The organism is Halorubrum tibetense (genome assembly GCF_055396225.1).
The window spans coordinates 839,368-893,349 of the sequence record NZ_AP043742.1 but is presented as its reverse complement, the minus strand read 5'-3'; the positions used below and the strand labels follow the sequence as shown (position 1 = coordinate 893,349).

Genomic DNA, 53,982 nt, shown 5'->3' with positions numbered 1-53,982 from the left:
GACGATCGCGATGGCGCTGTGGTGGTTCGACACCCGGCACCCGCTGATCATCAAGATCCTGACGCCGATCACGGCGAGCGGGGTGGCGTTCTCGGCGTACTTCGTCTACCTCCAGGTGGGCGTGATCGGCGAGATCTGTCCGCTCTGTATGGTCTCGGCGGCCGCGACCGTGATCCTGTTCGGGCTGGAGCTGGCGGCGTTGCGGTCCAGCGACACGCCCGGCCTCTCGGCGATGCGCAGCGACCTCGGCGGCGTCCTCGGCGGGACGAACCTCGCGCTCGTCGTCTTCCCGGCCCTGATCGGCTTGGCCACGATCGTCGGCCTGTTCGTCGTCCCGATGCTCCCGCTGCCCGAGGTCATTCCCTTCGCATAGGGAACTGAACTCGTATCGGCCGGCGCGTTTCGAACGACCCCTCTCTTCTCTCACCCAGCACCGCCCTGCCCCGCCTTTCCCCACTCAGCACCGCCTCGACTTCCGAATCGACGGAACACGACGCTTTTGCTTCCACCGTCCCTCGGTTCGACCGTGACGACCGTGGCTCCCGCACTCCTCGGCGATGTCAGCACCCTCCTCGACGGGGCGGTCGGTCCCCTCGGCTACCCGCTCGTCTTCGTCCTCGCGATGGTCCCGTTCATCGAGCCGTTCGTCGTGATCCCGGTGGCGATCGGCCTCGGTTTCGACCCGCTTCTCACCGGTGTCGCGGCGTTCGCCGGCAGCGTCACCGCCGTCGTCGCGATCGTCGCCGCACAAGAGCGGCTGCTGGCGTGGTGGGCGCGGCGGTCGGCCGGGGACGACGGTGCGGACGACTCCGGAACGGTCGCCCCCGACGTGGACGCCGCCGATGAGGCGTCCCTCGACGTCAACGTGGATGACGCCGCCGACGACGAGGCGTCCGGACGGTACGCCCGCGCGAGGCGGGTCGGCGAACGCTACGGGCTCGTCGGTCTCGCGCTCGGCGGGCCGCCGCTCGTCGGTCTCCACCTCATGGCGGTCGTCGGGGCGGCGATCGGCCCGACCCGCCGGGTGACGGTCGGCTGGCTGACGGCCGGGCTCGCCGTCTGGACCGTGCTCCTCGTCGTCGGATCCGTCGCCGGATTCGCCGCCGTCGAGTCGGTTGCCGGTCGGTGACCGCCCGACCGGACCCGCCGCTTCCGGTGCGATTATTTATATACTCCACCGCTACCGACGAGTCCGGTGTCGGCGTCGTTGCGCAGACCGCCCCGCGGAAGCTATCGATACTCGCGTGTCGAGACCACTGATCGGCGGGACACGCTGTGATGAGACGGTGTGTCCGCGTCTGGCTCGGCTGTGTATACAACGGTGGCTCCGTCGAAACCCTCAAGAGCTGGTACGTTTCGCGATCTCGTATTCAGTACAGATCGCCCAGTGATCGATAGCGCAAGTGGGTATCCCGGTATGGATGATCGGCTGTGTATACGTAGCGCAGTGGTGCTGCTGGCGGATATTTATACGTCGATCGCCCCAGCCGGCCGGGGCCTCCCTCCCGTCGGCCCCACTGGCTGCCCTTTGCGTCCCGCCCGGCACAGTACGCACCTCACACCCCCCAGCCTCTCGGTCGGCTCGCGCCTTATAAGGCGCGAACCGGCACGCCACCGCCTTCTTATGTATCAGTGATCGTCGCCGTCGCTCGTGATCCGGGATATACCGTCTCGCCACAGCCGGTGTGCGATGCCCACTCCCACCATCACTCAACAGGCAGTCTTCAGTGAACCCCCGTTTCAGACGAGAACACGTCTGAAAAGTGGCGTTTTAACAGAGTCATACCCGTCTAATCGGTGGTGTCTCTCCCTCTACGGCGCGAGCGCGACGAGCGCGAACGTCTCCGTCCGGGTCGTGGCCTGAACGACCTCGAACCCTGCCTCCTCCAGCGCGCCGACCGCGTCGTCGACGCCGAACCGCTCGTCCGCGGGCGGACCCGCTTCGCCGTTCCCGTCGGCCGACCAGTCGAACACCGCGAGCCGCGCGCCGGAACGGAGAACGCGCGCCAACTCGGCGACAGCGGCGTCGCTCGCGAACTCGTGATAGGTCATCGTCGAGAACGCGGCGTCCAGCGCGTCCGCGTCGAACGGGAGGTCAGCCACGTCGCTCTCGACGAACTCGACGGTCGCGGGCGCGCCCTTCTCGCGATAGTACTCGTGCATCTCCGCCTGGAGGTCGACCGCGTACGTCGTCGCGACGTGCGGCGCGACCGCATCGGTATAAAAACCCGTGCCGCTTCCCAGGTCCGCGACGACGTCGTCGCGGGCCGGGTCGACCGCGCCGACCAGCTCCTCGGCGGAGACCCAGCGGTACCGATCGGGGTCCTCTAATCGCTCCGCGCCGTCGACATCGAACGTGTGGAATCCCATACGTTACTATTGTGCGTGTGGGACAAAAGTGGGCCGATCCGTACGCCGATCGGTTGGACGACCCTGCTCGTCGTCCGCGGTCACCACTCCTCGCGAAGCGCGTCGGCGACGGCGTCGACCTCCCGTTCCGTCGAGACCGCGTGGATCGACACCCGGACCCCGTCGGGTCCCGGCAGGTCGCGCACCACGATCCCGCGGTCCGCGAGGCGCTCCACGGTCGCCGCCGGCTCCGCGACGTCGACCGTTACGAGGCCCGACTCGCACTCGCGCGGGCTCATGAGGTGTCCATCCGGGATCGCCGACTTGAACCGGTCGGTGAGCGACGCGATCCGGTCCTCGACCGTGTCGATCCCGACCGCCTCGATCGCGTCGATCCCCTCCAGTAACCCGACGTGGGCGGCCGCGGTCGCCGTGCCGACCTCGAACCGCTTCGCGCCGGGTTCGTACTCGATCTCGGGTGCGGTCGGCGTCCGGACGCCACGGTAGCCGACGGTCCCCGGCGTCAACCCCTCCGCGACCGCGCGGTCGACGTAGAGGAAGCCGGCCCCCCACGGGCCGAGCAGCCACTTGTGGCCCGCGGCCGCGACCGCGTCCGCGCCCCACCGGTTCACGTCGACGTCGACCTGCCCGGGCGACTGGACGGCGTCGACGAGGGTGAACGCCCCGGCGTCGTTCGCGATATCGACGAGCTCGGCCACGGGGAGCCGCGTCCCGTGCGTCCAGGTGATCGCGCTGAAACAGACGAGTCTGGCGTCCGCAACTGCCTCGGCGAACGCGTCGGTGTCGACACGCCCGGCGTCGGTTTCGACGACGCGGACCTCGACGCCTGCCGACTCCAGCTGCTTCCAGGGCAGCACGCCCGCAGGGTGTTCGAGGTCGGTCCGTACGACGACGTCGCCGGGCTCCCAGTCGATCGCGGCCGCGATCCGCCCGATCCCGTCGGTCGTGCTCTCGGTGAGCGCGATCTCGGCGGGCTCCGCCCCGACGAACGCCGCGATCCGCTCGCGGACGGCATCGTAGGTGCCGAACGCGTGGCTGTACGGGTCCGTCTCGGCGGCACCGTACTCGTGATCGGCGATGAACTCGCCAGCGGCCTCGACGACGTACTCCGGGCTCGGCCCGTGTGCGCCGTAGTTGAGGTACGCCGTCCCCTCGCCAAGTGCGGGAATGTCCGCGCGCAGCTCGCGCGGCGTCATCTCAGTCGAGCTGCGTCTCGACGGCACTCCGGAGCGTCTCTTCCGTCTGTGCGCCGACCATGCGGTTCACGAGCTCGCCGTCCGCGAACACGAGTAGCGTGGGGATCCCCTGGACGCCATACTCGCTGGCGAGCGCTTGGAACCGGTCCACGTCCACCTTGAGTACCGCCGCGTCAGTCTCGGCCGCCACCGACTCGATCGACGGTTCCATCATTTGACAGGGGCCACACCAGTCGGCGTAGAAGTCGACGAGGACGACGTCGTAGTCGGCGACGTGGCCGTCGAACGCGTCGTCGTCGTCGAGGGCTATCGGTTCGGTCGGAACGGCTTCGGTTGTCTGCGTCATCACCCGTACGTACGCCCCCGACCGTGATAACGGTTTTGGAAGTTATGTACAATACTAACGTGTGCGGTCCCGGCCCCGCATCGATGGCGGTCCGCTCAGGCCGAGACGCTGCGCGTTCGGCGCACCGCGAGCGCGCCGTGGTACAGGATAGTCGCACAGACGAACAGCGCGGAGCCGATGAGCAGCACGAAGCTCGCCCGATCGAGTACCGGCATCGCGAGCCACTCCGAGAGCTCACCCAATCCCACGGCGAGACTGGCGACGAGCAGCATGATCCCGAAGTAGATCGTCACGTCGTCCTCGTTCACGTACGCGGTCGCGCTCGACCCGATCCGCGCGCCGAGCGAGCTCCCGATCAGAAGCGCGGTGACGATCCCGAGGTCGATGACCCCGGCTCGGCCGTAGGTGAACGCGCCGACCGCGCCCGACATCAGTCCGCCGAAGAGGCTCGTCCCGACCGCGGCCGCCAGCGAGGTCCCGATCACGTAGTAGATCGCCGGCATCCGGACGAATCCGCCGCCGACACCGAGGAACCCGGAGACGAGGCCCACCCCGCCCCCAACTCCGGAGATCGTCCACAGCGAGGCCTTGCTCCCGTCGGCGAGCGTCATCATCGGAGGGAGGTTGTACGACTGGATCTTCCGGGCGATCGCCGGGACCTCGTCGTCCGTGTCCCCGTCGTCGTCCGTGTCCCCGTCGTCGTCACCCTGGTTCAGCGCGCTCCGCGTGAACAGCACGCCGATGGCGGCCAGCAGAACGACGTACGCGACGCCGACGACGACGTTCGCGATCCCCAACACCTCCAGACCGAACACGAGTCGGCTCCCGAGCTCGATCCCGACGGTGATTCCGACGAACATCAGCGCGCCGAGTCGATAGTCGACTTGGCCGGCGTCGTGGTGTTTCATCGTCGCGATCACCGCCGTCCCGAAGACGAACGCCATCGAGCTCCCGATCGCCACCGGTGCCGAATAGCCGAGGATCAACAGCGCGGGAGTGACGAGAAACGACCCACCCATCCCGAAGAAGCCGAAGAACACGCCGACCATGAACCCGAACGCGACGAACAGGACGATCAGATCCGTCCCGAGTCCGAGCAGCTCGAACGCGAGGATCGATTCGATCATCTATCGCTTCACGAGGCTGTCGAGGACGGCCGGTCCGACGGCTTCCTCGATGGTTCCGTACCCGACGTAGAGCACTATCGCTTCGAGGAGCACTATCGCGATCACTGCGAGCGCCTGTATCGACGGCGACGCACCGACGAGGATCTCGGTTCCGGTCATCGGATACCACCAGCGATGCGCTCCGTCTCACGGCGGATCACCCGATCGATAGTAGTCATGTACCTCACCGTAGCCGACGGGTTGATATAACGGTTTTGGGTCTAGTGCACAATACTATATCCGCGTGAGGGACGAGACACGATAGATAACGTCTCCATAAGTTATCAGTCGTACCTCCCCGGTCGGCCATTGCTCATGAGTGCCCCGCTTTCGTCACCGATTCAGAGAGATACGCCACGTATCGGACGGGCTCGATCGCGTTCCGTCGCGCGACGACGCCGATCAGCGACCCTGGTCCCGTCGTCGTTAGTCATGTGACTCTTGGAAGCTACTCACATGACATACACCGCCGTTCCACGACGATGGGAATCCGCGTCTGGTCATTAATACGTTCACCGTATACGGAGGTGTATGAGCCATCAGCCCGGACCATCGCATCAACGTCTCGATTCGGCGTTCAAGGCGTTCGGCGCGGTCGCGATCCTCATCGCCGTCCTGCTGTCCGCCACCGTAATCGCGGTCACTGACCCGCTCGGGGAGCTCGTTGTCGCCACCCCGGCAGTGGTCGGAACCCTGCTGTTCGGCGGGCTACTCCTTGCCGTCGGCTACGTGACGTACATGCTCCGCCGGCGATAAGCGGCCGGAACGGCGGGGAGAAACCATAACCGACTCGTCGACGACGACCCGGGCCGCCGGACGAGACGGTGCGGCCGACCTCAGCTCGATGCGGCGGCCGACCTCAGCTCGATGCGGCGGCCGACTCAGTGGCGTCGACCCCTTCGTACTTGTCCTCGAACTCCTGGATCAGCTGTCCCATCTTCGCGTACCAGTCGTTCAACATCCGCTGCATCTCCCCGGATATCTTCTCGGGATCGGTCGGCTGATACACGTGGTAGTAGCCCCCCTGATCGTAGTTGATCTGCTCTTTGTTGATGAATCCGGTCTGGAGGAGTCGCTGTACGGCTCGGTACGCGGTCGATCGTTCCCGGTCGACCGCCTCACCGATCTCGTCTATCGTCAGGGGTTCGTCGCTCTCGACGAGCACCTGAAAACACTCCCTGTCGAGCGGCTTGAGCCCGTGGAAGCATTCGAGCAATCCCTCACACTCCATGTCGCTTCGGAGCTGTTCGGCCAATGAATCGGGCATAGTATGACTCGTATGTACGAGACCTGCTAATAAAAGGCTTGTGTATAGTATACACAATTCCGCCGGATACGACGTCCCCGCCCGGACGTTCGTCGATCGGGTTACTTCCGCTCCTCCGGGTTGACCCCGGTCGAACGGCCACCGTCCAGGCAGTCGCCGAGTGTCAGACCGACCGCGGCGGGGGGACGAGGAACACGTTTCCCGTCGCGTTGGCGACCACGTCTTCGGAGACGTTACCGAGGAGCAGTCGCCGAAGCCGGCTTCGACCGCGTGAGCCGATGAGTACGGTGCTCGGGTCGTGTTCACGCTCGGCCGCGAGGATCTCTTGGGCAGGGTCACCCCGCCTGATGTCGATCCGCGCGTCGAGTCCCCACTCGTCGAGCCGCTCGATCAGTGGTTCCATCCGGGACTCGACGTCGGCGACGTCGCCGGTGTCGTCCTTCGGTGAGCGGACGTGTGTCAACGTTACCTCCCGCGTGGCGTGGCGGAGGTACTCGAACGTCTCGAAGGCGCGCTCGGCGTTCTCGGAGAAGTCGGTGGCGAACAGCGTCCGCTCGAACAGGTGTCGGCGGATCGTGTTCGGATCGTCGACGCCGCGCTCGATCCGGTCGACCAACAGTGGGACGACCGTCGTCCGGGCGAGGTTCCGCGCCGTCGACCCGATCACACGGTTCTCGAGCGGGCTCTTTCCCCGCGAGCCCACGAGGATCAGGTCGGCACCGACCGTCCCGGCGATGCCATTGATCCGGCGATGCGGGGTTCCGCGGACCACGTGGGTCTCGACCGCGAAGCCCGCGTCCGCTATCGTCGATCGATACCGCCGAAGCGCGCGTTTCCGCCGCTTCTCGAAGTCGATCCCGGGCATCCCCGAGTGGACGTTCGACGGGACGACAGTGACGAGGTGGATCCGCTCGACCCCGATCCGGCTGAGACAGTTCAACCCAGTCTCGGACTCGACCATCGTCTCGCTCGCCGTCGAGAGATCGGTCGCCAACACCGCGGACTTCCCGGTCATCGCCACGCCCCCGTGAAAGCCACCGCACGGCGGGAGGCAGTATTCCACATAAGACACAATATTATCTATGCGGATATAAAGCCCGCGGTCGGCACGGTGGGTTTCGGGACCCGGCGCGGATCCCAGCCACGGAGCGGATCCGGGCTACCGGGACAGCGGACCGTCAGTCGTCGTCGGCCGGTACTGCGGGGTTTCTATCGCCCCCAACGAGGACGCCGCGCTCGTTCGCGCGGGCCGCGACCTCCGGCCGAAACGCCCACGCGGCAGCGACGAGGATCGGGACCATCGTGAGCGCGGTGATCGCGTACCCGATATGGAGGTTCGGGAGGAACGGTGCGGCGAAGACCAACGGGTACACCACGCCGCCGACGGTTCCGACCCCGCCGACGACCCCCGCGACGCTGCCCGAGCTGTCCGGGAACATCGCCGGCACCTGTGCGAAGATCGCGCCCTCGGAGAACGCACAGGCTGTCCCCACGAGGAACGCGGCCACCACGGCGAGACGGATCTCCCCTGTCAGCCCGGCCAGCGTCATTCCGCCCATCGAAACGACGACGAACACGAGCGTGAGGAAGGTCCACTGCTCGCGATACCGGCCGGCGAACACCGGAAGTAGCGTCAGCTCTCTGCGGGCGACGAGGTCGCTCACATACCCACCGATCGGACGCAGGAGCCCCGCCGCGATCGAGAACGTGGCGGCGAACGTCGCCGCGATCACGAGGTCGCCCTCGTCGAACGCCTCCCGGTAGTACGTTCCGAGCCACCCGTTCATGGCGAGCTCCAGCCCGAACGTCATCACGTACGCCGCCGACAGCACGATCGCGCCGTACCGGGTGGCGACGAACAGGAACCCGTCGAACCCGGCGCTCTCCCGAGTCGCAGCGCGTTTCTCCGCCGACCGGGCCGGCTCCGCGAAACGGAGGTACGCCACCCCGACGACGACGGCGAGGACGCCCGTATAAAAGAACGCCGCCCGCCAGTTCGACGCGAAGATCGGCCCGGACCAGCCCTCGTCGAACACTCGTGGGAGGGTGAAGTACGCCCCGATCCCTGCTCCCGCGTTGCCGATCCCGGCGTAGATCCCTTCGGCGGTCCCGAGCTCGTCGGCCTCGAACCACTCCGAGACGTGTTGGATCCCGATGACGAACGTCACACCGGCGAGCGAAGCGACGACACGCGAGGCGATGAACACCTCGTAGCTCCACGCGAACGCGCTCACGACGGCGAAGACGCCGACCGTACACATCGTCACACAGGCGACGACGGGCGCGCCGTACCGGTCCGTGAGCGGTCCGACGACGATCCGGCCGAGCGGAACCGCGACCACCGCCGCGCTGGCGACGATTCCGAGGTCCTCAGTCGAGAGCGCGAACTCCTCGGCGATGGCTCCGGTGAACGGTGCGAACGAGAACCAGATCACGAACCCGAGGTTGAACATCGCGGTCGCCAACACGAGGTTCTTCCATTTCCCCTTCATCGGGTCTCCCCGCCGTCGGTGACCGTCCGTCGTGGAGCCAGTTCTCCCGTCGGTTCGCCCTGCTCCGACATCACCGATCCGAACGGCTTTCGGGTGCTTAGCCCCCCGTCGGATTCTCACCAGCTGGGAGTCCAGTGGGTGGTCGCCGTTCGTTCGCTGCCCGTCTGCCCACTGTCCGTCCGCCTGCCGCCGACAGGTTCAATCACACACCGACAGTACCCACACACGATGTCGGACGGAACCGGGGACGGGGTGCCCACACGGACGACTTGTGCCCGCTGTGCGGTCGGGTGCGGGCTCCGAACGACCGCCGTGTCCACCGACGACCTCCGCGAAACGTCCCCTTCGATCCGCGTGACCGGCGACCCCGAACACCCCGTCAGTCGCGGGCGCGCTTGTCGACGCGGGATCGAGGAGACCGCCGGGTCTCGATCGGGTGCCGACCGGTTACGTCGTCCGCTGATCCGTCGGAACGGCGACCTGACCCCAGTCCCGTGGGAGGTCGCCCTCGACGCCGTCGCGGCTCGGTTCCGTCCACGGCTCGATACGAAGCCGGACCGGATCGGCGTGTTCGGCTCCGGACAGACGACGACCGAGGCGGCGTATCTGCTGGGCAAGACCGCCCGCGGCGCGATCGGGACCCGCAACTACGACGCCAACACGACGCTGTGTATGGCGTCGGCGGTGACGGCTTACCGCGACGCGTTCGGGGCGGACGCTCCGCCGCCCACCTACGCCGATGTTCCCCGGGCGAACACGCACGTGGTTTGGGGTGCGAACCCCGCCGTCGCCCATCCAGTCCTCTTCTCGTGGATCCGTGAGAGCGCCGCGGACGACGGAAGCGAGCTGATCGTCGTCGACCCGGTGCGGACCCGGACGGCAGACGCCGCCGACCGTCTCGTCCAACTCGACCCGGACGCTGACGTCGCGCTCGCTCGGGCCGTCCTCGCCACGGTCGTCGCGCGCGGTGACGTGGCAGACGACTTCGTCGAGGCGCACACGGCCGGTTTCGCGGCGCTTCGCGACCGACTCCCGGACCCGAGAACGGCGGCCGAGACGGCGGGCGTCGATCCCGAATCGGTCGCGCACATCGCGGACGCCCTGACCCACCCTACCCTCGTCTACTGGGGGATGGGGATCAACCAGTCGGTTCAGGGGACGGCAGCCGCACGCGCGCTCATCGATCTCTGTCTCGCCACCGGGAATCTCGGCCCGGGAACGGGCCCGTTCTCGTTGACCGGGCAGGCGAACTCGATGGGGGCCCGACTCGGCGCGTCGAAGGGTAGCTGGCCCGGGGGTGCGGCGTTCGACGACCCCTCCGCTCGGCGGCGCGTCGCGACGGCGTGGGGGGTTCCGCCCACCCGCCTCCCGACGGATCCCGGGCCCGGCCCGGTCGGCCTGTTCGAGTCGATCGCGGCGGGCGAGGTCGACACCCTCTGGACCGTCGCCGCGAACCCCGCCGTCGGAATGCCGAACACCGCTCCCGTCAGGGCGGCGCTCGACGACGTCTTCCTCGTCGTTCAGGACGCGTTCCGTACCCCGACGGTCGAGTACGCCGATGTCGTCCTCCCCGCGGCCACGTGGGGCGAAACGGGCGGGACGCTGGTGAGCATGGACCGCACCGTCTCCCGCGTCCGGCCGAGCTGCGACCCGCCGGGTAGCGCCCGCCGGGACGCGTCGATCATCGCGTCGATCGCGGGCCGGCTCCGTCCGAACGCCGTCGACGATACGGTCGGCCCGGAGGCGCTGTTCGCCGAGCTGGCCGGGTTGACCGCGGGGACGCCGGCCGATTGCACCCACGTGACCTACGCACGGCTGGAGTCCGACGGGTCGATCCGCTGGCCCCGGACCGCAGCCGTGGGGTTCGACTGTGACGACAGCGCCCCCCAGCGCTCCGAGTACCGGTACCGCGACCCCGACGGCGGGTTCACCTTCCCGACGACCGACGGTTTGGCACGCTTTTCGACCGCTCGACATCGATCGCCCCCGGAACCTCCCGACGATCGATTCCCGTTGGTGCTCACGACGGCACGGCGGTCTGACGCGTACAACACCGGCGTTCGGTCCGGTGGCGACGACGAACTCCTCCCGGTTCGAGTCGCGCCCACCACTCACAACGCGTCCGCCGACGGTGTCGACGGGGCGGATCGGGCCGTCGTCGTCTCCCGGCGAGGACGTGTCGACGCCCGCGTCGTTGCCGACGAACGCGTCCCCGACGGCGTCGTGTGGGCACCGATCCACCATCCGGACGTGAACCGCCTCACGCTGGACGCGGTCGACCCCGAGTCCGGCGAGCCCGCTTATAAAGCGTGTGCGGTCCGCCTCGACCGGAACTGACGGGGTGGACGTGCCCCTTCGAGGGATATAACTCTCCTTGGGAGGAACGCACGGGTATGACTGACGACGACCTCGAAACGGCAGTCGAACAGTTCCTCGACGGAACGGAGACGGCACTCGGAGAGTACGATCAGGGGTACGTCGACGCCGACGCGACGCTGTCGGTGATCCGGAACCACCTCGACGAGCTGGCTGCCGCCGCGGAAGACGCGGGCGAGTAGCGCCGACGGCACAACGGGCCGGACTCGGGGCCGTTTATACGTTCCGCGCCCGACCGCCCGGTATGGTCTCGGAGATCTTCGACCCCGACGCGTGGGAGCCGGTCACCGACGAGTTCGACGACGTGACGTACCACCGCGGGGTCGACGTGCCGGCAGTCAGGATCGCCTTCGACCGCCCCGAGGTCCGCAACGCGTTCCGCCCCGGCACCGTCGACGAGCTGTACGCCGCGCTGGATCACGCCCGCAAGCAGGCCGATGTCGGCTGCGTGCTCCTCACCGGGAACGGCCCGTCGGAAACGGACGGCGGCTGGGCGTTCTCCGCGGGCGGCGACCAGTCGGTGCGCGGCGGCTCCGGCTACGAGTACCGCGACGGCGACGAGGCGGGCGAGGCGGACGACCCCCTGGTTCGGGAGGCGCGGGCGGGCCGATTACACATTCTGGAGGTGCAGCGACTCATCCGGTTCATGCCCAAACCGGTCGTCGCCGTGGTCCCGGGCTGGGCGGTCGGCGGCGGCCACTCGCTCCACGTGGTCTGTGACCTCACGCTCGCCAGCGAGGAGCACGCGAAGTTCCTCCAGACCGACCCCGACGTCGCCTCCTTCGACGGGGGGTTCGGTTCCGCGTACCTCGCCAAGCAGATCGGCCAGAAGAAGGCCCGCGAGGTGTTCTTCCGCGGGAAGACCTACTCCGCTGCCGAGGCCGTCGACATGGGGATGGCGAACGAGGCGATCCCCCACGAGGAGCTCGAGACGGTCGCTCTCGAGTGGGCCGCGGAGATGACGCGGAAGTCGCCGACCGCCATGCGGATGTTGAAGTACGCGTTCAACCTGACGGACGACGGGATGGTCGGCCAGCAGGTGTTCGCCGGCGAGGCGACCCGGCTCGCGTACATGACTGAGGAGGCACAAGAGGGGAGAGACGCGTTCTTGGAGAAGCGCGACCCGGCGTTTGAGGAGTACCCCTGGCACTACTGAGGCGCTCCGCGCCGGCTCCCCGGGATCACACCGAGACCCGGGTTCGATCTCTTCCCGGTACGGTCCGAGACGTGGTCGGACACCCGTGGCGAGCGCCGCCGCCGCCGAGACCACGTCGCCGCCTAGGAGTGTGCCGCCATCAGGGCCACGTCGCCGCCTAGGACTGTGTCGCCGCCAGGACCACGCCAGCGACGGCTACCGAGACGCCTTCGGACGACCCGTCCCGTCGCCGCCACGAACTCGGCGAGAACGGCACCGCCGATCAGCTCGATAGCCGGCGACCGCCAGCGCGACCGGAACCTCGGCCTCACGTGTCGTCTCGGATCCCGTCGACGGGATCCGACCTCGCTCGGCCGGGCACACACGACCGGCGGTGACACGAGTTCAGTACGGGAACGCCAGACACGCCACGGAGCCGCCGGCCTTCATGAACTCGTCGGTGGCCACGCCGACCGTCTCGTAGCCGTGTGCCTCCAGTCGGTCGATCGTCGCGTCGTTCGTCTCCTGGATGACGACGAGCTCGCCGCCGACGGCGTGACAGTTACAGGCGAACCCTTCCTGTGCGGCCGCGGCCGGCACCTCGATCAGCGTGTCGAACAACCGATCGAGCTTCGCCCGCCCCGTCGCGGTGAACGCGTCGGGACACACGAGCGCGGTCGTCTCGTCCAGCGCCGAGAAACAGACGTCGAGGTGGTAGTAGGCGTCGTCGGTGAGCTCGAGGGGGACCACGTCGATCCCGAACCGCTCGGCGAGCTCGCGGTACGCGCCGAGCTCCGACCGCTGGCCGTAACCGCCCCACAGCAGGTCTCGGCCGGGATGCCAACGCGCGTCCCCACAGCCCTCGAAGGGGGCGTCCGTGTGGAGCCGCACCACCTCGTAGCCGGCGGCCTCCGCCCACCGCTCGAAGTACGCCGGCTCGTCGCGCCGCTCCGCGGTCGCCATTCGTGCGAGCACGAATCGGTCTTCGCCGGGGATCGAGAGGGCGTGGTTCGAACAGAACGCCATGTCCGGGAGGTCCTCGGGCGGCGTAACCGCCGCCTCCTCGTCGAGTTCCGTCCGTACTCCGTCCGCGTCGAACACCGTTACGTCGGCGAGTTCTCCGAACAGCTCGACGAGCGACTCCCACTGTGCCGCGGCCCGTTCCTCGTCGACGCCGGGCCGCATGTACGGGTTGATCTCGTAGTCGACGTCGAAGTGTGTCGGTGCCGAGAACAACACGGATCGATCGAGTGATCGCTTCTCGAACGATCCTCTGTTCGGGATCGAGTCGACATCGACGAACAACGCTCCACTCATAAGTTAACTATTCCAACAGGTCCGCATCGTATAGTTCCTCGGGTCCGATGAGTCGCGTCGTAACCGAACGGTCACGGCGCGTACTTCGCCTCGGACTCGCGTTCGCTCGCCGTGGAAGCAGCTCGCTCACTTCCCGCTCTCCGATTCGAATCCTTCCGTTTCGAGCCGCGGCGCTCACGGTGTGTGAGCGCCGCGACATGCGGGGGAAGGGATTCGAACCTCACTCACTCCGCTCGTGACGCTCGCTCCGTTCCCTGCTTCGAATCCTTCTGCTCCGGGCCGCGGCGCTCACGGTGTGTGAGCGCCGCGACATGCGGGGGAAGGGATTCGAACCAACGAAAGACGGTCCGGGCATGCGGCTCGCTTCGCTCGCCGGTCCGGGCTGCGACTTTCCGGGTTCGAACTCCTTCGAGCCCTATTCCCGCTGCTCGCGGGCTGCTCGCAGCAGGAATGCGGGGGAAGGGATTCGAACCCTCGAACCTCTACAGGAGCGGATCTTAAGTCCGCCGCTTTTGGCCAGGCTCAGCCACCCCCGCGCACTCCCCGCTTCCGGTGGCGCGGTCAAACCCCTTTCGGATGCGGTCGCCGACTCGGGGTCCCGCACCGTCGACCTGGCGTCCGGACGGTCGACTCGTCCTCCCTACCAGTCGACGGAGAGCGTCCCGTCGCCGTGCGGGTCCGGCGCGATCTCCTCGTCGGTCCGGCGGTCGACCACGTGGATGACGCCGTGCTCCTTCTTCGCCGGACACGCTTCCGCCGCCCGGACGTTCTCCGCGAGGTCGTCCTCGCCGATGTAGTAGGTTCGGGGCTTCGCCATCCCGCTCATGACGTCCATCTCCCAGTTGTCCGCGACCTCGGCACACTTACCCGCCCCGAAGCACTTGTTCGCCTCGAAGACGATCTTGTACGGCTTCTCGTCGATCGGCGGCCCCTCGCCGCCGAGGTCGCTCGCGGACAACACGCCCTCCCCGGCGGTCCCGTCCTCGTCGGTCATGCGATCCGATCGGTCCCGACGGGCCTTTCGTCTGTCGATCGCTCTCGACGACAACGAGGGCCCATCGCTCTCGGCACCGCTAGGTGGTCGTCACTCCCGATCCGCCTCGACTCACTCCCGATCCGCCTCGACTCACTCCCGATCCGCCTCGACTCACTCCCGATCCGCCTCGACTCACTCCCGATCCTCGGTTTCGGTCCTGCTCTCGATCCCGGGGCCCGTTCCCGTCCTCGATCCCGGAATCCGTCTCCGCCCCCGATCCGTCGGGAACGGCCGTTCGCCGGCCCGAGTCGAACGCTTCAAGTATTCGCTGACTGTTCGTACCTGTATGAAAGACCAGGGACGCTCCACGCGCAAGCGGACCGGCGGCCGACTGAAGCACGCCTCGAACAAGAAGCGCCACCAGCTCGGCCGCGAACCCGCCGAGACGACGGTCGGCGAACCCCGCGTCCAGTACATCGACTCCCGCGGCACGGAAACGAAGATCCGCGCCCTCTCGACGAACGTCGCGCAGGTCGCCGACGACGGCGAAGTCGCCGAGGCCACCATCGAGGACGTCGTCGACAACCCCTCCAACGTCAACTACGCCCGCCGGAACATCGTCACCAAGGGTGCCATCATCGAGACGAGCGAGGGCCGCGCCCGCGTCACCTCCCGTCCCGGTCAGACCGGCGGCGTCAACGCCGTCCTGATCGAGTAGCCCGTTCGACTTTCGGTCGGGTTCCGTTCGCTCCGTTCTTTCGGTCGCGTTCCGTTTCGCCACTCCAGCGTGAACGGGCCGGTCTCCGGTCCGAACCACCGGTGCGGATCCGTCCCCGATCTGAAGGTATTTGTCCGTCCCGCCCGCCTCTCCGGGCATGTACGTCGGCGTCGACGAGGCCGGAAAAGGGCCCGTGATCGGGCCGATGGTCGCCGCGGCCGTGCGCGCGAACCCGGACCAGCTCCCGGCCGACGTCGACGACTCGAAACGCGTCCCGCCCGAGCGACGCGTCGCGATCGCCGCCGAACTCCGCGCGCACGACGCGGTGGAACTGCAGGTCGCGACCGTCGACCCGCCCGAGATCGACGCTCCGGACACGGACATGAACACCCTCACCGTGTGGGGCCAGGCCCGGGCGGTTCGCGGGGTGTGCCGCCCGGGTGACCGCGTCGTCGCCGACGCCGGCGACACCTCCGAGGAGCGATTCGCGAGTCGGTTGGCGGAGGGCATCGGCGCGAGCGACGCGCTCGAGAACGGGCACTCACCCGACGTCAGCGCCGCCCACGGGGCCGACGAGTCCGACCCCGTCGTCGCCGCGGCGAGCATCGTCGCCAAGGTCGCCCGCGACGCCCGGATGCGTGCGATCGACGCGACGTATCCCGCGTACGACGGCGTCGGCAGCGGCTACCCGAGCGACCCGACCACCCGCACGTTCCTGCGGGCGTACGCGAGCGACCACGGCGACGTGCCCGCCCACGCCCGCCGGTCGTGGTCGACGTGTACGGACGTGCTCGCGGCCGCCGAGCAGTCGGCGCTCGACGAGTTCTGAGCGAGCCCCCTCCCGCCGGCGACTCGCTCTTCCCGGGACGTGTGCTCGGCTACTCCTCGCGCAACGCCAACGCCGCCAGCAACGCCTCCAGCTGGACCCCCTCGTTCGCCCCCTCGGCGATCCGGTAGTCGGCCTCACCAACCCGTTCCATCAGCCGAACGGCCTCGCGCTCGTGGAGGTCGAACTCCCAGACGGAGCGGTGGAGCTGGTCGATCACGTCGCCGCCGGCCATCCCGGTGTCGGTGAGCAGCGTGTCGAGGGTCGCGCGCGCCTTCGTGAAGTCGCCGTTCAGCGCGTCGGTCACCATCGACTCGATCTCCTCGGGGCGAGCCGTCGCGGTGATCGCGTAGACGGCCTCCTCGTCGACGACGCCCCCCGTCGTTGCCGCGGCTTGGAGGGAGTTGATCGCCCGTCGCATGTCGCCGTCGGCAGCGTACACCAGCGCGTCGACGCCCGCGTCGGTCACCTCGATCCCTTCCGCCGTCGCGATCTCCCGGACCTGTGCCGCGACGGCGGCGTCCGAGAGCGGGGAGAACCGGAAGACGGCACACCGTGACTGGATCGGGTCGATGATCTTCGAGGAGTAGTTACACGAGAGGATGAATCGCGTGTTGTCGGAGAACTGCTCCATCGTCCGGCGGAGCGCTGACTGGGCGTCGTCAGTGAGACTGTCCGACTCATCAAGGAACACGATCCGGAAGTCGCCGCCGAACGACGACCGCGCGAACCCCTTGATCCGGTCACGCACCACGTCGATACCGCGCTGATCGGAGGCGTTGAGCTCGAGGAAGTTCCCCCGCCAGTTGTCCTCACCGTACACTTCCCGGGCGATGGCGGTGGCTGCGGTAGTTTTCCCCACTCCTGCCGGACCTGAAAATAACAGGTGGGGTACGTCGTCCTGGTCGATGTAGCTCTGGAGCCGCTCGATTATTTCCTCCTGGCCGTGGATGTCGGAGAGCGTCTGCGGTCGGTACTTCTCGATCCAGATCTCCCGGCCCGTCGCGGTCGCCGCCGGCGACCCCTCGGCGTCGCTCATGTTCGGATCGAGGGGTCGGCGGGGTGATAAACGAACCGAGAACGGGGCGGTAACGACGGTGTGTACGTGGGGCGGAGGGACCGCTGGCGTGCACGTACTGATGACGTCGTGCACGTACTGATGACGTCGTGCACGTACTGATGACGTCGTGCACGTACTGATGACGTCGTGCACGTACTGATGACGTCGTGCACGTACTGATGACGTCGTGCACGTACTGATGACGTCGTGCACGTACTGATGACGTCGTGCACGTACTGATGACGTCGTGCACGCGGGAGACGGAACGTGATAACGGGACGCGAATCGGCGAGCAGCGGTGTATCGCGAGGGGGCCGACCGTGGCTCCGCGTGTCCGCCCGCCTCACTCCGCTCGCGAGAGCCGTTGGAGCTCGTACGCGAACACCCACACGCCCATCAACACGCCGACGGGCACGACGATCCCGGCGACTTCTTCGGAGACCGGGAGCTCGGCGACGTCAACGAGGAGCCGCGTCGTGGTCGCCGATAGCTCCGCGAACACTTCGACGTGCTCGCGGACCGTCGACGTGAGTACCGACCCAACGATCAGGGTGACCATCGCCGCAGTCCCGTGTATCGCGCCCCGGATATGTGGCATATCCAACCGATATTCGGGGGTTCGTATATTCCTTTTCCCGCGCTTCCCGACCCGTCCTCACTCGAACTGTGCGACGAGCTCGGGGATGACGTCGAACAGGTCGCCGACGATGCCGTAGTCGGCGATGTCGAAGATCGGCGCGTTGGGGTCGGTGTTGATCGCGACGATCGTGTCCGAGCCTTTCATGCCCGCGACGTGCTGGACCGCGCCGGAGATGCCGACGGCGATGTACACGTCCGGCGTGACGACCTTCCCCGACTGGCCGACCTGGCGGTTCTTCGGGAGCCAGCCGCTGTCGACGATGGGTCGCGAGGCGGACAGCGTCGCGCCGAGGGCGTCCGCCAGCTCCTCGACGACCTCGAGGTTCTCCTCCTCCCCGATCCCGCGGCCGACGGAGACGAGGACGTCGGCGTCCGCGATGTCGACGTCGCCGCCGCCGACCTCCTCGAACCCCTTCACGCGTGCGCCAGACTCCGGGTGGTCGATCTCGACCGACTCGACCTCGGCGTCGCCGACGCCCTCGGCGGGCTCGAACTCGCCGCCGCGGGTCGTGAGACAGAACCGGTCGCCGTCGACGGCGACGGTCGTCTCCACCTTCGAGCCGTACATCTCGCGGGTGACCGTGAGCCCGTCACCGAACGCGAAGCCGATCGCGTCCGTGACGAGCGGGATGTCGAGCCGCTCGGCGACCGCGGGCGCGTAGTCGAGGCCGTTGACGGAGTTCGGCGCGAGTACCGCGGTCGCGTCGGCTCGCTCGACGAGCTCGGTCACGGCCGAGGTGTAGACGGTGTTGTCGAACTCCTCGCCGTTCTCGACGGCGTAGATCCGGTCGACGCCCGGGCGGTTCAGCGACTCCGCGAACCGCTCCGTGTCGCCGGAAACGACGGCGACTGCGAGCTCGCCCCCGAGGGCGTCCGCGAGCTCGCGGCCGGCGGTCACGAGCTCGTAGGAGACATCGCGCAGCTCTCCGCGGCGGTGGTCGGCGACGACGAGCACGCTCATCACGCACTCACCCCCTTCTCACGGAGGACCTCCGCAAGGCGTCCCGCGGCCTCGCCGGCGTCGCCCTCGATGAGCTCCGCGTCGGACTCGCTTTCCGGCTCGTACATCGCCGTCAACGTCAACGCGCTCTCGACGTCCGCCGGCTCCAGCCCGAGGTCGGCGAGGTCGGTGGCCGCGATCTCCTTGCGCTGAGCCTGACGGATCCCACGAAGACTGGCGTATCGCGGCTCGTTGAGCCCGGTCTGGACGGTGAGAACGGCCGGGAGGTCGACCTCCGTCAGCTCCTCGACGCCCCCCTCGAGCTCGCGGTGGACGTTCGCGAGGCCGGCGTCGGCGTCGACTTCGAGGTCGTTGACGACGGCGGCGTGGTTGAACCCGATCCGCTCGGCGAGCGCGACGCCGGTCGCCCCGAATCCGGTGTCGGCGGCCTGGACGCCGCCGAGAACGAGCTCCGGTTCCTCCGATTCGACGACCGCCTCGAACACGTCGACCTTGGAGGCGACGTCGGGGAACGTCCCTTCGAAGGCGTCGTCCCAGACGCGGACCGCGCGGTCGACGCCCTTCGCGAGCGCCATCCGGATCGTCTCCTCGGCACGCTCGGGGCCGATGGTGACCGCGACGACCTCGTCGACGATGTCGGCCTCGGCGAGCTGGACGGCGGCCTCGACGGCGTAGTCGTCCCACTCGTTGAGGTCGTACTCCAGGTCCGATTCGGCGATGTCAGTCCCGTCGATCTCGAAGTCGTCGTCGGCTTCGGCGACCTCCTTGACGGTCACGAGGACTTTCATGAACGATCCTCCGACGCTGAGCGTGTAAGGGTTTTCGGAACGCGCCACCCGTGGGAAGGCGTTGTCGTCCCGACGCGCCCGTCCGCTGGCCGGCGCTACTCCTCGATCGCCTGTGCGGCCGCGAGCACCTCGTCGTGGAGCGGCCCGTTCGAGGCGACGAGTCCGACGGAGTCGTGTCGCCAGCGGTCGCCCTCGAGGTCGGTCACCGTCCCGCCCGCCTGCCGGATCATGAAGACGCCGGCGACGGAGTCCCAGGGGTTCGCCCGGAGGTTCGTGATCGTGCCCTCCAGCCCGCCGGCGGCGACCGTCGGGAGGACGACCTGGGCCGCGCCGAGCCGTCGCATGTCGCCGAACCGGTCGACGATCGCCTCGCAGGCGTTCGCGTACTCGTCGCGCTCGTCGTGGTCCCACCACAGCGTGGGGTCGACCGCGCCTCGACGTGGCTCCGCCACGTCGTTGACCCGCATCGGTTCCCCGTTGCGGTACGCGCCGTCGAGGTCCGCGGTGTAGACGTCGCCGAGCGCCGGCGCGACGGTGGCGGCCGCGACGGGTTCGCCGTCGATCACGGCGGCGACCGCGGTCCCCCAGAACCGGATCTCGCGGACGAAGTTGTGCGTGCCGTCGATCGGGTCGATCACCCACGCGGCACCCTCGTCGGGAACCCGCTTGTGGGCGTCCTCCTCCTCGCCGACGACGGTGTCCTCGGGGAACGACTCGCGTATCCGCTCGATCACGGTCCGCTGGGCGGCGCGGTCGGCTTCGGTCACCACGTCGTCCGCCCCCTTCTCCTCGACCGGCATGTCGGTTCGGAAGGCGTCGTTGGCGACGCGAGCACCCGCCCGTGCGGCCGCCTCGGTGACGGCAGCGCGTTTCTCGGCGTCCGAGACGTCCGGCGGGAGCACCGGGGACTCGTCGATATCGCTCATGGCTCGAGTACGGCCTCACGCGGTCTATAAACGTCGATCCGGCGACGCGGAACGTGTCGCGGGCACGACGGGTCCGAAAGCCGATGGCGACACAAATTAACTCGGTTCCGAATCCGAGTATACTTAAATACCTCCGTCGACATACGATCGACTATGGAACCGGAGGAAGCGGTTCGACAGCTCGAGTACGCCATCGACGCCTCGCTCGACGAGGCCGGACGACGCAGCGCGGCCGGCTTTCGGCCGACGTTCGAGCGCGTCGCCGACCGGGCGGACGGCGGTGCCGTGTACGAGCTCGCCTGTCAGCTCTCGACCGAGGTCGCCGACGGCCGACACCCGCTCCCGGCCGACGTGGACGCGACCGCGGATCGCGTGCTTCGAGACCGGGCGTACACGGACGGCGGCGAGTAGCCGCGCCGCGGTCGGGAGGGCCGCTCGCGTGGCTGGGTAGTATATAAGCACGGACTGCTCGTCCACGGACGCTCGTATCACCGAAACCACCGCTTCTCGGGAGTCGTGACGGCGTACGGATCGACGGCGTCCCGCGCCGTTTCGCACGTCTCTTATATACCCCTCATCGACGCGGCGTTCGCGTGAACAGCAGGACGGTCACGACGACGATCGCGAGAAGCGAGAGGAGCCCGAGCAGCTCCGCGGCCCCGAACCACCCGATCGACGGCAGATACGCTTCGGGACCGTCGACGCCCGGTGTAGCCGACACCACCGTCAACAGGAGGATCGCCGCGGCGAGGGCGACGAGGAACGTCGTCGTACGGGGAAGTCGCATGGTGGTCCCCATAGTTGTTGGGGAGTCGAAAGTAATGGGTCGTTGATGCGACATCGAGCGGTCGTCGTGGTGGTTTAGAGAGGATGGTTGCGAGTCTAAGTCAAAAATCGAATCATGGAACGGGTTTGCTGCGGTCGATCCGGTTTCGGCTGGTACAGTAGGGCCCTGTACAATCACACCGTTCCGATATCGATCCATCGTCGATTTTAATACCAATATTCGGTGGTGAGTTATTCCGAAACGACGGCATCGACCGCGAGATCACCGTCGATCCGCTCACCTAACGTCTCGTCCGGCGCGTGGAGGAGGAACGAGACGCCGATAGTTTCTCCGCTTCCAAGCGTGATTTCCTCCGCAACGGGATCTGGCGTCGGACCGTGTATCTGATCCAGTTGCTCGCCGTCGTTATGCACTTCGAACCAGAACTCAGTATTGAACTCGCCCGATTCGCCGACGTCTTCTTCTTCGAGTCTGTACTCTATCGTAAGATCGTAGGTGTTGTTCGTCTGGTTGGTGATGAGGAACGCGGAATCGAACTCCCCCGACTGATCGCCGACCGATGACGGCTCGTTGCTCTTTTTAGGGAACGGTGTGAGGCCCGCGATCGCGTCCCCGCTGTCGTCATCTACGAAGAGCCCGAACTGGTAGACGGAATTCTGATTGATTCCCGTCGTACCGAGGTCGATTACCAGCTCACCGTCATCATCGTGTACACCACCTACCTCAGGATTCGGAACGAGACCAACGAGCGCATCAGCATCGTTAACCACCGCGATGTCGACGTCTCGTCCGCTCACTTGTGCGGCACTGAAAGCCCCCGTTCCGAGAGCGGCAGCAGCGCTCACGGCGAGGGTTCCGGCACCGAGCACGATTTTTCGTCGTTTCATGATTATGTATTCTCCCCGAGAAGCGGCCGAAGGGAGGACCTCCGGGATCTACTCCTCTGGTTTAATGTTCTCAGTCGTCCACCGGACCGGTGACGTCGAAGTCATCCTGGTCAACGATCTGATCGCCGGCGTTGAGGACGAGTTCTCCGTCGAACTCGTTATCCTCTTTGGTCGGATCGAAGTCAGCCGCCTTGACGATCAGTGACACTGCGAGCGTTTCGCCGCTCCCTAGCGGGAACGCACCGAGCCGGTCGGCGTCCTGTTCGGTTCCGGTAACCGGAACGACGAATGCACCGGTGGAGTCGCCCGCAGCGACGAGTGCGAGTTCGGCATTATTTGTGTCTGGGGCAGATCCACTGTAGAAGAGCTCGATGTTGTGAGCTTGGGAGTCTTCGTTGACGATTTCGAAGGCCGGATCATCGGGAGTCGTCGTGTCGGAGCCGTCTTCACCTTCGCCCCCGTACAGGACGTCGTCCATCGTAAGGATCTCAGCACCGCCGGCAGCGAAGTCTTCGAATGCTCCTTTGGCTTCGCCGCCGATGGCGCCAACCTGGTACACGGAGTTGGGATTGATGCCGGATCCGCCGTCACCGTCGAAGCTGATTTCGAGTTGTCCGTCCTCGTAAAACACGCGTTCGCCGTATTCACCCGGATGGAGCTGGATCAGCGCTGAATCGTCAGCGTTGACCGCGATGTCGACGTCACGGTCGTTGATCTGTGCTGCGCTAAACGCGCCCGTACCCATCGCCGCAGCTGCTCCTGATGCCAATGCGCCCATTCCGATCACGAATTTGCGTCGTTCCATGGTGTATCTCACCTGTGTTCTCGCACCCCCGCACCCCGGGACGTCCCGGGCCGGGAGCGCTTGGAACATCCATGGGGCGGATGGCATATCGTTATGAACTCCTCTCGGCGATCACGAGGAGGACGAGAGATCCGACGATCGATCCTCGATCCGTCATCGAGCACGGTCCAAGCCACCATCGAGACGTGATATCCCGTTTCAAGCGCGTCTCGCGGTAGTACAAACGACCGATTGTGTTACGGTAACACACCATCAACGAGGGGCTGAAACGGCCGGGTCGGACATCGAGCCGGGGCAGAAAACCGGTAAGCAGTGCCGGTACGTGTCAGACATCCGGATCTAACGTCTTAATTATCCAACCCATTTATAGTGGATTCGCTAACACGTGCGGAACGAACGGGTCGGTCCAGGCCGGGACGCGCCGGCCGACCGACGGGGGTCACCACGCTATGCTCGCTACCACGACGACAGCCGGAGGAGAACCGACCGGAGGGGGCGACGAACGCGCCGATCTCTCCGAGGACGACGTGTTCGAGGTCCTCTCGAACCGCCGCCGCCGCTACACTATCCACGCGCTCAAACGCGCCGAGGAGACGGAGGAAGAGCCGCTCGACGTGGCCGACATCTCCGAGTACGTCACCGCGTGGGAGCTCGACATCGATCCGACGGAGGTGGAGTACGAGGACCGACGAAACGTCCACAGCACGCTTCGACGCACACACCTGCCGAAACTCGAGGAAACGAACGTCATCACCGTCGACGACGAGACGGACGTCGTCCGCCCGACCCCGGCGCTCCGGGACCTCGACATCTACATCGAGGTGCTCCGAGGTCGTGAGATCCCGTGGAGCCAGTATTACATCGGGCTCGCGGGACTCGCCGGGGTTTCCCTGCTCGCCGTCGAAACCGGCGTCATCGGATTCGGAGCCATGGAACCGCTCGGGATCGCCGTGTTCACCGTTACCGCCTTCACCGTGAGCGCGCTCGTTCACTACTACTACGGCGAACGAAGACGCCTCGGCAACGAGGCGAAACCGCCCGAGCTCCGGAGACGGAGCTGAAAAGCCGGAGTCCCGTCGACAGCCATGAGCACCCGAACCCGGCGGCCGACCGTCGAACTGCGCAGGTTACGCACCCTCAGCGTCCTGCTCGCGTTCACCGCCGCGGTCGGGCTGGTGTTCGGTACGGCCGGGTTCACGGTGATGAGCGCCGACCGCGGGATCGACGCCAGCGTCGTCGCCGACGACGAGGCGTCCCTCGGCTACGACACGCTGACCGACGCGGTCGACGACGGGGAGTCAACAGCGGTCGTCGCGTATCACAACCAGTTCGAACACGACCTCGACGAGTTCCACGTCGACGTCTCGATCGTCGATCCGGATACCGAGACGACGCTCGTCGACGCCGAGACGCCCGACGAGCTCCCGAGCGCGACGGACGGGACGGTCGACGTTACCCTCGCGTGTCCCGTCGAGGAGGAGGTCCACCTCCAGTTCGAAGCGACCGGAAGCGGCGGGGGCGTCAGCGTCTCGCTCGACCGCGTCCACACGGTGACGTGTCTCCCCGACGACCCGGATGACCCCGACGGCCCAACCGTGACCGGCGTTCAGTACAACAACGCCGCGAACGCCGACGTCCACACCGATGGTTCCGACGGTAACGTCTCGGCTATCGTGTGGATCGTCGACAGCCCGCCGGTCGACACGCCGGACGCGATCGAGCCCGTCGTGTTCGACGACGCCGAACCGCTCGACACCGCGAAGAAGGTCCGACCCGAGGTCGTCCAGAGCCGCGCCCCGAGTGAGCTCCCGAACGACTGGAAGATCGTCGCCATCGAGTTCCCCGACCAGGACGTCGCGTACGTCCATCCACAATGGGACGCGGGCGAGTACGACGCTCCGAAGACCGGCGACGGCGTCGAGACGACGGAGCTCCCGCTCGACGCCGAACAACTGGTGAACACGTCCGTCGTCGATGAGAGCGAGGACGGCTGAACTGCGAGGGAGGAGAGCGCTACACCTCGATCCGTTCGCCGAGTTCGGGCGCGCTCGCCGCGTACCCGTCCGCTCGCAGGTCCTCGGCGAACGCTACACAGCGGTCCCCGTGATTCACGAGCACCCGCCCGTCGCGATACGCGTCCAAGAACGACTCCAGTCCCTCGCGGTCGGCGTGTGCGGAGAAGTCGAACGACTCCACGCGGGCGCTTACCGGCCTGACTTGGCCACGTATCGCCAGCCGCCCGTGCTCCTGGAGCTCCCGGCCGGGCGTTCCCTCGACCTGATACCCGGTCAGGGTGACCGCGTTCGTCGGGTCACCACGGATCTCGGGGAGGTACGCGTGTACGGGCCCTCCCGTCAACATCCCCGAGGTGGTGAGTATCAGCGCGTTGTCGGCGGCGATCCGCTCGCGCTGGCCGTCCCGGCCGGTCACGAACCGGGCCGCACCCGCCGCGTCCCGGAGCGCCTCCGGGTCGCGCAGGAACTCGGGGTGTCGCCGTACCAGCCGTGTCACCTCGCGACCCATCCCGTCGACGTACGGAGTCAGGTCGTTCGCTCCGGAGACGAGCATCAGCTCCTGTGTCCGACCGATCGCGAACACGGGCGCGACGACGGTGCCGCCCTCCCAGGTCGTCGTCCGCACGCGCTCGGCCCACCGCTGCTCGACCGCCGCCCGCTCCTCGTGTGTCACGTCGGCGTACGTCGACTCGCAGATCACGACGTCGGCGTCGGGCCGCGTGGTCGTCCCCGCCACCAGCCGCTGGTCGTCGGTGTGGAAATCGCCGGTGTACAACAGCCGGGTGTCACCGTCGTCGACGAGGACGTGTGCGGAGCCCGGGATGTGGCCCGCGTCGAACAGCGTCACCTCGTAGCCGCCGGCGTCGGGGCCTCCAAGCACCGCGAACGGCTCCTCGTAGCCGTGCCGCTGCTCGACCTCGCCGAGGCGAGCGACGTGTTCGTCGGTGAACGGACACAGCGGGCTGTTCCCGTGGAGTGTGAGCGTGTCGCGCGCCAGCACCCGTGCGAGGTCCGCGGTGGGCGGCGTCCAGTGGATCGTGGGACGACGCGACCCCTTCAACAGCGCGGGCACCGCACCGACGTGGTCGAGGTGGCCGTGTGAGACGACGACCGCGTCGGGCTCCGGATCCCGGATCGGGTACTGCGGCGGGTCCGCGGTCAACAGCCCGTAATCGAGCAGCAACGAGTCGTCGACGAGCACCGCGCTCCGACCCACCTCGCGGGCACCGCCGAGGAACTCGACCTCCATTACCCGGTCGTAGCCGGCCGCCGGGTTAGTGTTCGTCGGTCCCGGGGCTGGGACGGTCGCCGTCGCCACCGCCGCCGGCGACCCCTTCGCCGTCGCACCCACCACTGTCGTCACCGCCGGCGTCGCCGGCAGCATCCCTACCGCTCTCGACGACGGGCAACGGCCCGACGAGCCACACCCACGCGGCCAGCATGAGCGCGCCCGGGAGCTCCGGGAGCGCGAGTCCCGTTACGGGCCACCAGCCGGCGACGAACGTCGCCCAGACGGCGACGTGGATCGGGACGAACGCGAGCGTGACCCGGCCCCCGATAGTCCCTCGTCGAGCGATGCCGTCGATCCCGAAGACGACCGTGATCAGCGCGTAGAAGCCTACCGCGGCGGGGCCGTGAAGGGGCTGCGTGAGATCGAACAGTCCGACGCCCGCCATCGCGATCATCGCGAGCGCGAACACGACGGCCCGGAGGCGACTCGTCATCCGCGGTCGATCCGCCGCTCGCCACAGCCCGATGGCATAGCCGATCCCGACGAGGCCGCCGAGGATCAGTCCACCGTTGAAGACGGGCGCGCTTCGGTCACGAACCCCGAGATCCGAGAGCGCGTCGCCGGTCCACGAGAACCCCGGATCGAGGGCGACCGCGACCGCGATCCCGCCGAGCGCGAGGAGCGTCGCGGCCGCGCCGAACACGCGCGGATCGACGGCGAGGATGGCGGTCCCGGATTCCGTTGTCTCCGGAGGGTCGTCACCGGCAGTCGGCGGGGTGTCGCCGGCAGTCGGCGGGGTGTCGCCGGCAGTCGACGCGTCGCTCATGCGTTCGGCTGACGCGGTGACGGGTAAAAACTCCGCCGCTCAGTCGATCCGTTCGGCGGCGTCCCGCTGAACCAATGGCTCTGCGTTCGCCGTCGGGAGGTCGACGATGTCTTCGCTCGTGAGCTCGTACTCGCGCTCGTCGACGCCCAGTATCGCGCCCACGTCGCGGGTGATCCGGACCGTCTCGCGCGCGGCGTCAGTGGGTCGGTCTCCACCGCCGGTGCTCGCCGAGTCCCTACCCGTGCCCGAGTCGGTCCCGTCCGCCGGCTCGTGTGCGGACGTCGCGTTTGTGGTCGACCCGTTCGCTCCCGGTGCGCCGGGCGGTGCCGGCTCGGGTTCGACCGGTGTCGGACCGTCGTTGTCGGCCGTATCGTCTGCCGGGGTGGCCGTCCCGCCGCCCGCTCGATCGGCCGTCGCGCCCCCGTCGGGAACGGTGTCGGCGGTAGCGGTCCGATCGTTCCCGACACCACGGCCGTCCTCCTGCTCGGACGCTGAGTCCGTATCGGCTCCCATCGCCCCCGCGAGGACGTCCCCGCCCGGCGCGCTTGGCGCGTCCGGATCGGCGTTCTCGCTTGGATCGGGCTCCGCGGCCGGACCGCGTTCCACGCTCCGGTCGGGCTCCGCGGCTGCCGTTCCCCCGTGAGCGTTCGTGGCCGCGTCCGGGTTCACGTCGGCCTCGGGGTCGGTGTCACTGCTGGTGTTCGTACCCGTGGTGCCGTCCGCCCCGTCGGTTTCCGACGGGACCTCGCCCGCCAGCGTGTTCAAAACGGTGGCTTTGTTCGCCTCGATCCGCTCGACGAGGTCGTCGAACAGCGCGCGCTCCTCCGTGGTCATCCCCTCGGTCTCGACGGGCATGTCCGCGGCCGCGAACGACGCGAGCTTGACGACCTTGCCGACGCGGCGCTCGTACAGCGCCTCGGCGACCTCCTCGGCGGTCTCCAGCTCGTCCGACATGCGGCGAACGTCGTCGTCGGAGAAGGGGTTCGACACCTGATCGGCACGATGATCGCGGGCCGCGCGCAGGTCGTTCACGTACGCGGCGACGTCGTCGTAGAAGGCGTCGCGCAGGTGCTGGAGGCTGTCCTTGCGGCGTTCCTTCGCTTGGACCGATCGGAGTTCGTCGAGATTCATCGTTCGGGTGCTTTCCGCGCCTCGCCGCGGGCCATCAGGAAGACGCCCGCGAACTCGGGGACCGTGTTCTCGCCGGATCGAACACTGATCGTCCGGCCGTTTAATTCTACCGTCCGTTCCGTCTCACACTCGATCCGGATCTCCCGACCGACGAACCGGTCCGGGACTGCGTCCCGAAGCGGGTCGAACCCGTCGAGCTCCGCCCGTTCGATGGGCGTGACGACGAGCCCCGACCCGCCGTGGAGCGTTCCGGGCAATCTGATGAGCCGGCGGGTGTCGGTCGTCACCGGCTCGTCGATGGGTGCGGTGTCGGTCGCGGCCACGCGTGCGGCGAGCGCGCTCACCAGCCGTCGGACTCCCGGACCGCCCGCCTCGACGTTGCCCTCGCGGACTGCGGTCGGGTTGCGCTCGAACGCCCCGAGGATCGTCCCCGCGCGCCCTTGGCCGATCCCGTCGAGCTCCATCAGTCGCTCGCGGGCCGCCGTCTCGTCCATCTCCCGGAGGTCGTCGGCGTACTCGACGAGCGCCTCGTGGACGCGCGCGCCCCACCCGCCCTCCGTGCGGAGCACGCGCTTCGTCGTCCCGCGGTCGGAGACCGTCCGGATCAACCCGTCGGTGTCGAGGTCGACCGCACGGACGTAATCGACCACCTCGCGGCGCGCCTCGCTGTCCAGCTCGCGGACCGACTCGTCGCGGACGTGGACGTGGTAGCCGCGCCCCCCGGAGAAGACGATCGTGAGGTCCTCGAAGGCGAAGTCGTTCTCCAGAAAGTCGAGCAGTCGGTACAACGCCTGCTTACACGCTTCGAGCATCTCGGGGTAGCTCGTCGTCTCGGGGTCGACACCCGGGAGGTGGTCGGCGTCGAGGTCGAAGACGAGGTCGGCCGAGCGCCACCCCTTCTTTCCCATCGTCGACGCGCCGGGATCGTCGTAGCGCGCGGCCGAGAAGTAGGCGTGCCGCGGCGCGTTGTCAGCGAAGAACGTATCGAGATCGCCCAGGTCGTACAACGACTGGTGACGCACCATCGTCGTTCCCGTGCCGGGCGTCCACGGGATCTGCCCCCACTCGCGGAGGTTCGCGTCCGGCGGCGGCGACAGCGAGACGCGGCGGTAGTAGTCGCCGAACCGCCCCGCGAGATACTCGCGCGTCCGGTCGTCCATCGTTTCATTGTGTACCGTCGGTCGGGGTTTAGGCGTGTCGTTCGGACTCCACGAGATCTACACGATCCCGGCCACAACCCTTTGGTCTCGCCGCCCGTACCCGGTGGTATGCGCTCCGAAGAGGAGGTCAGAGAACAGTACGAGTTCCTCCGCGAGGAGTTGGCCGACGAGGAGATGCGCCACCGTGGCGTCGAGGAGCTCCTCACCCACTACAAACGAGCGCTCGGGTGGGTGTTAGAGGAGGAACACATGTAGCGATCGCTCGTTAGGTTTATTAGTACCAACGCAATACTATTACGTGACGCTTCGTCTGGAGGGCCGAAGCGTCAGCGGGGACCAATTTCGGACGAATGCCTCACGCGGCTTTTTTCCGCTGGGGCATACGTCCGTTCTCAAACGACTACCCGACGAGGCACCCGACCGTTCTGATCGATCGGTCACCGATATAACGTATTTGGTATTGAACACTCGATTCTACGCGAAAACACCCCTTCCTCTCGACAGTAGGTTACTGTCCTGACAGTATCGCTACGCGCGGATAGCAGCGAAATACGCCGAAAAAACCCGGTACACGGATACACGTAACGGAATATTTATTTATTTTCCGCGGTTATGTCGGAGTAACCGCATGTATGACCTCACAGGTTTCCAGCGTGACCTCCTCTACGTGATCGCTGGGCTCGACGAGCCGCACGGGTTGGCGATCAAAGAGGAACTGGAAGACTACTACGAGAAGGAGATCCACCACGGTCGCCTCTATCCCAACTTGGACACGCTCGTCGAGAAGGGGCTCGTCGAGAAGGGCCAGCGTGACCGGCGAACGAACTACTACACGCTCACGCGCCGCGGTCGACGCGAGATCGACGCCCGCACCGAGTGGGAGTCGCAGTACATCGAACACTGAGCAAGTCGGCTGTCTCGGCCTCTGTCCCCGTCCGGTTTCCATCCAGTTCCCCGTTTATCTCCACCCCGTTTCCATCTAGTTCCCCGTTTATCTCCACCCTGTTTCCATCCAGTTCACCGTTTATCCCCACCCTCGTCGCGTTCTCGGCCACGACCGCTCTTCAGTTGCTATCCGCGATCGAACACCGGTTCTCCCCGGTTGGTTCGGTGACCCCTCGTTTTTTCGCAGCGCCCGACGACGACAGTGCATGGACCGTGACACAGTAACCCCCCAGGTGTCGGAGTTTCCGGGCGAGCGAGCCACGGAGTGGGTCGAACACCACCACCAGTCCGCCGCGCCGAGCACGTACGTCTACGAGTTCGTGTGGGACCGGACCGCGCCCGCGACGGGCCCGTTCTGTACCGACGTCGACGGCAACGTCCTGATGGACTTCACGAGCCACGTCGCGGCCGCCCCGCTCGGCTACAACAACCCACTCATCACCGAGCCGCTCTCGGAGTTCGACCTCGTCGACCCCCTGAAGATCGCGGGACAGGACTTCTACGTCTCCGACGGGAACGCGCCCGGTGAAGGTGCTCCCGGTCCGGCGGACCTCATGGAGCGGCTCACGGACGCAACGAGCCACTACGACATGGACACCGTGTTCCTCTCGAACTCCGGCGCGGAGGCGGTCGAGAACGCGATCAAGATCTCTTACGACGACGCCGGCGGCGCGAAGTACGCGATCACCTTCGACGGCGCGTTCCACGGCCGGACGCTGGGCGCGCTCTCGCTCAACCGCTCGAAATCCGTCTATCGGCGGGAGTTCCCCGAGATCAGCACGGTCCACGACATGCCCTACTGTGACGACAGCGGCTGTACCGCCGAGACCTGTTCGTGTGGGTTCTTCGCCGGCGGGACCTCGCGGCTCCGGCAGAAACTCGACCCGAAACGCGGACACATCGACCCCGACTCGGTGGCGTACCTGATCATGGAGCCGATCCAGGGTGAAGGGGGCTACCGGTTCCCCTCGGACCCGTTCATGGACGAGATCGCCGCGGTGGCCGAGGAACACGACATCACCCTCGTCGCCGACGAGATCCAGTCCGGCGTCGGCCGTACCGGTGAGATGTGGGGCTCCGATCACTACGCGATCGAACCCGACGTGATCGCGAGCGCCAAAGGGCTTCGCGTCGGCGCGACGATCTCGCGGTCGGACGTGTTCCCCGAGGAGGCCGGGCGGATCTCCTCGACGTGGGGGGCCGGCGACATCGTCGCCTCGCTACAGGGCGCGCTGACGCTCGACGCGATCGAGTCGGAAGGGCTCATGGAGAACGCCACCGTCCGCGGCCGACAGTTCCGCGAAACCATGGCGGACGCCGACCCCGAAGGTGTCGTCGATGTCCGCGGACTCGGACTGATGCTCGCAGTCGAGTTCGACACGACGGAACGGCGCGACGAGGTGATCGAGCGCGCGGTGAGCCACGGCCTCCTCACGCTGGCGTGTGGGACGAAGGTGCTCCGTATCCTCCCGCCGATGGACGTCACCGAACGCGAGATCGAGCTGGGATGTGACCTGTTGACGACCGCGATCGCCGAGGCGGCCTGAGGGATCCCGTCCGTCGATCAGCTCCGTCGATCAGCACCGATAAACGACTCACGTCCCCAGTGAGCGTATGGCCGATCCTGACCCGGACGAGCCCGTGGAGCCCGCCGGCGGGTCCGACCCTGACGCCGCCCTCCCCGCCGACCCGGACCTCGTCCGTAACGCGCTGATCGAGTGGTACGAGGCGGACCACCGCGAGTTCCCGTGGCGTCGAACCGAGGACCCCTACGCGATCCTCGTCAGCGAGGTGATGAGCCAGCAGACCCAGCTCGATCGGGTCGTTTCCGCGTGGGAGGACTTCCTCGACCGCTGGCCGACCCCCGCCGACCTGGCGGCTGCCGAGCGTGGCGACGTCGTCGCGTTCTGGTCGGATCACTCGCTCGGCTACAACAACCGCGCGAAGTACCTCCACGAAGCCGCCACACAGATCGAAACGGCGTACGACGGTGAGTTCCCCCGGACGCCCGATGAGCTCGCCGAACTGATGGGCGTCGGGCCGTACACCGCTAACGCGGTCGCGTCGTTCGCGTTCAACAACGGGGACGCGGTCGTCGACACGAACGTCAAACGCGTCCTCTACCGCGCCTTCGACGTCCCGGACGACGACGCGGCGTTCGAGCGAGTCGCTACCCGCGTGATGCCCGACGAGGAGTCCCGCGTGTGGAACAACGCGATCATGGAGCTCGGCGGCGTCGCCTGCGGGAAGCGTCCGCGATGTGACGAGGCGGGTTGTCCGTGGCGCGAGTGGTGTCACGCGTACCAAACTGGTGACTTTACCGCGCCCGACGTGCCGACACAACCGAGCTTCGAGGGGAGTCGTCGACAGTTCCGCGGGCGGATCGTTCGACTCCTCGGTGAACACGACGAGATGGAACTGGACACGCTCGGCCACCGCATTCGGGTGGATTATACGCCAGACGGTGAGCACGGACGAGAGTGGCTTCGAGGGCTACTCACGGACCTCACTGAGGACGGCCTCGTCGAAGTCGAGGATCGCGATGGCGAGACGATCGCCCGGTTATAATACGGTCTCACGACGGTCGAGTAGCTATCTGGGACGCCCCAGATCCAAGGCCTGGTCGGCTTTGAGAGGATCCGGTCGGTGTCGTGTGCCCGAGGGCGACGGACTCCAAGATGCTCGTGTAGCGTGTTGGACTCCGGAGTTCCGTCCGCAGGGGGAACTCCCGTTCGTTATCGAATGTGCTGTCGGCGAGAGGATGCGTGACCGGACGTTCTCGGCAGGAGACGAGTCGAGGTTCGCGACGCGACCGCCGCTTACGACACCGACCCCGCCTCAGTGACGATCCCGGGCTCGTCACTGGCGATGACGACGATCCGGTCGGTGACGTCCTCCATCGTGTTGGCGAGCTCGTCGAGGAGGATCGCGAACTCGCGGTACAACAGCGCATCCGCGGTCCGTCCGCCGTCGAAGGCGGTTGCTATCACGTCGTCGCGGATCGCGTCACATCGGCTCTCGCCGGCGCGGACTGTCTCGATCCCCTCGGTTAGTGTCACCGTCTCGTCGGGGGCCGTGAGCCCGTGGACGAACTGCTCGACGACCTCGCGGAGCTGCTCGGCCATGGTCACGGTCTCGGTCGCCATCTCCGTGAGGCCGTCGAACGGCTCGGTACCGTGTTCGGGTCTCGTCATCACGAGCTCCTGTGTGATCCGTTCGGTGTGGTTGGCGATCACGTCGAGGTCGTTGTACAACTCGATGAGCGAGGCGGCGTTGAAATTGATCCGCGTGTTGAGTAGTCCGATGTCCTGTGGGCCGGAATCCGTGATCGACCCGGTTATCTCACGGTTCACGTCGTCGCACTCGCTTTCTATCGTGGCGATCCGTTCGACGGTGTCGCGATACTTCCCGTCAGCCTCGTAGCGGTCGAAGGCCTCGGGGAGGAGTTCGATACAGTCGATGAGTCGATCGAGGTACGCGCCGGTTCGTGACTCCAGTCGATCCCCGAAGCCGTCGTTGTTGGTCATGATTTCGCTTGTATGCCCGTTCGACCGACACCGGTTAAGTCGTGTCGGCCGGGACCAGCGACGACGGCGACCGATCGGACCGGGGAACGTTCGGCGCTCGGCATCGTCGGATCGCCATCCGTTTAGTTACCGGGGCCGAAGCGGACGATATGAGCGAGGCCATCGACAGCGACCTCTACGAGCGGACCAAGGCTCTCTTGGAGCCCGGCGACATCGAGCTCCTCGGCTGTGTCGTCCACACGACGCTGAGCGGCCGCGAGGACCTCGAGCTCCACGAGCTGACCGTCGAGCTCAACGACGTCATCGCCGACCACGCCGGCAAGGGAGAGACGTACATCGAGGCCGGAAACGACGATCCGGATTTCTCCTCGAACCAGTTCCAAGGGCTCACGCTCGACGACGAGTCGTTCGTTTGGGAGTGCCAGCAGCTGCTCCGTGAGGGGACCTTCGACGTCGTCTGTTACTACGAGGCGGGTATCGATCAGGACGCGCTCGCCGCAGACATCGAGACGCTGGACGGCGTCGGTGACGTGATGACGGTCCCGTGATCCGAGGCCCAAACGCGCCGACACGTCCCACTAACTCGTGAGCGACACCGTCCTCGTACCCGGCGGTCGCGACGTCCGAGCGACGCTGGACGTCGCCGAGAGTGAACACGACACCGACGCCTCCACTGCGGACGCCATCGTCGTCGCCTGCCCCCCGCACCCACAACATCGCGGTCATCGCGGCGACGAGCGGTTGGTCGCCGTCAGCGATGCGCTCACCGCCCGAGGGATCGACTGTCTCCGGTTCGACTACGGCCCCTGGGACGAGGGGTACGGCGAGTGCGCCGACGCGGACAACGCGGTCGGCTGGGCACTCGACCGGTACGACCGGGTGGGGCTGTTCGGCTTCTCGTTCGGCGGGACCGTCGCACTCGTGACCGCGGCCGGGCGCCCGGCCGTCGCTGCCGTCTGTGCGCTCGCGCCGACCGCTCGGCTCAACCCTGAGGCGGACGCGACCGACGCGCTCGCCGACCTCGCGGCGCGAACGTCGCGGACGGCCGACAAGGCGAACGCACGAGACGGTTCGGGAGACGGAGCGCGGACGGGCACGGCGACAGGCATAGAAGCGGGAGCGGCAGCGGATGGGTCCCCTGTCACGGTCGTCTATGCGACCCGCGACACGACCGCCGACTGGGAACCCGTCGTCGAGCGCGCCGAGGCGCTCGGGTTCCCGACCGTCCCCCTCGAGTCAGACCACTTCTTCGTCGGGCGTGCCGGCGAGGTGGGCGAGACGGTCGCGGATGCGCTCGTACCGCGGTTGCACGAGTAAGGAGCCTGGCGTGAGCGGTTACCTGTTCGTCAGTTGTAGCCGCGCCACCGGCGACCGCACTCCTTGCACTTGAAGAATCGGGTGGGCGGCTCGTCGGCGGAGCCGGTCTGTTTGATCGTGTACCACGCCTCACCGTGGCCACACTCCTCACAGACGACGTCGTCGGCGGTGGGTTTCCCCTCGAAGTTCGCCCCCTCCTCCGTCTCTATCAGCTCGTCCCCGGTCTGCTCGACGGTGGACTCGAATCGCTCGGCGAGCCCTTCGTCGCGCTCCGTCGTCGCTCCACAGTCGTCGTTCTGACATACCATCTCGCCGCCGTCGGAGACCATCATCGAACCACAGTCGTCACAGAACTGCATACATCCGGGGCTCGGGGCGAGCGCATTTAGGTCCGGTGGACGCCGACCGGTGACACCGGCGGCCCGTTGGGCCGCGCGCCCGTTATCGCGTCCGGTCGAACCCGGGACCGTCCTCGGTGACCATCGGACAGCCGCGAACTCGGAACTCCGCGAAATCGAGCACCTCGACGATCTCCGTGTCGTCGTGGGTGCAGGCCGCCGCCGGCGGCTCCGCGAAATGCGGACAGCGCTGGCAGTACGTTCGCTTGTCGACGACGTCCTCGCGTCTCGTGTCGGGATCGGGGTCCACGCCGCGGCCCGGAATGCTCGCGTCGGGTTCGGCGTCGGCGTCGAGGGCGTCCCACACGTCGTCGACGTCGACTTCGTCCATCTCCATCCGCTCGAAGGGGTTCTCGGCATCGAGTTCGGCCTCCGCCCCGACCGAGCTATCGAGCCGGGCGAACGGGTCATCGGGGTCACTCCCGGACGTGCCGGCCGGCTCGTTCCTCTCGGTCGCGACACCGGTTCCCTCCGCTGCTACTGAGGTGTCGACCGCATCAGCAGTGTCGGGTGCCTCGTCGAGTTTCGCGAACGGATCCGGCCGGTCGTCGGTCTCCATGTGCTCGAACGGGTCGCTCGCCGGGTCGGCGTCGCCGTCGTCGTCGTCGTCTCCCCCGTCCCGATCGTCCCGCGGAGCGCCCTCGCCATCGGTCATCGGGAGCGTCCTCCCTCGTCCCGTTCCGGTTCGGCGTTCGATCCTCGTCTACCGCCGCGCGCGCTGATGTCGTCGGTGGCGGAGCCGGCGTCGGTCCTGTCGTTATCGGTCCCGCTGGCACCCGTCTCGCCGTCACCGGCCGACCCGACCTCACCCTCCAGCGCGGGGCGGTCGTCGACGGTCAGCGTCGAGGTCCCGATGAACCGCCTTCCGGGTTCGACCCCCCCGAACCGGCTCCCGCAGTAGGGACACTCCGGCTTCGACAGCAGCGACAGCCGGACACTGTTCGAGCAGCCCGCACAGTCGGCCGTCCGCACGCCGTGTCGGTTCGCTTCGGCGAGGATCGCGTCGATCCGCTCGCGCTCCGCGCGCTCCTGTCGCATCGCACGGAGCTGTCGCTGTGTCCGGACGACCGCGTTCGCGACCTTCGAGAGCTTCTCCATCGCGTCGTCGTTGGCGTCAGCGAGCGTCTCGACACGGGCATCGAGCTCGTCGAGGTCCGCCGTCGCGCTCGCGACTGCCCCGTCGAGGCGGTCGACCTCGTCGCCGAGTCCGTCGAGATCGGTTTCGACCGCGTCGAGGTCGGAGCCCACCGCGCCGAGTTCGGACTCGATCCCGCCAACGTCGTCTTCGATCGCCTCCAGCTCACTCTCGATCGCGTCGATCCGGGTCGCCAGCGTGTCGATGTCGGCGCTCATCCCGTCGATCCGGTCGGCCGTCTCCGGGTGTGTGTGGTCCGCCGCTGCCCGCTTCTCGACCTCGCGATACGTCCGGACCAGCCGGCCACGGAGGTCCTCGACGTCTTCATCGAGTCGTTCGGCGAGCGCGTCGACCCGCGACCGGAGGCTCTCGAGCTCGGACGTGGAGGGAGCGCCGCCCGTGTCGCCGCCTTCGCTGGGGTCTATCGGGCCCGTCGCCCCGTCGGTCGCGCGGTCGACGGCGTCCCCTGAGTCGGCTTCATCCATTGACGCTCCCCCTCATCTACTCGGCATTTATCGGGGAGGCTTAAGTAACCTGTCGCGTGGTTCTCCGTATCGATACTTCGGACATCGGACAGGCTCGGTGGTCGGAAGAGGAGGAGAGGAGATTCACCGGATCTTCCGCACGTCGCTGATGTCGAACCCGCCGTCGTGGACCTCCGTCTCGAACCGGACGATGTTCTCCTCCTCCAGCCGCGAGAGCACGCCGCGGAACTCCCTGACGAACATCGTCCGCGCGCGCCGCGACCCCCCGCTCTCCCACGTGAACTGGAGGGTCCCGCCGGCGGCGTCCATCAGGGTACCGAACTCCTCGTCGGTCAGCGAGTCCACGTTCACCAACACCAGGATGAGCCCCTGCCAGCGGGCCGCCGCCTTCTTCAGCCCCTTCATCACCATCGCGACGTCGCTCCACTCCATGTCGTCGGAGACGGCGGAGACGAGGTCGGTGACGGAGTCGATACACACCAGGTTCCCGGAGGCGTGTTCCGTCAGGTAGTCGCCGAAGGCGGTGAGCACGTCGTCGTACTGCCCGCGGTTATCGAGGTCCGTGATCGACGATGTCTCCCCCTCGTACCACTCCCGCGGGATCGGGCTGAGCTGGAAGAACTCCGGCGAGAGGTCACGGAACGCGATCCCGTCGACCGCGGCGTCGACGACCTCGTCCGCCATCGCGTATCCCATCTCGCGAGTGAGCGCGTCCTCGTCGGCGGTAAACGAGAGGTAGTGCACCTCCGGCGGCACAGCCGCGTCGCCCGGGAGGTCGCCGTAGTAGAGGTCGAACAGCGACTCGTCGGCCCGAGCGAGCGCGTTCATCGCCGCGCTCGTGTACATGAACTCGCGTGCGCCTGCCCCGGACTCGCCCGCGAGCAACACGACGCTTCCGGGGGGTGCGCCGCCGTCCAGGATCGAATCCAGTCGGGCGACGCCGAACGGGACACTCGACATAGCTCCGTACGGGTCGCGGTCCGGCTTAGTGTTGTCCCTCGTCGGGACCGTGTCGACCCTCGCGTCGGTCCTCCCTCTGCCGGTCGCCGGCCTCATCGCTCAGCCGTGCGCCCTCGTTGGCCGCGCGAACGACGGCGACGTCGCCGTCGACGCCCGCCGCATCAAGGGCGCGCGCGCCGGCGGTAGCGGCCGCCGCCGCGTGCTCGGCGTCGGTGACGCCGTACACCGTGGGACCCCAGGAGGATTGACCGGCTCCGAACACCGCCGACTCCGAGGACAACGACGCCACGATGTCGCCGACGGGCGGGCGGTACACGCCGCCCTGTTCGTCGGCGTACCACGCGCCGTTGAGCCGCCCGACCGTCGCGACTGCCTCACCGAACGCCTCCGCGCGCCCCGTCGCGACCGCCGGGAGCACCCCACGCGTGACGACCCCGGCGATCCGGTCCGCGAGCCCCGGATCCGCCCGCTCGACGGCGGACCGCATCGAGGCGTCCTCGTCGTCGCCGTCGCGGCCCGGTTCGGCGTTCGGGCGGACCAGTAGGAACCGCCACTCCGCCGGGACCCGGTGCCGCGCGGTCACCGCTGGGACGGTCCACTCCCCGTCTGCCGGCCGGTCAGTCGTGAACTGCGCGGTGGGGTGGCCCGCGTCGAGGACGAACCCGCCCGACTCGAACGCTGCGACGCCGACTCCCGACCGGCCGCCCCGCCCGAGGGCGGGGGCGTGCTCCCGAACGCGGGGTTGCCGGTCGTACGCGCGTGCCACCGCCGCGAGCGTCGTCGCCGCCAGCTGGGTGCCGCTTCCCAACCCCGCGTGACGGGGAAGCGAGGACTCGATCGTGACCGACACGCCCGGAACCCCCAGTCGGTCCGCGGCCACGGTGGCGTAGCTCCGGACGTCCGCGCGGAGCGCATCCACCGTGTCGTCTCCGGGCGTCCAACTACTGACGGTCCCGCCCTCGAGCCCGTCCGCATTCGTGTCATCCGTGGCGATCGAGACGTGTACCTCGTCGGCAGGAGTCGCGGTCACGGTCACCCGTGGCTCCGCGAGCGCCACGCCGAGCGCGCCGTACAGCCGCTCGTGGGAGAGGCTCAGATTACAGAAGCCGAAGTGGAGTCGCCCCCCGGCGCTCACGCGTGCCATGTTCGGACGGGAGTTACCGCGCCGCGAATAAAAGGACTCGAGACCCGGGCGAAAACCGCCACTGTCGACGGATCGGCGGGACGACTGCCCTACCGCCGCTCCCGGACCGTGCTTATATACTCCGCTGCCGGGGAGCGGCGTCGTCGAGCGCGGTGCACGTATATATACGAAGACACCGAAGCGGCGGCTACGAACGAGGCCGTGTTCCGGCCGGCGGCGTATTTATAAGCGAGATCGGGTTCCGGCTGGCGGCGTATTTATAAGCGAGATCGGGTTCCGACCGAGGTCGCGCGTTGACGCAGCTACCGTTTATGATTGGTCGATCGTGCCGTGACCGCCGTCAGCGGCGGGCCGTGTCGTCGCGCGTCCGATCCTTCCCGGTCTTCCGTTAGAATCAAACGGGTCGCCGACCCAGAGGAGGGTATGAGCGTCGAAACGGAGGAACGCGAGCGGGCCATCCGGTGTCTGGTCGCGAAGGTCGGACTGGACGGCCACGACCGGGGGGCACACGTGATCGCGCGGGCGTTCCGGGACGCCGGCTTCGAGGTCGTCTACTCCGGGCTCCATCGCGCGCCCGACGAGATCGTTCAGGCGGCGGTTCAGGAGGACGTCGACGTCCTCGGGATCTCGATCCTCTCGGGTGCGCACAACACCCTCGTGCCGAAGGTGATAGAGGGACTCAAGGAGTACGACGCGTTCGAGGACACGCTCGTCGTCGTCGGCGGGATCGTTCCGGACGACGACGAGGCGGACCTCAAGGCGATCGGCGTCGCCGAGGTGTTCGGCCCGGGCACGCCGATGGAGGAGACGATCGAGTTCATCCGGGCGAACGTCCCGGAGCGCTAGATGGACGGCAACGGGACGGGCGGGAGCCGATCCACTGCCGACGGGGAGCGCTCCCCCGACGGGGAACGGGCCGCCGCCGACGTGTCGGAGACGACTCTGAGCGACGCCGACGAGAGGCTCGTCGCCGACCTCCTCGACGGGAGCCACCGCGCGCTCGCCCGCGTCATCACTCGGATCGAGAACCGGTCGTCGGGCCATCGCGCGATCGTCGCGGCGCTCCACGAACACACCGGCGGCGCGAACGTCATCGGCGTCACCGGCGCGCCGGGTGCCGGCAAGTCGACGCTCGTCGACAAGCTCGCCGCGGCGTATCGCGAGCGAGGCGACACGGTCGGCGTCGTCGCCGTCGACCCCTCCTCGCCGTACACCGGCGGGGCGCTGCTCGGCGACCGGATCCGGATGGCCTCGAACGTCGGCGACATGGAGGTGTTCTTCCGGTCGATGAGCGCGCGCGGCCAGCTCGGCGGGCTCTCGATGGCGACTGCGGACGCGGTGAAGGCGCTCGACGCGTTCGGCAAGGACACGATCATCATCGAGACGGTCGGCGCGGGACAGAACGAGGTCGATATCGTCCGCACCGCCGACACGGTCGCGGTGCTCGTCCAGCCCGGCTCGGGCGACGACGTCCAGACGCTCAAGGCCGGTATCCTCGAGATCGGCGACGTGTTCGTCGTCAACAAAGCCGACATGGACGGGGCGGACCGAACCCTCGCGGAGCTGGAGGAGATGGTCCACCGCCGTGAGAGCCCGACGAAGGGGCTCGATACCGGCCACCACGGCTTCGATGTCCCCGACCACCCGGACGACGACGGCGTCGATGGAGACGGCAAGGGCGATGGAGACGGCGGGGGCGACCCGACGTGGACCCCCGACGTGCTCGGGACCGTGGCCACAACCGGGGACGGCGTCGAGTCGCTGATCGATGCGTTTGACGCGCACGCGCGATACCTCCGCGACTCGGGTGTGATCGACCGTACCAAGCGCGAGCGGTACGCCGAGGAGATCCGGACGCTCGTCCGCTCGGATATCGGCGCGCTCGCGACCGAGGAGATCGAACGACGAGGCGGGATCGACGCGCTCGCCGAGCGGGTGCGTCGCCGCGAGACCGACCCGTACACGGTCGCGGCGAGCGTCGTCGATCCGATCGCGGCGTGCGTCGACGACGAGGCCGGCGGGAGCTCCGAGAGCGACGGCTCGGCGATGGACGACGACTGACTCGCGGCGTCGCTCATGACCGTGGTCGGTATCGGGATCCCGCGACCGCCGCCTCCGCCCGCGGATTATAAGTCGCCCGCGAACCAACAGGTTTCCATGAAGCTCAGGAACCTCGCCGGAACGGCCCTCCTCGGCGTCGGCGCGCTGGCCGCGGTGAACACCGGACTCCGCCACGACGACGCCCTCGAATCGCCGCTCGTCGGCGACGAGGGGACGTTCCGCTGGCGCGGGATGGACGTCGCGTACACGGAGGGCGGCGACCCGGACGACCCCGACCTGGTATTGCTCCACGGGATCAACGCCGCGGCTTCCTCCGGAGAGTGGCGCGAGGTGTTCGGTGATCTCACCGCCGACTACCACGTGATCGCGCCGGATTTCCCCGGGTACGGCCGGTCGGACCGCCCGCCGCTGCGTTACTCCGCGGCGCTGTACGAGGACTTCGTTCGGGACTTCCTCTCGACGTTCGACGAGCCGGCCGTCGTCGCCTCGTCGCTGTCGGCGTCGTACGCCGCCGCTGCCGACGACATCGAGTTCTCGGGGTTCGTCGCCGTCTGCCCGACGACCCGCGCGGGCCCGAGCCCGCCGAAGTCTCCCCTCCGAGAGCTGATCCGCGCTCCGCTCGTCGGCGAGGCCCTGTTCAACTTGATCGTCTCGAAACCGTCGATCCGGTATTTCAACGCCGACCACGGCTACGATGACCCCGCGAACCCGACCGACGAGTGGGTGGACTACGAGTGGCGGACGACCCACGTCGAGAACGCGCGGTTCGCGCCCGCGTCGTTCATCTCGGGGTACCTCAACAGCGAGCTCGACTTGGCGGCCGCGCTCGCCGACCTCGACGTGCCGCCGACCATCGTCTGGGGCCGCGAGGCGGCGGTGAGCCCGCTGACCGACGGTCGCGAGCTCGCGGACGCGTCGGGCGCGCGGCTCGTCGTCTTCGACCGCGCGAAGCTGCTCCCGCACGTCGAGCACCCGAACCGCTTCCTCGAAACCGTCCGCGAAAGCCTCGTCGCTGGCGCAACCGCGTGAGTGAAGCCGCGCAAGCGTGAGTGCGACCGCGCAAGCGTGAGTGCGTGAGTGCGGCCGCTCACGAGCGGGACTCCTCGCGAGCGCGTGTTCTTCCTGGGCGCGGCTCCTCGTGAGGGCGACCCCCTTGCCGTCTCGACGACCGCTCTCACCCTATCAGAACTGAACATCAGGCGCGAAGAGGTTTAGGGACCCTCGGCCGAGAGGGGGTATGACCGAGCGTTCCGTGCGAGTCCTCTGTGTCGACGACGAACCGGGGTTGGCCGAGCTGGTCGCGACGTTCCTCGAACGCGACGCCGACCTCGACTGTGAGACCGCGGTCGAAACCGACCCGGACGCCGCGCTGGCGCGGATCCGAGAGGAGCCGTTCGACTGCGTCGTCACGGATTACGACATGCCCGCGCGCACCGGCGTCGAGCTGCTGTCGGCGGCCCGTGAGACACACCCCGAGCTGCCGTTCCTGTTGTTCTCCGCCACCGGGCCGGACGAGCTCGCCGCCGAGATGGTCCGCGTCGGGGTGACCGATTACGTCCGGAAACGCGGCGGCTCGGACGCCTACACGACGCTGATCCGACGAGTCGACTACGCTATCGACGGGGAGGACGGGTCGTTCGACGGGCCGGACACCGCGGTTGGATCGGCGGACGCGTCCCACTCGCTCGCCGTCGACGACGTCGATGCACGGGTGTCGTTCGACGCGGTCTGTACCGTGAGTCCGGACGGAACGTTCGAGTACGTCGACGAGGCGTACGCGCGGGCGTACGGGTACGACCCCGAGACGCTCGTCGGCGAACCGTGGCAGCGACTCCACCCCGATGACGAGGTCGAACACATCCGCACGAACGTGTTGCCCGCCGTCATGGAGGGTGACCGCTGGACCGGACGCAGTACCGGCGTGCGCGCGGACGGGAACACGTTCCCCGAATCGAAGCTGGTGAGCACGACAAGCGACGGGCGGCTCCTCATCTCGGTGTCGGCGGTCGACGGAGGGTCGGACGGTGACGCCGACTCGGGTGGCTCGGCCGTTTCGGACGGCGACGGTAATTCGGGTGGCTCGGCCGTTTCGGACGCGACCCGCGCTGACGACTGATCCGCGAGGGAGCCACGAGACCGCACGAGCCCCTCCCACAAGAGCTGATCAGGGACCCATGAGCGGTCCGATCTCAGCGGTCCCGGCGCACGTACAGCGTCTTCCGACAGATCGCGTGGACCGTCCCCTCGTCGTCGACGATCCGGACGAGGTAGTCTCGGTCCGTCGACTCGCCCGGTCCGAGCGACTCACGGATCCCCGCGGTCTCCGCCTCGTCGAGCTCGAACTCGGCGTACAGCGTCTCGCGGCCGGGTTCGAGGAACTCGATGGCGGCCGCCTTGTCCCAGATCGTGAACCCGTCCCCGAGGATCCGCTGGAACATCGTCATGTAGACGGGGTCGACCGCGCCGTAGAGGCTCCCGCCGAACGTCGCCCCGACCCCGTTCTTCGTCCGCCAGTTGAACGGGACCCGGACACGGACGTACCGCCAGTCGGCGGCGATGTGGTCGACGCGTGCGCCGGTGCCGCGGTAGGCGGGAAGCAGGTTGAACCCGTACCGCCACAGCCGCGTGCGGAGGCTCTCGGCCGGCGGGTCGCCGGTTACGGGGGCGGGATCGGGGTCCCGGTCGAGGCCGGTTGGCGTGTCCGCGGCGACGCGGGCTCCCGGCGTGACGTCGTCCGTCGTCGGCTCGTCGTCCGTCACGTCACACCGGCGGGGGCCCGAGGGCAAACGCGTGTCGGAACGGGAAACAACCGACGCGGGGTTGCCGGCGACTCGCAGTTTCGTCCTCGTCCCGAACCCCGTGGCGTCTCGGGCCGAACGCGGTGCCGTCCTCGACTCGAACCCGCAGCTGCGTCCCGCCCCGAAACCCGTATGTCGACCCACCGGCAAGCCGGGGGTAATGGAGTGTGACAAGTGCGGGGCCGACGCGATCCATCACGCCGCCTACTCGGGGGCACATCTCTGTGGCGAGCACCTCTGTCGCTCGGTCGAGAAGCGCGTGAAACGGCGCGTCCGCGAGGACGGCCTGCTCGACCCGGACGCGACGCCCGAGAACCCCGACCGCTGGGTGATCGGCCTCTCGGGCGGGAAGGACAGCGTCGTGTTGACGCATATCCTCGACGACGTGTTCGGGCGGGACCCCCGCGTGGAGATGCTCGCGCTCACGATCCACGAGGGGATCGAGGGGTATCGCGACGAGAGCCTCGACGCCTGTCTCGAGCTCACGGCGGACCGGACGATCCGCCACGAGGTGGTCTCCTACGACGATGAGTTCGGCGTCCGCATGGACGACGTCGTCGAGAGCGACCCCGAGAACATGGCCCCGTGTGCGTACTGTGGGGTGTTCCGCCGGGACGTCTTAGAGCGGTACGCCGCCGAGTTCGACGCCGACAAACTCCTCACCGGTCACAACCTCGACGACGAGGCCCAGACCGCCCTGATGAACGTCCTCGAGGGCGACGTCCGCCAGGTGGCGAAACACTTCGACGCGTCGCTCGGGCCGTTCGACGAACGCGGCGAGACCGACGAGTTCGTTCCCCGGGCGAAGCCGCTGCGGGACGTCCCCGAGAAGGAGATCGCCCTGTACTGTCACGTCCGCGACCTCCCGGTCCACATGGCCGAGTGTCCCCACGCGTCGGAGGCGTATCGCGGCGAGATCCAGTCCGTAATCCACGAGCTGGAGGAGAACCACCCGGGCACCCGCCACTCGATCATGGCCGGCTACGAGGAGCTGTCCGGGATCGTCGCGGAGCGATATCGGGGAGGCGCTGTGGGGTCGGACGAAAGGGATCCCGCCAGATCGGACGTGGAGTCGGACGGGGACGGCGACTCGGACGCCAGCGCCGATGACGGTCGTCCGACCCTCCGAGAGTGTGAACGCTGCGGCTCGAAAACCAGCCGTGACGTCTGCCGGAAGTGCCGGCTCCTCGAATCGATCGAAGCGGCGTGAGCGGCGCGACGGGGGATCGACGAGCCGACACGGGGTCGACGGCGGGTCGACGATGGCTCGAGCGCCGATCGGTGTCGTTCACCCCGCTTTCGGCAGATCCGGTGAAAGAATTAACCCGTCGGACGCCGTTCTAACGTCAATGAGTGACACGGGCACGCTCCGGACGGACGCGCTCACGCCGCTACACTGGATCGGGATCGCGATGGCGGGCGTCTCCGCGCTCGTCCACCTGTATCTCGCGGTCATCATCCCCGGCTGGCTCGGGATCTCCTTCGCCGGAGCGACCGCGGGGTTCGTCGTCGGCATCGCTGCGGTGCTCGTCGACTTCCGGCGCCGCCTGACGTATCTGCTGGGGGTGCCGTTCACCGCCGGACAGGTCGTCCTCTGGTACGTGTTGAACGACCAGCCCGGGCTCGCGGAGCTCGGCACGGTCGACGTCGTCGACAAGGTGGCACAGGTCGTCCTGATCGGCGTGTTGGTCGCGCTGTACGCCCGAAACACGTGACGGCCGTGACGGGTGGTGACAGGGGGCCAGCGAACGAACGCGACGGTGTCGGTCCCGTCCGCCGGGTTCGCGGACGGGTCGTTGCGGCGCTGCAGTCACGAGTCGGGTCGCCGGCACGACGCGTCGCCCCGCTCGCTCCCCTCGCGGCCGCCCATCGCATCCGCCGTCGCCTCCGTCCGGAACGATACACCGACGCCGAGCCGTTCCGCCTCCTCCGGGTCGATCCCGACCGGATCCGACGGAGCCTCCTCGAAGTCGCACCGCGGATCCCGCAGTGGGGACGGGTCGCGGACGGCGATTGGGCGGCCGACTGGGGGCCGTTCGACGAGCGGGCGGTGCCGCGCGGGATCGAGCAACGCTACCGGGAGGGCCGCGAGTGGCGTGACACCGCGCTGTTCGACGCCTTCCGCGAGCAGCTCGCGCGGTTCGGCAACGCGTGGGGGTACACCGATGTCGACGGGTTCGACAAGCGGTGCCGCGAGATAGACCGCCTCCACGACGCGATACGCGAGGACGGCTACCGCCGTCAGGAGCAGCTCCACGGGCCGAGCGGCTACACGACGACGGCCCGGCTCGACGAGATCAACGTCGACATCGGCCGGGACGGGGAGCTGTACTGGCGGGCGTACGGCCAACACCGGCTCGCGCTCGCGAAGCTGCTCGATATCGGCTCGGTTCCGGTGCTCGTTCATCGTCGCCACGCGGCGTGGCAGGCCGTTCGGGACGCACGCCGGAGCGACGTACCGCCTCCCGACCGGGCGGTCGGCGGTCGCGAGGACGGGAATCCGGACGACCGCAACGAGGATCCGGACGACCGCAACGGGAACCCTGACCGCCACGACGCGCATCCGGACCTCCACGATCTCGGCGGGGTGCCCGAACGATGACGGAGACTTCCCGGTCATCCTCGGCGGGCACGGTCGGCGGTCCGTTCCCGTGGACCGTCGCCGGAGCGGGGACCGTGGTCACGGTCGCGCTCGTCGCGCTCGGCTTGGCGTGGGAGGGGAAACCGACCCCGGCGTTCGTCGGCGGCGTCGCCGTCGTGTTCCTCGCGGTGACGGCCGTCATCCATCGCTCGATGGTTCGGGCGGGAACGGCACACGGGAGACAGCCGATCACCGCCGCGACGTGGGTGACTGTCGTCCGAGCCGGGTTGGTGGCGGCTTTCGCCGGCTTCCTGTTCACCGAGCCGCCGGGCGGGTCGGCGGCGTGGGTCCCGGCCGGGCTGTTCGCGGGTGCGGCGCTCCTCGACGCGGTAGACGGGGCGCTCGCCCGCCGGACGGACTCTGTCACCGAGCTCGGCGGGATCCTCGACACCGAGGTCGACGCCCTGCTGGTGGCGGTCGGTGCGGTGGCGGTCGTCGCCGCCGACGCCGCCCCGCTCGTCTTCCTCGCTGTCGGGGTGGCGCGATACGCGTTCGTCGCCGCGACGCGCTGGCGGCGGCACCGGGGGCTCGCGGTGGCGGACCTCGCGCCGAGCCAGTTCCGCCGAGCGACCGGGGCCGTGATCATGTCGACGGTGTTTCTCGCGCTCCTGCCGGTCCCCGGTCCCGAGCTCTCGCGGACGATCGCGTGGCTAGTTTCGGTCCCCGTCCTAGCCCACTTCCTGTGGGACTGGCTGTCGGTGTCCGGACGCGTTTGATCGGGGCACTCACGCAAGCGGTGAGAACCGCACGCCGGTACCCCGAAGCTTGATGCGACGAACGGCCCTACGGGTAGTGTTCGATGGGACTCCCCGACGACGCGGTCCGACACGAGATCGACGACGGCGAACACTACGTCGTGGGCGACGCGATGGACGTCCTCGCCGAGTACCGCGACGAGGCCGCCGCCGTGTTCCTCGACGACGCGTGGGCTCGGCCGGGCCGGGTCCAACAGGGCGGGCTCGCGTACGACCTCCACCCGTTCGACGAGGACCACGTCGCCGAGGGCGACGACGTCGACGGAACGCTCACGACGGCGGACGTCATCGACGCCTCCCGTGACGCGCTCGTCGACGGCGGCTGGCTCGTGGCGGACGCCGACGACTGGCTCGCCCCCCGGTTCGTCGAGTACCTCCGTGCGGTGTGGGGCGATGCCGCGGCGGACCCCGAGGGTGGCGGCTTCCGGAAGCTGGGCGGCGTGACGTATCTGACCCCGGACGGGGAGCCGGACCGCGGCACGCACGGCGAGCACCTCACGACCGGCGGTTACACCGTGGTGTTCGCACACGACGGGCCGACGGAGCGCCGGACCGACGTCTCCGCGCGGCAGGTCGCGAGCTGGCCCGAGGAGACGTACGGACGCGGCGGTCGGGCGAAACCGATCGCCCCCTACGAGGCGTGGATCGACGGACTGGTCGACGCGGGCGAACTGGTGCTCGTACCGTGTGCGGGCACCGCACCGGCCGCGCTCGCCGCGAAACGCGTGTTCGGCGACGACGCGCGGTACGTCTGTGTCGACGTCCAGGAGGCCGCCTACGAGGGGTTCCGCGAGCGGTACGACGCGGAGTTCGACGAGTAGCTGCCGGACCGATGACGGATGCCGCTGGGAACGGAACTAAGCGTGTGTGGCCCAACGGTTGGGCATGTACACGGTGTCCGTCTCGCGGGCCTGTATCGCACAGCACTACCTCACCGTGCCGGACCCGGGCCCGGAAGGGACCCTTCACTCACACCGGTTCGACGTGGAGGTGTCGTTCCGCGGCTCGACGCTGAACGAGTACGGCTACCTCGTCGATATCGACGCCGTCATCGACGCGCTCGAAACCGTCGTGGACGGGATCCGGGACCGAACCCTCAACGACATGCCCGCGTTCGAGGGCCTGAACCCCAGCGCGGAGCGGCTCGCGGAACACGTCGGGGACCGGCTTCTCGACCGCCTCGACCCCGAGACGGCGACCGAGCTCGCCGTTCGCGTCCGGGAGGACGATGTAGCTGAAGTCGTCCACGAGCGACCGATCTGATCGTGTCCCCAACACCATCGGCGAACGGGACGCCGACCTCCGACGGTGCAGGCTTCGCCGACGAGACCGTCGACGAACCGGGCCGCACCGGGGATACGGACCGCGACGACGACCGACCGGTCGCCGACGGCCGCCCGCTGGAGATGGCCCTCGTCGTCTACGGCGACCTCGACGCCACCTCCGGCGGGTTCCGATACGACCGCGAGGTGGTCTCTCGACTTCGGGCGCGCGGCGACACGGTCGAGGTCGTCTCCCTCCCGTGGCGGCGGTACGGTCGGGGGCTCGTCGACGCGGTCGACCCCCGGATCCGCGAGCGGCTGGACCGTGACGTCGATGTCCTCGTCGAGGACGGGCTCTGTCACCCGTCCGTCTGGCGGCACAACCGCCGGCTTTCGGGGCCGGACGCGGTCGTCGGGCTGGTCCACCACCTCCGTTCGGACGACCCGACGGAGCGGTACGCGTCCGTCATCCGCCCGTTCGAGCGACGGTTCGTCCGCTCGGTCGACGCGACCATCGCGACGAGCGGGTTCACCCGTGACCGGGTCGACCGGATCGCGCCGTCTCGGGCTCGGACGCCGACGGTCGTCGCGCCGCCGGCCGGTCGGTCCGAGGGGGCCGCGACGACATCCGACCGCGTCCGCGAGCGGGCACGACGGGGGCCGCTACGGATCGTCTTCGTCGGCAACGTCGTCCCGCGGAAGAACCTCGGGACCCTCCTCGACGCGCTCGCCCGGGTCGACCGGCACGGTGTGAGCGGCCGGCACTCCCCCTCGGGGCGCGACGGTCGGTCCGACCGCTCGGGGAGCGATGCTCCCGAGTGGCGGTTGACGGTCGTCGGGAATCGCGGGGTCGCCCCCGCCCACACCGAGCGGCTCGTCGAACGAACCGCGTCGCTCGGGCTCGACAACCGCGTCGAGTTCGTCGGCGAGCTGCCGGACGACGACCTCGTATCGACGTTCGACCGGAGTCACGTCTGTTGTGTTCCCGCCCGATACGAGGCGTTCGGCATGGTCCATCTGGAGGCGATGGAACACGGCGTGGTTCCGATCGCCGGATCCCTGGGAGGCACCGGGGAGTTCCTCCGCGACGGAACGAACGGGTTCCTCGTCGATCCGACCGCCGACCGGACGATCGCCGACCGGATCCGACGTCTCGCGACGGACCGCGACCGGCTCGCCGCGCTCGGCGTCGCCGGGCTTCGAACCGCCGAACGACACCCGGACTGGGACGAGACGACCGATCGGATCCGGACGTTCCTCCGATCCGTCGTCGAGGGGGCGACGGGGGACGAGTATGGATCCGCCGACACCGTCGGGGGTGACACCGCGTGAGCGACTTCGTCGAGTACCTGACCGCGAAACGAAGCGTCGACGACCGGGCGCTGAACCGCCGGGTGTGGGACGAGTTCGTCTCAGGATTGACCGATCGGGCCACGGCGACGGACCGACCGCTACGGATCGTCGAGGTCGGGGCGGGCGTCGGCTCGATGGTCGCCCGGCTCGCCGACTGGGAGCGACTCCCGGGCACCGTCTCGTATCGCGCGGTCGACGTGTCCGACGAGTGTGTTACGGCCGCTCGCGAACGCGTTCCCGAGTGGCTCTCGGCGGCGGGATACGCGACGACGGTCGACGACGGAGTCGTGACTGCCGAACTGCCCGACGGCGATACGCGCTTCGAAATCAGTTTCGAGACGGCCGACGCACGGGAAATCGTCGACGATGCCGACGCCGTGATCGCCGCCGCGTTCCTCGACATCGTCGACCCCGACCGGCTGCTGGCCTCGCTGCGCGACGTGCTCCGCCCGGACGGGTCGTTGTACGCCCCGTGTACCTTCGACGGCGCGACCCACTTCTCGCCCGCCCATCCGGACGACGGCAGGATCGAGTCCCTCTACCATCGGCATATGGACGAGATCCGCGAGCGACCCGGGAGCAGCCGGGCGGCGAGGGACGTCCTCGAACGCGCCCCGACACACGGGTACGACGTGACGGCGGTCGGCGGCGGCGACTGGGTCGTCAGGCCGCGAGGGGGGACGTACCCGAACGGGGAGGACGCGTTCCTCGATCACCTGCTCGCGACGATCGACGGCGCGCTCGCCGACTACCCGGCCGACACCCTCGACCCGTCGGTCCCCGAGGCGTGGGTGTCGACGCGGCGAGCCCAGCTGGCCGACGGCGAGTTCGGACTCGTCGCTCACCACCTCGACCTCCTCGCTCGTCTTCGATCTCCTCGCTCGCCTTCGACCGGATGAGCGGTCGACAGGCCGGTCGATACCCGCCCAGTTCGACCGTCCGACCCGCTCCGACGGCTGGACTTACTCCGACTCTCGGACCTGCTCCGCGATCGGCCCCTCTATCCGCGTCTCCGCCGGGACCAGCTCGCGGAAGCGACGGATCCCCTCCGCGGGATCGTAGCCGTCCTGTCGGAGGTGCGCGAACGGGGCGACGTTGGGGTTGCGCTCCCAGTGACACCAGACGTCGGTCTCCCCGTCGGGCGTCCCGAACAGTCGGACGTGGAGCTGCCACTCACCGGTGAATCCGTTCGGCCGATACGCACAGCTCGCCGCCTCGTACACCGTCTCGCCGCCGTGTTCGTACGCGTGAAGGTACGCCCGGAGCTGCTGGCTGAACCCGTGCTCGTCGATCAGTCGCCGCCGAGCAGTTTCGGGTGGAACCGCCCAGACGCCAGCGTACTCCGCGTCCGGTGGCGGTAACACCGACAGCGGATACGGAACTATCCGGTCCGGTGCGGCGTCGGAGAGGCGCGCTGCGGCCGCTCGCGCGCGCCAAAGCGGGACTCGGGACGCGGCGACGGCGACTCCGATCGCGAACACTGCGAGGACTACATGTGTCCGCGTCGTGAGCCGCTCTCGCAGTCGACTGGCGTCTCGGAGGGAGCTCATCAGTACTCCAACACGACCTGTATCGTCGACTCGCGGTCGGCGTCGAGCCGCTCGTACGCCTCGGTCGCGTTCTCGAAGGGGATCCGGTCCGTGACGAGCGCCTCGGCGTCGATCTCACGCAACCCATCGAGCGCGACGTCCATCCGGCGGTCGCGATCCCACCGGCCGCGGAGCTCGGGGGCGATCGTGCTCACCTGGCTCGAGACGATGTCGATCCGGTCCCGATGAAACCGACCGCCGAGATCGATCGGGGCGCGTTTCGACCCGTACCACGAGCCGACGACGATCCGGCCGTCGTACCCGACCACGTCGATCGCGTCGTCGAGCGTGGCCGGCCGCCCCGACAGCTCGATAACACAGTCCGCCTCGTCGACCTCGGCGGTGACTGCCTCGGGCGTCCCCACGCGATCGGCGCCCATCTCCCGAGCGAGAACCCGTCGGGACTCGACCGGGTCGACGACGACGAGCTCTGCGAGCGGGAACGACGCCAACTGTCTCGTCACACACAACCCGATGACGCCCGCGCCGAGAACGACAACACGCTCGCCGAGCCGTGGAGCCGCATCGAGCACGAGATTCGTCGCCGTCTCGACCGATGGGAGCAACGCTCCGGTCTCGGGTGACATCCCGTCCGGAAGGTGAACCACGGCCTCCGGTGTCGCCCGAAATCGGGTCTGGTGTGGGGCGAACCCGAACACCGTCCGGTCGATCCAGGCTGGATCGATGTCGTCGCCGACCGCCGTCACCGTTCCGGCGGCCGCGTATCCGTATCGAAGCGGGTAGGAGAACTCCCCGTCGAGTCCGTCGATCGTCTCGTCGACGGGGATCCCGGATGGCGTCTCGTCGTGATACACCAACAGCTCCGTGCCCGCGCTGATCGCGGAGGCACTCGTTGTCACCAAGAGCTCGTCGTCGTCCGGAGGACCGACCGTCACGGATCGGCGCTCGACCGTTTCCGGTGCGGTGAAATACAGCGCCCGGTCGGTCATCGTTCGCTCGCTCGTACGGCGCTCCGATCGGTGTCCGGATCCGGCGTCGGGGACTCGGTCCGTCGATGACACACCACACGGATTACACGGGTGTCGTCGACTTAAGCCCTCGCGTGACGACGCGGCCGCTCGTGATTCGAGGCATCATCGAAAAGCGGTCGGACGTTCGTTCGCGGGGTCTCCCGGCGGTTCGTCTACCGGATGACGTCGAGCCCGTTGTTCTTCTCAACGGTCTCGGTCCCGCCGTCGGACTCCCAGGCCGCACGCTCGGATCGCCCGGACCCACCGGAGCCTCCGACGCCCGCGTTCGTTTCCGCTGCGCGCGAACGGGAGTCACCGAGGTCATCGCCGTCGACCGCGGCACGGGACTTGTCCGCCTGTTTCTGTGTCGACGGACCGAGCACTTGCGCACTCTGGACGCCGGTCATGATCGCCATGACGCGGACCTTCCCTTTGTACTCCTCTTGGATACGAGCGCCCCAGATGACGTTGGCGCTCGCCTCCAGCCGCTCGGTGATGTTGTTCGCGATCCCCTCGGCCTCCTTCAGCGTGAGATCCGGGCCGCCCGTGATGTGGACGAGCCCGCCCGAGGCACCGCGGTAGTCGACGTCCAAGAGCGGATGGTTCATCGCGTCGTTGACCACTTCTTGGGTCTTGTTCTTGTCCTGGGTCTCGCCGACGAGCATCACCGCCACGCCGCCCTGGTTCATGATCGTGGACATGTCGGCGTAGTCCAGGTTGATGAGGCTCGGCTGGGTGATCGTCTCCGAGATCCCTTTGACCGTCTCCGCGATGATCTGGTCCATCACGGAGAACGCCTTTCCGATCGGGAGGTTCGGGACGTAATCGAGCAGCCGGTTGTTGTCGAGGACGATGATCGAGTCGGCCTCGTTGCGGAGGCTCTCTAACCCTTCCTCGGCTTTCACCGTGCGGGCACGCTCGACGTTGAACGGCGTCGAGACCATCCCGACGACGATCGCTCCCTGGTCTTTGGCGATCTTCGAGACGACCGGGGCCGCGCCGGTGCCGGTCCCGCCGCCCATGCCGGCGGTGACGAAGACGAGGTCGGCGTCGCCGAGCACCTCCTTGATCGTCCCCTGGGCCATCTCGGTGGCCCGCTCGCCCATCTTAGGGTCGCCGCCGGCACCGAGCCCCTGCGTGAGCGACTTGCCCACGAGGATCTTGGTGTCGGCTTCGATCATCTTGAGGTGCTGTTTGTCCGTGTTGATCGCGACGGTGTCGGCACCGTCGACGCCGATGT

61 protein-coding genes and 1 tRNA gene (2 of these 62 cut by a window edge) are annotated in these 53,982 nt (G+C 68.0%); 29 read left to right on the top strand and 33 right to left on the bottom strand.

What is annotated here, in order from left to right; all coding sequences use genetic code 11:
* Both ACZ5TV_RS04505 and ACZ5TV_RS04500 read left to right on the top strand, forming a co-directional pair.
* Positions 1-373: the 3' portion of a vitamin K epoxide reductase family protein gene (locus tag ACZ5TV_RS04505; RefSeq protein WP_379781351.1), read on the top strand. Its footprint begins 263 nt before the window's first position; the window shows 373 of its 636 coding nt (coding positions 264-636); its start codon lies beyond the left edge, outside the window; the stop codon is at positions 371-373.
* Between the two features lie 153 nt (positions 374-526).
* A complete protein-coding gene (locus ACZ5TV_RS04500) occupies positions 527-1,129 on the top strand; it encodes a small multi-drug export protein (protein ID WP_464384153.1) in 603 nt (200 codons plus the stop codon).
* Between the two features lie 683 nt (positions 1,130-1,812).
* Here ACZ5TV_RS04500 and ACZ5TV_RS04495 read toward each other — a convergent pair.
* The 5 genes from ACZ5TV_RS04495 to ACZ5TV_RS04475 form a co-directional block, all read right to left on the bottom strand.
* Positions 1,813-2,370, bottom strand: a complete 558-nt coding sequence (locus tag ACZ5TV_RS04495; RefSeq protein WP_379783535.1) for a class I SAM-dependent methyltransferase — start codon at positions 2,368-2,370, stop codon at positions 1,813-1,815.
* Between the two features lie 80 nt (positions 2,371-2,450).
* Positions 2,451-3,566 carry an aminotransferase class V-fold PLP-dependent enzyme gene (locus tag ACZ5TV_RS04490; protein ID WP_464384152.1) on the bottom strand — a complete coding sequence of 372 codons (1,116 nt, stop codon included), beginning with the start codon at positions 3,564-3,566 and terminating at the stop codon, positions 2,451-2,453.
* 1 nt (position 3,567) lies between these two features.
* Entirely contained in the window at positions 3,568-3,912 is a 345-nt protein-coding gene (gene trxA / locus ACZ5TV_RS04485) for a thioredoxin (RefSeq protein WP_379781305.1), read from the bottom strand.
* A gap of 95 nt (positions 3,913-4,007) precedes the next feature.
* Positions 4,008-5,039: a TSUP family transporter gene (locus tag ACZ5TV_RS04480; RefSeq protein ID WP_379781303.1), complete on the bottom strand. Its 1,032-nt coding sequence runs from the start codon at positions 5,037-5,039 to the stop codon at positions 4,008-4,010.
* Positions 5,040-5,198, bottom strand: coding sequence for a DUF7512 family protein (locus tag ACZ5TV_RS04475; protein WP_379781301.1), 159 nt, complete (start codon positions 5,196-5,198; stop codon positions 5,040-5,042).
* Positions 5,199-5,609: 411 nt separating this feature from the next.
* Between ACZ5TV_RS04475 and ACZ5TV_RS04470 the strand changes: the two genes are divergently transcribed.
* Positions 5,610-5,834 (top strand): hypothetical protein, encoded by a 225-nt coding sequence (locus ACZ5TV_RS04470; protein ID WP_379781299.1) that lies wholly within the window; start codon positions 5,610-5,612, stop codon positions 5,832-5,834.
* 103 nt (positions 5,835-5,937) lie between these two features.
* Here ACZ5TV_RS04470 and ACZ5TV_RS04465 read toward each other — a convergent pair whose 3' ends face one another.
* From ACZ5TV_RS04465 to ACZ5TV_RS04455, 3 genes are all read right to left on the bottom strand, one after another.
* Positions 5,938-6,345 carry a helix-turn-helix domain-containing protein gene (locus ACZ5TV_RS04465; protein ID WP_379781297.1) on the bottom strand — a complete coding sequence of 136 codons (408 nt, stop codon included), beginning with the start codon at positions 6,343-6,345 and terminating at the stop codon, positions 5,938-5,940.
* Positions 6,346-6,508: 163 nt separating this feature from the next.
* Positions 6,509-7,360, bottom strand: coding sequence for a universal stress protein (locus tag ACZ5TV_RS04460; RefSeq protein WP_379781295.1), 852 nt, complete (start codon positions 7,358-7,360; stop codon positions 6,509-6,511).
* 163 nt (positions 7,361-7,523) lie between these two features.
* A complete protein-coding gene (locus tag ACZ5TV_RS04455) occupies positions 7,524-8,837 on the bottom strand; it encodes an MFS transporter (RefSeq protein WP_379781293.1) in 1,314 nt (437 codons plus the stop codon).
* Positions 8,838-9,065: 228 nt separating this feature from the next.
* On the opposite strand from ACZ5TV_RS04455, the gene ACZ5TV_RS04450 reads away from it, so the two are divergent.
* The 3 genes from ACZ5TV_RS04450 to ACZ5TV_RS04440 all read left to right on the top strand — a co-directional run bounded on the left by ACZ5TV_RS04450 (position 9,066) and on the right by ACZ5TV_RS04440 (position 12,369).
* The gene (locus ACZ5TV_RS04450) at positions 9,066-11,174 is read left to right on the top strand and encodes a molybdopterin oxidoreductase family protein (protein WP_464384151.1); all 2,109 of its coding nucleotides are present in this window, start codon (positions 9,066-9,068) and stop codon (positions 11,172-11,174) included.
* Between the two features lie 56 nt (positions 11,175-11,230).
* A complete protein-coding gene (locus ACZ5TV_RS04445) occupies positions 11,231-11,395 on the top strand; it encodes a hypothetical protein (RefSeq protein ID WP_379781981.1) in 165 nt (54 codons plus the stop codon).
* A gap of 62 nt (positions 11,396-11,457) precedes the next feature.
* The gene (locus ACZ5TV_RS04440; RefSeq protein WP_379781983.1) at positions 11,458-12,369 is read left to right on the top strand and encodes a 1,4-dihydroxy-2-naphthoyl-CoA synthase; all 912 of its coding nucleotides are present in this window, start codon (positions 11,458-11,460) and stop codon (positions 12,367-12,369) included.
* A 384-nt stretch (positions 12,370-12,753) separates the two neighbouring features.
* Here the strand turns inward: ACZ5TV_RS04440 and ACZ5TV_RS04435 are convergent, their stop codons facing one another.
* The 3 genes from ACZ5TV_RS04435 to ACZ5TV_RS04425 all read right to left on the bottom strand — a co-directional run bounded on the left by ACZ5TV_RS04435 (position 12,754) and on the right by ACZ5TV_RS04425 (position 14,659).
* A complete protein-coding gene (locus ACZ5TV_RS04435; RefSeq protein ID WP_379781985.1) occupies positions 12,754-13,665 on the bottom strand; it encodes a dimethylarginine dimethylaminohydrolase family protein in 912 nt (303 codons plus the stop codon).
* 451 nt (positions 13,666-14,116) lie between these two features.
* Positions 14,117-14,201: transfer RNA gene (locus ACZ5TV_RS04430), tRNA-Leu, on the bottom strand.
* A gap of 104 nt (positions 14,202-14,305) precedes the next feature.
* Positions 14,306-14,659, bottom strand: a complete 354-nt coding sequence (locus tag ACZ5TV_RS04425; protein WP_379781987.1) for a ferredoxin — start codon at positions 14,657-14,659, stop codon at positions 14,306-14,308.
* A gap of 328 nt (positions 14,660-14,987) precedes the next feature.
* Between ACZ5TV_RS04425 and ACZ5TV_RS04420 the strand changes: the two genes are divergently transcribed.
* Positions 14,988-15,359 carry a 30S ribosomal protein S8e gene (locus ACZ5TV_RS04420; RefSeq protein WP_379781989.1) on the top strand — a complete coding sequence of 124 codons (372 nt, stop codon included), beginning with the start codon at positions 14,988-14,990 and terminating at the stop codon, positions 15,357-15,359.
* 157 nt (positions 15,360-15,516) lie between these two features.
* Positions 15,517-16,188, top strand: coding sequence for a ribonuclease HII (rnhB, locus tag ACZ5TV_RS04415; protein ID WP_464384150.1), 672 nt, complete (start codon positions 15,517-15,519; stop codon positions 16,186-16,188).
* A 49-nt stretch (positions 16,189-16,237) separates the two neighbouring features.
* Here the strand turns inward: rnhB and ACZ5TV_RS04410 are convergent, their stop codons facing one another.
* The 5 genes from ACZ5TV_RS04410 to ACZ5TV_RS04390 form a co-directional block, all read right to left on the bottom strand.
* A complete protein-coding gene (locus ACZ5TV_RS04410; RefSeq protein WP_379783216.1) occupies positions 16,238-17,224 on the bottom strand; it encodes a replication factor C small subunit in 987 nt (328 codons plus the stop codon).
* A gap of 364 nt (positions 17,225-17,588) precedes the next feature.
* Positions 17,589-17,843 carry a hypothetical protein gene (locus ACZ5TV_RS04405; RefSeq protein WP_379783214.1) on the bottom strand — a complete coding sequence of 85 codons (255 nt, stop codon included), beginning with the start codon at positions 17,841-17,843 and terminating at the stop codon, positions 17,589-17,591.
* Between the two features lie 57 nt (positions 17,844-17,900).
* Positions 17,901-18,848, bottom strand: coding sequence for an electron transfer flavoprotein subunit alpha/FixB family protein (locus tag ACZ5TV_RS04400; protein ID WP_464384149.1), 948 nt, complete (start codon positions 18,846-18,848; stop codon positions 17,901-17,903).
* Positions 18,845-19,633 carry an electron transfer flavoprotein subunit beta/FixA family protein gene (locus ACZ5TV_RS04395; RefSeq protein ID WP_379783210.1) on the bottom strand — a complete coding sequence of 263 codons (789 nt, stop codon included), beginning with the start codon at positions 19,631-19,633 and terminating at the stop codon, positions 18,845-18,847. The genes ACZ5TV_RS04400 and ACZ5TV_RS04395 overlap by 4 nt, the downstream gene beginning before the upstream one ends.
* 95 nt (positions 19,634-19,728) lie before the next feature.
* On the bottom strand, positions 19,729-20,559 hold the full coding sequence (locus tag ACZ5TV_RS04390) for an inositol monophosphatase family protein (RefSeq protein WP_464384148.1): 831 nt from the start codon (positions 20,557-20,559) through the stop codon (positions 19,729-19,731).
* Positions 20,560-20,712: 153 nt separating this feature from the next.
* On the opposite strand from ACZ5TV_RS04390, the gene ACZ5TV_RS04385 reads away from it, so the two are divergent.
* Entirely contained in the window at positions 20,713-20,970 is a 258-nt protein-coding gene (locus ACZ5TV_RS04385; protein WP_464384147.1) for a hypothetical protein, read from the top strand.
* A gap of 163 nt (positions 20,971-21,133) precedes the next feature.
* On the opposite strand, the gene ACZ5TV_RS04380 is transcribed toward ACZ5TV_RS04385, so the two are convergent.
* The 3 genes from ACZ5TV_RS04380 to ACZ5TV_RS04370 all read right to left on the bottom strand — a co-directional run bounded on the left by ACZ5TV_RS04380 (position 21,134) and on the right by ACZ5TV_RS04370 (position 23,038).
* Positions 21,134-21,346 (bottom strand): hypothetical protein, encoded by a 213-nt coding sequence (locus tag ACZ5TV_RS04380; protein WP_379781975.1) that lies wholly within the window; start codon positions 21,344-21,346, stop codon positions 21,134-21,136.
* 230 nt (positions 21,347-21,576) lie between these two features.
* Positions 21,577-22,233: a hypothetical protein gene (locus tag ACZ5TV_RS04375; RefSeq protein ID WP_464384146.1), complete on the bottom strand. Its 657-nt coding sequence runs from the start codon at positions 22,231-22,233 to the stop codon at positions 21,577-21,579.
* Positions 22,234-22,303: 70 nt separating this feature from the next.
* The gene (locus tag ACZ5TV_RS04370) at positions 22,304-23,038 is read right to left on the bottom strand and encodes a hypothetical protein (RefSeq protein ID WP_379781970.1); all 735 of its coding nucleotides are present in this window, start codon (positions 23,036-23,038) and stop codon (positions 22,304-22,306) included.
* Positions 23,039-23,487: 449 nt separating this feature from the next.
* On the opposite strand from ACZ5TV_RS04370, the gene ACZ5TV_RS04365 reads away from it, so the two are divergent.
* Positions 23,488-24,099 (top strand): DUF7344 domain-containing protein, encoded by a 612-nt coding sequence (locus ACZ5TV_RS04365; protein ID WP_379781967.1) that lies wholly within the window; start codon positions 23,488-23,490, stop codon positions 24,097-24,099.
* A gap of 24 nt (positions 24,100-24,123) precedes the next feature.
* Positions 24,124-25,032, top strand: a complete 909-nt coding sequence (locus ACZ5TV_RS04360; RefSeq protein ID WP_379781965.1) for a hypothetical protein — start codon at positions 24,124-24,126, stop codon at positions 25,030-25,032.
* Positions 25,033-25,051: 19 nt separating this feature from the next.
* Here the strand turns inward: ACZ5TV_RS04360 and ACZ5TV_RS04355 are convergent, their stop codons facing one another.
* From ACZ5TV_RS04355 to priS, 4 genes are read right to left on the bottom strand one after another with little or no spacing between them, the layout of a single operon-like run.
* Entirely contained in the window at positions 25,052-26,302 is a 1,251-nt protein-coding gene (locus ACZ5TV_RS04355) for an MBL fold metallo-hydrolase (protein WP_379781977.1), read from the bottom strand.
* 25 nt (positions 26,303-26,327) lie between these two features.
* On the bottom strand, positions 26,328-27,110 hold the full coding sequence (locus ACZ5TV_RS04350; protein WP_464384145.1) for a DUF998 domain-containing protein: 783 nt from the start codon (positions 27,108-27,110) through the stop codon (positions 26,328-26,330).
* Positions 27,111-27,149: 39 nt separating this feature from the next.
* Positions 27,150-28,241, bottom strand: coding sequence for a DNA replication complex subunit Gins51 (locus ACZ5TV_RS04345; RefSeq protein WP_464384144.1), 1,092 nt, complete (start codon positions 28,239-28,241; stop codon positions 27,150-27,152).
* A complete protein-coding gene (gene priS / locus ACZ5TV_RS04340; RefSeq protein WP_464384143.1) occupies positions 28,238-29,401 on the bottom strand; it encodes a DNA primase small subunit PriS in 1,164 nt (387 codons plus the stop codon). Before priS ends, ACZ5TV_RS04345 begins: the two co-directional genes overlap by 4 nt.
* Positions 29,402-29,509: 108 nt before the next feature.
* Here priS and ACZ5TV_RS04335 point away from each other — a divergent pair, with 108 nt between their 5' ends.
* The 4 genes from ACZ5TV_RS04335 (at position 29,510) to ACZ5TV_RS04320 (ending at position 32,914) form a co-directional block, all read left to right on the top strand.
* Complete coding sequence (locus ACZ5TV_RS04335) at positions 29,510-29,656, top strand: hypothetical protein (protein ID WP_379781685.1); 147 nt, start codon at positions 29,510-29,512, stop codon at positions 29,654-29,656.
* A 373-nt stretch (positions 29,657-30,029) separates the two neighbouring features.
* Entirely contained in the window at positions 30,030-30,305 is a 276-nt protein-coding gene (locus ACZ5TV_RS04330; protein ID WP_379781687.1) for a PadR family transcriptional regulator, read from the top strand.
* A gap of 247 nt (positions 30,306-30,552) precedes the next feature.
* Positions 30,553-31,893, top strand: coding sequence for a class-III pyridoxal-phosphate-dependent aminotransferase (locus ACZ5TV_RS04325; RefSeq protein ID WP_379781689.1), 1,341 nt, complete (start codon positions 30,553-30,555; stop codon positions 31,891-31,893).
* Positions 31,894-31,960: 67 nt separating this feature from the next.
* Positions 31,961-32,914 (top strand): HhH-GPD family protein, encoded by a 954-nt coding sequence (locus ACZ5TV_RS04320; protein WP_379781691.1) that lies wholly within the window; start codon positions 31,961-31,963, stop codon positions 32,912-32,914.
* 251 nt (positions 32,915-33,165) lie between these two features.
* On the opposite strand, the gene ACZ5TV_RS04315 is transcribed toward ACZ5TV_RS04320, so the two are convergent.
* Positions 33,166-33,873 carry a DUF47 domain-containing protein gene (locus tag ACZ5TV_RS04315; protein WP_379781693.1) on the bottom strand — a complete coding sequence of 236 codons (708 nt, stop codon included), beginning with the start codon at positions 33,871-33,873 and terminating at the stop codon, positions 33,166-33,168.
* Between the two features lie 149 nt (positions 33,874-34,022).
* Between ACZ5TV_RS04315 and ACZ5TV_RS04310 the strand changes: the two genes are divergently transcribed.
* Together ACZ5TV_RS04310 and ACZ5TV_RS04305 are read left to right on the top strand one after the other, a co-directional pair.
* Positions 34,023-34,421: a DUF5778 family protein gene (locus ACZ5TV_RS04310; protein ID WP_379781695.1), complete on the top strand. Its 399-nt coding sequence runs from the start codon at positions 34,023-34,025 to the stop codon at positions 34,419-34,421.
* 37 nt (positions 34,422-34,458) lie between these two features.
* Complete coding sequence (locus tag ACZ5TV_RS04305; RefSeq protein ID WP_464384142.1) at positions 34,459-35,190, top strand: alpha/beta hydrolase; 732 nt, start codon at positions 34,459-34,461, stop codon at positions 35,188-35,190.
* Positions 35,191-35,219: 29 nt separating this feature from the next.
* Here ACZ5TV_RS04305 and ACZ5TV_RS04300 read toward each other — a convergent pair whose 3' ends face one another.
* From ACZ5TV_RS04300 to ACZ5TV_RS04280, 5 genes are all read right to left on the bottom strand, one after another.
* A complete protein-coding gene (locus ACZ5TV_RS04300) occupies positions 35,220-35,549 on the bottom strand; it encodes a transcription factor S (protein ID WP_379782873.1) in 330 nt (109 codons plus the stop codon).
* Positions 35,550-35,631: 82 nt separating this feature from the next.
* Positions 35,632-36,243, bottom strand: a complete 612-nt coding sequence (locus ACZ5TV_RS04295) for a DUF8135 domain-containing protein (protein ID WP_379782875.1) — start codon at positions 36,241-36,243, stop codon at positions 35,632-35,634.
* Positions 36,240-37,208: a hypothetical protein gene (locus ACZ5TV_RS04290; RefSeq protein WP_379782877.1), complete on the bottom strand. Its 969-nt coding sequence runs from the start codon at positions 37,206-37,208 to the stop codon at positions 36,240-36,242. The genes ACZ5TV_RS04295 and ACZ5TV_RS04290 overlap by 4 nt, the downstream gene beginning before the upstream one ends.
* 123 nt (positions 37,209-37,331) lie before the next feature.
* Complete coding sequence (locus tag ACZ5TV_RS04285; protein WP_379782879.1) at positions 37,332-38,168, bottom strand: RAD55 family ATPase; 837 nt, start codon at positions 38,166-38,168, stop codon at positions 37,332-37,334.
* 25 nt (positions 38,169-38,193) lie between these two features.
* Positions 38,194-39,312 (bottom strand): beta-ribofuranosylaminobenzene 5'-phosphate synthase family protein, encoded by a 1,119-nt coding sequence (locus tag ACZ5TV_RS04280; RefSeq protein WP_464384141.1) that lies wholly within the window; start codon positions 39,310-39,312, stop codon positions 38,194-38,196.
* 423 nt (positions 39,313-39,735) lie between these two features.
* Here ACZ5TV_RS04280 and ACZ5TV_RS04275 point away from each other — a divergent pair, with 423 nt between their 5' ends.
* From ACZ5TV_RS04275 to ACZ5TV_RS04260, 4 genes are all read left to right on the top strand, one after another.
* On the top strand, positions 39,736-40,158 hold the full coding sequence (locus ACZ5TV_RS04275) for a cobalamin B12-binding domain-containing protein (RefSeq protein WP_379783711.1): 423 nt from the start codon (positions 39,736-39,738) through the stop codon (positions 40,156-40,158).
* The gene (gene meaB / locus ACZ5TV_RS04270) at positions 40,159-41,373 is read left to right on the top strand and encodes a methylmalonyl Co-A mutase-associated GTPase MeaB (RefSeq protein WP_464384140.1); all 1,215 of its coding nucleotides are present in this window, start codon (positions 40,159-40,161) and stop codon (positions 41,371-41,373) included. It abuts the gene before it with no gap.
* Between the two features lie 96 nt (positions 41,374-41,469).
* Complete coding sequence (locus ACZ5TV_RS04265; RefSeq protein ID WP_379781892.1) at positions 41,470-42,402, top strand: alpha/beta fold hydrolase; 933 nt, start codon at positions 41,470-41,472, stop codon at positions 42,400-42,402.
* Between the two features lie 208 nt (positions 42,403-42,610).
* Positions 42,611-43,489: a response regulator gene (locus ACZ5TV_RS04260; protein WP_379781894.1), complete on the top strand. Its 879-nt coding sequence runs from the start codon at positions 42,611-42,613 to the stop codon at positions 43,487-43,489.
* A gap of 73 nt (positions 43,490-43,562) precedes the next feature.
* On the opposite strand, the gene ACZ5TV_RS04255 is transcribed toward ACZ5TV_RS04260, so the two are convergent.
* Positions 43,563-44,132, bottom strand: coding sequence for a DUF4442 domain-containing protein (locus ACZ5TV_RS04255; RefSeq protein ID WP_379781896.1), 570 nt, complete (start codon positions 44,130-44,132; stop codon positions 43,563-43,565).
* Between the two features lie 199 nt (positions 44,133-44,331).
* Here ACZ5TV_RS04255 and ncsA point away from each other — a divergent pair, with 199 nt between their 5' ends.
* From ncsA to ACZ5TV_RS04215, 8 genes are all read left to right on the top strand, one after another.
* Complete coding sequence (gene ncsA / locus ACZ5TV_RS04250; RefSeq protein WP_379781898.1) at positions 44,332-45,381, top strand: tRNA 2-thiolation protein NcsA; 1,050 nt, start codon at positions 44,332-44,334, stop codon at positions 45,379-45,381.
* A gap of 139 nt (positions 45,382-45,520) precedes the next feature.
* Positions 45,521-45,886: a DUF7475 family protein gene (locus tag ACZ5TV_RS04245; protein ID WP_379781900.1), complete on the top strand. Its 366-nt coding sequence runs from the start codon at positions 45,521-45,523 to the stop codon at positions 45,884-45,886.
* On the top strand, positions 45,883-46,773 hold the full coding sequence (locus ACZ5TV_RS04240; RefSeq protein WP_464384139.1) for a hypothetical protein: 891 nt from the start codon (positions 45,883-45,885) through the stop codon (positions 46,771-46,773). Before ACZ5TV_RS04245 ends, ACZ5TV_RS04240 begins: the two co-directional genes overlap by 4 nt.
* Positions 46,770-47,528: a CDP-alcohol phosphatidyltransferase family protein gene (locus tag ACZ5TV_RS04235; protein ID WP_464384138.1), complete on the top strand. Its 759-nt coding sequence runs from the start codon at positions 46,770-46,772 to the stop codon at positions 47,526-47,528. The genes ACZ5TV_RS04240 and ACZ5TV_RS04235 overlap by 4 nt, the downstream gene beginning before the upstream one ends.
* 83 nt (positions 47,529-47,611) lie before the next feature.
* Positions 47,612-48,388 carry a hypothetical protein gene (locus ACZ5TV_RS04230; protein ID WP_464384137.1) on the top strand — a complete coding sequence of 259 codons (777 nt, stop codon included), beginning with the start codon at positions 47,612-47,614 and terminating at the stop codon, positions 48,386-48,388.
* Between the two features lie 64 nt (positions 48,389-48,452).
* Positions 48,453-48,830 carry a 6-pyruvoyl trahydropterin synthase family protein gene (locus ACZ5TV_RS04225; RefSeq protein ID WP_379783799.1) on the top strand — a complete coding sequence of 126 codons (378 nt, stop codon included), beginning with the start codon at positions 48,453-48,455 and terminating at the stop codon, positions 48,828-48,830.
* Positions 48,831-48,832: 2 nt separating this feature from the next.
* Positions 48,833-50,161 carry a glycosyltransferase family 4 protein gene (locus tag ACZ5TV_RS04220; protein WP_464384136.1) on the top strand — a complete coding sequence of 443 codons (1,329 nt, stop codon included), beginning with the start codon at positions 48,833-48,835 and terminating at the stop codon, positions 50,159-50,161.
* On the top strand, positions 50,158-51,081 hold the full coding sequence (locus ACZ5TV_RS04215; protein WP_379779670.1) for a methyltransferase: 924 nt from the start codon (positions 50,158-50,160) through the stop codon (positions 51,079-51,081). The genes ACZ5TV_RS04220 and ACZ5TV_RS04215 overlap by 4 nt, the downstream gene beginning before the upstream one ends.
* Positions 51,082-51,144: 63 nt before the next feature.
* Here ACZ5TV_RS04215 and ACZ5TV_RS04210 read toward each other — a convergent pair whose 3' ends face one another.
* From ACZ5TV_RS04210 to ftsZ, 3 genes are all read right to left on the bottom strand, one after another.
* A complete protein-coding gene (locus ACZ5TV_RS04210; protein ID WP_379779668.1) occupies positions 51,145-51,732 on the bottom strand; it encodes a hypothetical protein in 588 nt (195 codons plus the stop codon).
* On the bottom strand, positions 51,732-52,721 hold the full coding sequence (locus tag ACZ5TV_RS04205) for a zinc-dependent alcohol dehydrogenase (protein WP_379779676.1): 990 nt from the start codon (positions 52,719-52,721) through the stop codon (positions 51,732-51,734). The genes ACZ5TV_RS04210 and ACZ5TV_RS04205 overlap by 1 nt, the downstream gene beginning before the upstream one ends.
* Positions 52,722-52,915: 194 nt before the next feature.
* Positions 52,916-53,982, bottom strand: partial view of a cell division protein FtsZ gene (ftsZ, locus tag ACZ5TV_RS04200; RefSeq protein WP_379779666.1) — the 3' portion only. Its footprint extends 151 nt past the window's final position; 1,067 of the gene's 1,218 nt are visible here — the last part of the coding sequence; its start codon lies beyond the right edge, outside the window — the gene reads right to left on this strand; it ends in the stop codon at positions 52,916-52,918.

Coding starts and splice junctions, on each gene's coding strand:
- ACZ5TV_RS04495 (WP_379783535.1), bottom strand. CDS start 2,370: ATGGGATTCCACACGTTCGATGTCGACGGCGCGGAGCGATTAGAGGAC.
- ACZ5TV_RS04490 (WP_464384152.1), bottom strand. CDS start 3,566: ATGACGCCGCGCGAGCTGCGCGCGGACATTCCCGCACTTGGCGAGGGG.
- trxA (WP_379781305.1), bottom strand. CDS start 3,912: ATGACGCAGACAACCGAAGCCGTTCCGACCGAACCGATAGCCCTCGAC.
- ACZ5TV_RS04480 (WP_379781303.1), bottom strand. CDS start 5,039: ATGATCGAATCGATCCTCGCGTTCGAGCTGCTCGGACTCGGGACGGAT.
- ACZ5TV_RS04475 (WP_379781301.1), bottom strand. CDS start 5,198: ATGACCGGAACCGAGATCCTCGTCGGTGCGTCGCCGTCGATACAGGCG.
- ACZ5TV_RS04470 (WP_379781299.1), top strand. CDS start 5,610: ATGAGCCATCAGCCCGGACCATCGCATCAACGTCTCGATTCGGCGTTC.
- ACZ5TV_RS04465 (WP_379781297.1), bottom strand. CDS start 6,345: ATGCCCGATTCATTGGCCGAACAGCTCCGAAGCGACATGGAGTGTGAG.
- ACZ5TV_RS04460 (WP_379781295.1), bottom strand. CDS start 7,360: ATGACCGGGAAGTCCGCGGTGTTGGCGACCGATCTCTCGACGGCGAGC.
- ACZ5TV_RS04455 (WP_379781293.1), bottom strand. CDS start 8,837: ATGAAGGGGAAATGGAAGAACCTCGTGTTGGCGACCGCGATGTTCAAC.
- ACZ5TV_RS04450 (WP_464384151.1), top strand. CDS start 9,066: ATGTCGGACGGAACCGGGGACGGGGTGCCCACACGGACGACTTGTGCC.
- ACZ5TV_RS04445 (WP_379781981.1), top strand. CDS start 11,231: ATGACTGACGACGACCTCGAAACGGCAGTCGAACAGTTCCTCGACGGA.
- ACZ5TV_RS04440 (WP_379781983.1), top strand. CDS start 11,458: ATGGTCTCGGAGATCTTCGACCCCGACGCGTGGGAGCCGGTCACCGAC.
- ACZ5TV_RS04435 (WP_379781985.1), bottom strand. CDS start 13,665: ATGAGTGGAGCGTTGTTCGTCGATGTCGACTCGATCCCGAACAGAGGA.
- ACZ5TV_RS04425 (WP_379781987.1), bottom strand. CDS start 14,659: ATGACCGACGAGGACGGGACCGCCGGGGAGGGCGTGTTGTCCGCGAGC.
- ACZ5TV_RS04420 (WP_379781989.1), top strand. CDS start 14,988: ATGAAAGACCAGGGACGCTCCACGCGCAAGCGGACCGGCGGCCGACTG.
- rnhB (WP_464384150.1), top strand. CDS start 15,517: ATGTACGTCGGCGTCGACGAGGCCGGAAAAGGGCCCGTGATCGGGCCG.
- ACZ5TV_RS04410 (WP_379783216.1), bottom strand. CDS start 17,224: ATGAGCGACGCCGAGGGGTCGCCGGCGGCGACCGCGACGGGCCGGGAG.
- ACZ5TV_RS04405 (WP_379783214.1), bottom strand. CDS start 17,843: ATGCCACATATCCGGGGCGCGATACACGGGACTGCGGCGATGGTCACC.
- ACZ5TV_RS04395 (WP_379783210.1), bottom strand. CDS start 19,633: ATGAAAGTCCTCGTGACCGTCAAGGAGGTCGCCGAAGCCGACGACGAC.
- ACZ5TV_RS04390 (WP_464384148.1), bottom strand. CDS start 20,559: ATGAGCGATATCGACGAGTCCCCGGTGCTCCCGCCGGACGTCTCGGAC.
- ACZ5TV_RS04385 (WP_464384147.1), top strand. CDS start 20,713: ATGGAACCGGAGGAAGCGGTTCGACAGCTCGAGTACGCCATCGACGCC.
- ACZ5TV_RS04380 (WP_379781975.1), bottom strand. CDS start 21,346: ATGCGACTTCCCCGTACGACGACGTTCCTCGTCGCCCTCGCCGCGGCG.
- ACZ5TV_RS04375 (WP_464384146.1), bottom strand. CDS start 22,233: ATGAAACGACGAAAAATCGTGCTCGGTGCCGGAACCCTCGCCGTGAGC.
- ACZ5TV_RS04370 (WP_379781970.1), bottom strand. CDS start 23,038: ATGGAACGACGCAAATTCGTGATCGGAATGGGCGCATTGGCATCAGGA.
- ACZ5TV_RS04365 (WP_379781967.1), top strand. CDS start 23,488: ATGCTCGCTACCACGACGACAGCCGGAGGAGAACCGACCGGAGGGGGC.
- ACZ5TV_RS04360 (WP_379781965.1), top strand. CDS start 24,124: ATGAGCACCCGAACCCGGCGGCCGACCGTCGAACTGCGCAGGTTACGC.
- ACZ5TV_RS04355 (WP_379781977.1), bottom strand. CDS start 26,302: ATGGAGGTCGAGTTCCTCGGCGGTGCCCGCGAGGTGGGTCGGAGCGCG.
- ACZ5TV_RS04350 (WP_464384145.1), bottom strand. CDS start 27,110: ATGAGCGACGCGTCGACTGCCGGCGACACCCCGCCGACTGCCGGCGAC.
- ACZ5TV_RS04345 (WP_464384144.1), bottom strand. CDS start 28,241: ATGAATCTCGACGAACTCCGATCGGTCCAAGCGAAGGAACGCCGCAAG.
- priS (WP_464384143.1), bottom strand. CDS start 29,401: ATGGACGACCGGACGCGCGAGTATCTCGCGGGGCGGTTCGGCGACTAC.
- ACZ5TV_RS04335 (WP_379781685.1), top strand. CDS start 29,510: ATGCGCTCCGAAGAGGAGGTCAGAGAACAGTACGAGTTCCTCCGCGAG.
- ACZ5TV_RS04330 (WP_379781687.1), top strand. CDS start 30,030: ATGTATGACCTCACAGGTTTCCAGCGTGACCTCCTCTACGTGATCGCT.
- ACZ5TV_RS04325 (WP_379781689.1), top strand. CDS start 30,553: ATGGACCGTGACACAGTAACCCCCCAGGTGTCGGAGTTTCCGGGCGAG.
- ACZ5TV_RS04320 (WP_379781691.1), top strand. CDS start 31,961: ATGGCCGATCCTGACCCGGACGAGCCCGTGGAGCCCGCCGGCGGGTCC.
- ACZ5TV_RS04315 (WP_379781693.1), bottom strand. CDS start 33,873: ATGACCAACAACGACGGCTTCGGGGATCGACTGGAGTCACGAACCGGC.
- ACZ5TV_RS04310 (WP_379781695.1), top strand. CDS start 34,023: ATGAGCGAGGCCATCGACAGCGACCTCTACGAGCGGACCAAGGCTCTC.
- ACZ5TV_RS04300 (WP_379782873.1), bottom strand. CDS start 35,549: ATGCAGTTCTGTGACGACTGTGGTTCGATGATGGTCTCCGACGGCGGC.
- ACZ5TV_RS04295 (WP_379782875.1), bottom strand. CDS start 36,243: ATGACCGATGGCGAGGGCGCTCCGCGGGACGATCGGGACGGGGGAGAC.
- ACZ5TV_RS04290 (WP_379782877.1), bottom strand. CDS start 37,208: ATGGATGAAGCCGACTCAGGGGACGCCGTCGACCGCGCGACCGACGGG.
- ACZ5TV_RS04285 (WP_379782879.1), bottom strand. CDS start 38,168: ATGTCGAGTGTCCCGTTCGGCGTCGCCCGACTGGATTCGATCCTGGAC.
- ACZ5TV_RS04280 (WP_464384141.1), bottom strand. CDS start 39,312: ATGGCACGCGTGAGCGCCGGGGGGCGACTCCACTTCGGCTTCTGTAAT.
- ACZ5TV_RS04275 (WP_379783711.1), top strand. CDS start 39,736: ATGAGCGTCGAAACGGAGGAACGCGAGCGGGCCATCCGGTGTCTGGTC.
- meaB (WP_464384140.1), top strand. CDS start 40,159: ATGGACGGCAACGGGACGGGCGGGAGCCGATCCACTGCCGACGGGGAG.
- ACZ5TV_RS04265 (WP_379781892.1), top strand. CDS start 41,470: ATGAAGCTCAGGAACCTCGCCGGAACGGCCCTCCTCGGCGTCGGCGCG.
- ACZ5TV_RS04260 (WP_379781894.1), top strand. CDS start 42,611: ATGACCGAGCGTTCCGTGCGAGTCCTCTGTGTCGACGACGAACCGGGG.
- ncsA (WP_379781898.1), top strand. CDS start 44,332: ATGGAGTGTGACAAGTGCGGGGCCGACGCGATCCATCACGCCGCCTAC.
- ACZ5TV_RS04245 (WP_379781900.1), top strand. CDS start 45,521: ATGAGTGACACGGGCACGCTCCGGACGGACGCGCTCACGCCGCTACAC.
- ACZ5TV_RS04235 (WP_464384138.1), top strand. CDS start 46,770: ATGACGGAGACTTCCCGGTCATCCTCGGCGGGCACGGTCGGCGGTCCG.
- ACZ5TV_RS04230 (WP_464384137.1), top strand. CDS start 47,612: ATGGGACTCCCCGACGACGCGGTCCGACACGAGATCGACGACGGCGAA.
- ACZ5TV_RS04225 (WP_379783799.1), top strand. CDS start 48,453: ATGTACACGGTGTCCGTCTCGCGGGCCTGTATCGCACAGCACTACCTC.
- ACZ5TV_RS04210 (WP_379779668.1), bottom strand. CDS start 51,732: ATGAGCTCCCTCCGAGACGCCAGTCGACTGCGAGAGCGGCTCACGACG.
- ACZ5TV_RS04205 (WP_379779676.1), bottom strand. CDS start 52,721: ATGACCGACCGGGCGCTGTATTTCACCGCACCGGAAACGGTCGAGCGC.